The organism is Flavobacterium sp. (assembly GCF_024305175.1).
Taxonomy (GTDB): domain Bacteria; phylum Bacteroidota; class Bacteroidia; order Flavobacteriales; family Flavobacteriaceae; genus Flavobacterium.
The window spans coordinates 1-57,671 of sequence record NZ_JAMWYY010000013.1 but is presented as its reverse complement, the minus strand read 5'-3'; the positions used below and the strand labels follow the sequence as shown (position 1 = coordinate 57,671).

Below are 57,671 nucleotides of genomic sequence, written 5' to 3'. Positions count from 1 at the left end.
TGTAGCGGGTTGGGTTGCGCGTGCGATATACAAATTTTTACGGACTCCGCGCTGAAAAACCCGCTTCTGTAAACTAACAGAAAGGCGGTGTAGTTTTGCAGAAATATTTTTTTGTAACTTTGAAAAAAAGTAGTTATGAACCTTCTGGAAAGAATAACCATTAACCCCGAAGTATGCCACGGCAAACCGTGCGTAAGAAACATGCGCTGGCCCGTAGAGGTTATAATTGATATGCTCGGCTCAGGCATGTCAACAGAAGAAATACTGGAAGACCACCCTGAGCTCGAAAAAGAAGACTTACTAGCCTGCCTTAACTTTGCAAGGCTGTACCTTTCAGGCCATAACATCAAAAGCGTAGCTTAATGCGCTTTTTGTGTGATGTTCATATTTCCTATAAGCTTGTAAACTATTTAACACAGGCGGGACACGAAGCCATCCATGTAAATACTATTCTCGACAAGTGGTTTTCTAAAGATGCTGAAATAGCCAGGTATGCCGATGATAACGATTGCATAGTAATTACTAAAGATGCTGACTTTCGTGATAGCCACTTCCTTAAAAAATCACCAAAGCGACTGATTAAAATTAATCTCGGGAATATATCCAATAACGAACTTATAGTTTTATTTGATAACCTGCTTAACGAAATGGATAAACTCAACACAAGCGCACCATTTCTTATTGAGCTTGACAGAGATTTAATCAACTATACTTCAATTTAATTCTAACTCTCTTTACTGAAAAACCCGCTTCGTAAACTAACAGAAAGGTGCTGTAGTTTTGCAGGAGTTCTTTGAAATACTGATGAGTTATTTAAAATATTTCACTTAATTTAAAGTAAATATTATCTTTACAGTGACCAATAATTCATGAATAATGAAACATTCAACAAAAATTACATCGAAAGGAATCACTGGAAGCGGATTGCCAACCGACTATAAAAAAGCTGTAGCCGAATACATTTGGAACGGATTTGATGCAAAAGCTTCTGAAATAAGAATAAACTTTAAAAGTAATGTATTCGGATACTTAGATGAGTTCTCTATCATTGATAATGGTGAAGGTATTGATATGTCAACCCTAAGCGACACATTTGGTAAATTCATGGTCTCGAGAAAAATGAATTCATATTCTAATACTGGATTTGTTAAAGGTAAGAAAGGTAAAGGTCGATATTCTTTCTCTTTATTTGCTGATAGGGCTATTTGGGATACTTTTTATAAAGCAGAAGGTAACGTTTTAAACTATAAGATAACCATAAATAAAGAGACTGCTGAAGATTATTATACAGACGATACCATTATTGCGAATGCTGAATCGACTGGGACTAAAGTTTCATTTTATGATATCGATGGTATTGTGGATGACCAGTTGGAAAGTGAAGAGTTTAAAAGTTTCTTATCAAATGAATTTGGTTGGTTTTTATATTTGAATAATGAACATAATTTCAATATTTATATCAATGATGAAAGATTAGAATTTGAAACAGTAATTGCCGATAGTGAATTAATTGAGGACATAATTGATGATGTCGCATTTAAAATAGTTTTCTTAAGATGGGAGCACAAAATTGGCGATAAATATTATTTTTATTTCCTGAATTCCGAAATGAAAGAGCAATATAGAAAGCATACGTCATTTAACAACAAACCAATAGATTTTCATCACTCAATTTACATACAGTCTAAGTACTTTGATGATTTTCAAATTTCAAAGAATGAGAATCAAGAAGTTATACAAGGAAAAAATCAAGGACACAGTACTTTTAAAACTTTATTAGCAAATTTAAACTCCCTAGTTGAAGAAAAACAAAAACTTTTTATAAAATACGAAAAGGCAAATTCCTTAATTGATAAGTTTAATAAAGAAAATATTCTGCCTAGCTTCAAAGAGAGTAAATACGAGCAGTATCGAAAAAAAGATTTAGAAAATGTTATTAAAGAACTTTATATTATTCAGCCAAAAATTTTTCAAAACTTAAAAAAGGAACAAAGTAAAACTGTGGTTGGTTTTCTTAATTTATTATTAGATTCTGAGCAGCGTGAACACGTACTAGATATAGTGGAAAATGTTGTAAAATTATCTGATGAAGAGAGAAAAGAACTAGCTGATACACTTAAGAAAAGTGAATTAAAGCATATAACAGAATTAGTAAAATTTCTCAAAAACAGATTTGAAATTGTAGAAATTATTAAAGCACTTGTGTATGAACTTAACACTTTTACTAACGAAAGGGAGCATATCCAAAAAATAATCGAAGAGAATTATTGGCTGTTTGGTGAGCAATATCATATGGTTTCCGCTGATAAAAATTTTGAAGTAGCCGTAAACAACTATTTGGCTTTCATGGAAGAAAATAATAATACTAAACCGGCATTCGAAAGATTAGACAAAACTGAAAAGAAAAAAAGACCAGATATTTTTGTTTGTAGAAAGTTTGATAAAATTGGAGTTGATGCTGATGAGGTTATTGAAGAAAATATTATTGTAGAATTAAAAAGACCAAATGTAGTAATTGGAAAAACTCAATTTAGTCAAATAGAGGATTATCTAAATTTTATAAGTAATGAACCCAAGTTTAATAGCCAGTTGCGATCATGGAAATTTATACTTGTTGGGCATAAAGTGGATGACTTTATAAAAGGATATTACACAAATCAAAAAGAAAAGAATAAAAGGTTTTTAATTCAATCAATTAATAACTACGAAATATATGCAATGACTTGGGACGATATATTCAGAATTTTTGAGATACGACATAATCATTTAATTAAAAAGCTCGAATTTAAAAGTTCAATCATTGATGAACTAAAAGCTCGTGGTATTAGAATCAGCAAAGAACTTTCAAATGAGCTCACAGCAAGTGCTCTTAAAATAGCACAATAAACGCCAACTTATTGCACTCCTCCTTTGGAGGGAATCAATAAAACAAAAACCCCTCAACCTTTCGGCGGAGGGGTTTCCTATTTATATTAAAATGCTATTAAGCGTTAGCCCTGCCGGCTGCTGCAATAAGGTTAAGCGCAGAGCCTGCCTTAAACCAGCCTATCTGGCCTTCGTTATAGGTGTGGTTGCAAAGTATAGTGTCTTTGCTGCCATCATCGTGAATAACTTCAAGGGTTAGCTGCCTGTTAGGGGCAAACTCCTTAAGGTCAACAAAGTTAAAGGTATCGTTTTCCTGTATCTTGTCATAATCAGCCTCGTTAACAAAAGTAAGCGCCAGCATACCCTGCTTTTTAAGGTTGGTTTCATGAATACGTGCAAACGATTTTACCAGTACGGCCTTAACGCCCAGGTGGCGCGGCTCCATAGCGGCATGCTCGCGGCTCGAACCTTCGCCATAGTTGTGGTCGCCCACTACTATACTTGGCACACCTGCAGCCTTATAAGCACGCGCTGTTGCAGGCACGGCATCATACTCGCCCGTTAGCTGGTTCTTAACGTTGTTTGTTTTTTGGTTATAGGCATTAACCGCACCAATAAGCATGTTATTAGAAATATTATCTAAATGCCCACGGAAACGCAGCCATGGCCCCGCCATAGAAATATGGTCGGTAGTACACTTACCAAAAGCCTTTATAAGCAGCTTGGCACCCATAATGTTTTCGCCGTTCCACGGTTCAAACGGGTCAAGCAGTTGCAGTCGCTCGCTTTCCGGGCTTACCACTACTTTAACGCCGCTACCGTCTTCAGCAGGCGACTGGTATCCGTTATCCTCAACAGCAAAGCCATTCGGAGGGAGTTCCCATCCTGTAGGCTCGTCAAGCATTACCTCTTCGCCGTCTTCGTTTATAAGTTTGTCGGTTTTAGGGTTAAAACCCAGGTCGCCCGCAATGGCAAGTGCCGTTACAAGCTCCGGAGAGCCTACAAACGCAAGCGTGTTAGGGTTACCGTCGGCACGCTTAGAAAAGTTACGGTTAAACGAGTGTACAATGGTGTTACGCTCTTCTTTCTCGGCGCCTTCCCTGTCCCACATACCAATACATGGCCCGCAGGCATTAGCAAATACAGTTGCGCCAATTTTATCGAAGGTGTCAATATAACCGTCGCGCTCTATAGTATAACGCACCAGTTCAGAACCCGGTGTGATGGTAAACTGTGCCTTTGGCTTCAGTTTCTTTTCTGCCGCCTGTTTGGCGATAGATACCGAGCGTGAAATATCTTCGTAAGACGAGTTGGTACAAGAACCGATAAGCCCTACCTGAATGTTAAGAGGCCAGTCGTTCTTAGTGGCTTCTTCCCTCATCTGAGAAATAGGGGTAGCCAAATCCGGAGTAAACGGCCCGTTTAAGTGCGGCTCAAGCTCCGAAAGGTTTATTTCGATTACCTGGTCAAAATACTGCTCAGGGTTTTCATATACTTCCTTGTCGGCAGTAAGGTATTCTGCTACCTGGTTGGCTGCATCGGCAATATCGGCACGGTTGGTAGCACGCAGGTAACGGTCCATCGACTCGTCATAGCCAAAGGTAGAAGTTGTTGCGCCTACCTCGGCACCCATGTTACAAATAGTACCTTTACCGGTACATGACATGGCCCTTGCGCCTTCGCCAAAATATTCTATAATTGCGCCGGTACCTCCTTTTACGGTAAGGATACCCGCCACTTTAAGGATAACGTCTTTAGGGGCTGTCCAGCCGCTTAGCTTACCTGTAAGCTTAACGCCGATTAGCTTAGGGAATTTAAGTTCCCATGCCATGCCGCTCATTACATCTACCGCATCGGCACCACCAACACCAATGGCTACCATTCCGAGGCCGCCGGCGTTAACCGTGTGAGAGTCGGTACCAATCATCATACCGCCCGGAAATGCATAGTTTTCCAACACTACCTGGTGGATGATACCTGCACCCGGTTTCCAGAAACCAATACCATATTTATTAGATACTGAAGACAGGAAATCGAAAACCTCGTTGCTTTGCTCTTTAGCGCGCTTAAGGTCGGTTTTAGCATCTATCTTAGCCTGTATAAGGTGGTCGCAGTGCACAGTTGTAGGCACGGCTACCTTAGCTTTACCGGCATGCATAAACTGCAATAGCGCCATTTGGGCTGTAGCATCCTGGCAGGCTACCCTGTCCGGTGCGAAATCTACATAATCTTTACCGCGTGTAAAAGCCTGAGACGGTGTTCCTTCCCAAAGGTGAGAATATAAAATCTTTTCAGAAAGTGTAAGCGGACGGCCGGTAAGCTCGCGGGCTTTATCTACGCGGGCAGCCATGTTTGCATACACTTCTTTAATCATTTCAATATCAAAAGCCATAAATAAGTAGTATTAATGTTCGTTTGTAAAAAAGTGCTGTAAAATTACTAATTCTTAAACCAACTAAAAAATTTTTAGCCTTTCTTTAAATTACGTTCATTATTATTTATAAACATTCTATTTTGCCGAAAATAATGCAATTATATTAAGAAATGACGCTTGATTTTTAAGAATTCTCAAAATACGAACTTTATTTTGAGAATTTCTAAATAAGTTAGGTTAATAAAACAAAAATGCCATCTGCAATAAAATACAGATGGCATTGATTGTAGGTATATTTTGGCTAAAACGATATAGTAAACTCGTTCTCTGCGTGTTTTTTATTAGTTGTTAAATACCTGTACAGCATTTTGCCCGACATAAATACCGCAGTTCCAAATACTGAAATTCCGAAGAACAATAGTGCCCATGCTTCTGTGGTGGTAGTCTCAAAATCCCTGAACTCTGAATATACTGCACCAAGCATATATAATGAAAATATCCCGAGTATGTTTCCGTAAATAATTCCTGCCACCCTGTTTTTGTAAATAAGCTGCAGGAACAGCAGCCAGGATAGCAATATGGCAATGTAGTTGATATGCCCGGAGGCAAGGTAATTTTCTGCAGCCCACGCTGTGCCTAAACCTATAAAAAAGATTTCAGGCAGGTTTTTAAATAGTCGTTTCATTCTTTCTTTCAGATTAGATGCATAACAAATATATAACGTTATAGCAACTTAAATATTTTGTTTGTGAAAATTTTATCAATATAATACTAACAATCTATCAACAAAAGTAAAATAATATTACACTATTGATAATTTAAATAATATCGATTATTTATACTTTCATAAACAAAAGTTATTCCAAAAAAAAAGAAGCTTTAAAAAAGCTTCTTTATGATTTCCTCTTCGGTAATGCCTTCGGCATCTGCCTTATAGTTCTTTATTATCCTGTGCCGCAGTATGCCTGTAGCTACTGCCCTTACATCTTCTATATCGGGAGAGAATTTACCGCTAAGCGCAGCGTTGGTCTTTGCACCCAGTATTAAGTTTTGCGAAGCCCTGGGGCCTGCACCCCAATCAAGGTAGGTATTTACATAATCATTTGCTAAGGGGCTGCCGGGCCTTGTTTTACCCACAAGTCCTACTGCATATTCTATAACATTGTCGGCTACAGGTATGCGCCTAATCAGGTGTTGGTAATCTAATATTTCCTGTGCCGTGAATAATGGATTAACCACCACGTTGGTATCGGCAGTAGTACTTTTAACCACCTGCACTTCTTCCTCAAAAGTTGGATATTCAAGCTTTATGGCAAACATAAAACGGTCTAACTGGGCTTCGGGCAACGGGTAGGTACCCTCCTGCTCTATCGGGTTTTGTGTTGCAAGTACAAAATAAGGCAACGATAGTTTATGGTGCTCACCTGCTATGGTTACCGCTTTTTCCTGCATGGCCTCAAGCAGGGCTGCCTGTGTTTTAGGCGGCGTACGGTTAATTTCGTCTGCAAGGATTATGTTAGAAAAGATAGGCCCTTTTATAAATTTAAACTGCCGGTTCTCATCTAATATCTCGCTACCTAATATATCAGACGGCATAAGGTCGGGCGTGAACTGGATACGCTTAAAATCGAGCCCCAGTGCTTTGGATATGGTATTAACCATAAGTGTTTTTGCAAGCCCAGGAACACCCACAAGAAGTGCGTGACCACCCGAAAAAACACTTAATACTATCTGGTTTATTACTTCGTCCTGCCCTACAATTACTTTTGCTATTTCGTTTTTAAGGTCTTTTTGTTTCTGAACCAACTCCTGAACGGCTGCTACGTCTGACATATGTTTTTATCTGCTGTTTAAACAATAAAGCTAAGGAAAATTCCTTAGCTTCAAACTTAAAAATATTTTTGTTGTTTACCTAACTATTTATGACGGGCGGCTAAATTATTTCACCCATTCGTTTGCAAAATCGCAGGCCTGGTAATCAGGTGCCACTTTAATATAGGTTTCCTTAATTTTTTCATCACTCCATTTAGATATTACCTGCAACTGCTTTTCTTTAAGTGCAAGCTCTTTAATCTTGGTATAATCAAGCGCATAATCTGCCATGTGTTCGTCATAACGGTTGGTAACTGTCATTATCTTCCAGCTTTTGCCTGTGCGCGGGTCATCGTTAAGTATAGGCTTGGTTATCTCATCCTCTTTAAGCTCAGACACCTCATTATAGATTTCAGGCTCAAGCTTGGTAAGCTCAAAGCGTGTTTCAAGCGTTCTTGGGTTAAGTAAAAGTCCGCCGCTGTTGCGGGTTTCTTTTTCATCTGATTCCGAACGGGCTGCTTCAGCAAATGTTATTTCGCCGGACATTATACGCTCCCTGATCTTTTCAATTTTTTCTTTGGCTGCCTTTAGTTCTTCACTGCCTACTTTGGGTTTCATCAAAATATGCCTTACATCTATCTCCTGCCCCCTTATTTTTTCTACATATATAATGTGGTAGCCAAACTCTGTTTCTATGGGTTCTGATATCTCCCCTTCCGCAAGGCTGAACGCCGTATCTTTAAATTCTTTTACAAATGGGGTTTTACGGTTCATTTTATAATAACCTCCATTAGAGCTGGAGCCGGGATCTTCTGAATACAGAACAGCCTTACTGTAAAAGCTGGAACCGTTAAGTATATCCTGCCGTATCTGCTTAAGCCTGTCAATCACCTTTTGCTTTTCAGCCTCTGATATTTCAGGCTTAACCACTATCTGGGCAATTTCCATTTCGGCACCAAACCTTGGTATCTCATCATCTTTAAATTTAGAGAAAAATACCCTTACCTCTTCCGGTGTTATTTCTACCTCATCTATAATTTTACGCTGCATACGCTCTGTAAGCATTTGGTTTTTGGTAATGGTAAACAGTTCCTGCTTAAAGGCATCGATGTCTTTTTTACGGAAGTATTCTACCATCCTGTCTTCAGAGCCAAGCCTTTCTACAAAAAAGTCTATCTGCCTGCTCATTTTGTCATTTACCTCTGCATCTTCTATAACAATACTGTCCTGTATAGCCTGGTGCGCATACAGCTTATCTTCCATCAGTTTGCCCAGCAGCTCGCAGCGGGTAACATCTTTTACAGGAATATTTTGCGCCTGCAGCTCCCTGTACATAATATCGATATCAGAATCGAGCACTACAAAATCGCCCACAACGGCAACCACGCCATCTACCTTTACCCTGCCCATAGGCTTTTTAGGTGCCGGCTTTACCGTATCTGCAAGCGACTCAGGTATAATTTCCTGTGCGCCTGCGGTGGTTAAAGCCATAAAGAACATGGCTAATAATAGGTAAATCCTGCTATTTATAAACTTCATATTTATTATTTTTAATCGCATCGTCTGTTATTTCCTTTTCAAGTTTCTTTATTAACTCCAGTTTCCTGTTGTTTATTATAAGCTGTACCAATGTAGGCCTTATGTATTCATAGGGTGACACCATATTCTTATCAAGTACCCTTGATACTTTAACAATATATACATCTGTAGAATCAGGGTACTGGTACGATATACCGTTACCTATATATTTGTTCCTGTTATCGGGTGTTATAAACGGCAGCTTGGTGTACACCTGGTTCATATCTACCCAGGTAGTATCGTTAAAGGCAAAGCTCTTAAACTGTATCGACATATCCTGAAGTGCCTTAAGGTCTTTTTTGTTGCCGCTTAAAAACCTGTTCCGTATGGTATTGAACTTAGGGTGCTCTTTATCTACCTTAATATACTTTAGCCTTACCAGCGTCTCTGTAGTACGGAAGTTATCTTTATATGAGTTGTAATAAGCAGCTACATCTGCATCTGTTACAACAGTATCTACGCTCCGTTTTACAAGTTCCTCAATATAAGCCTTGGTAAAAAGGTCTGTTTTATACTGCCTTACCAATGTGTTATACTCTTCCTGCTTTTCCTTGCTCAGGTTTACCTCGGCAGCATTATACAGCAGCTTTTTAGAAGCCCACCTGTCTATAAAATTCCTTATTATGGCTATACTGTCTTCTTTAGAGGTTCCTGCAGGCACAATACCCGCAATATCCTCTTTGTAAAGATAGGCGTTACCAACCCGGGCAACTGCCTGTGGCTTTTGCTCTTTCTTAAAACTGTCACACGAAATAACAGCAAGCGCCAAAAGCAGCAGTACAGCTTTTTTAAACATTACTACTATTGCTTAAGCTCTTTTTTAACTCCTTCAAAAACATCTTTATTTACTTTAACGGTAAACTCTGTCTTTAAATCATCTACCCATGTGCTTTCAAGATGCTGCTGGTAGTCGTTCACTACCCTGCCCCTTGCTTCATCAAGCGTTTTAGTGCCTGCAGGCATTACCTTAGTAGTTTTCACTACATAATAATAATTGCCGTCTTTTATTATATCAGACACACCTTCTTTATATTTATCTGTTTTTGGCAGTGCATCACTGTCGGTTTCAAATGTTCCGGCCTTTTCCATCACATTTACCTGTGCCTCTGTATTCAGTTCTTTTTTAATGAATTCGGAATCCTTACCTTTTTTAAGGTACTTTCTTGTCTTTTTAATTACATCTTCTTTAGTAGAAGAATATACCTCTGCCTCTACCCTTTCTTTCCACTGGTAGTCGGCCTTGTGGCTGTTGTAAAAGCTTTCAAGCCCAAGCGTATCGGTTTTGGCTTTTTCCCATATTTCTTTCTCCATCAGGTCGAACAGCAACAGGCCGTCCCTGTATTCTTCCATTACTATGCCAAACTCCGGGAACTCATTCTCAAGGTTATCATTATAGTAGGCATTCAGTTGCTCATCTATATACCTTTCATAAAGCACATCGGCAAATTTAGAGGCTGGTGATACATTTCCTGCGCTTTTTTGGTTGTTGGCCATATACCTCATAAAAGATTCGGCTGTAAGTTTCCTGTCTTTATTGATGGTTACCAGCGTCTGGTTATAGGTATCAACATCTTTAGGAAGTTCCCAGTTTTGTCCGTTGGCTTTATTAACCAGAGCTTTAAGCACTTTTGCATAAACCTTTTGGTCTCTTTCAACCGTATATTTTTTCTTTAGCTTCTCATTCATAGAAGCTGCTATCAGCTTAGAGCGGTCGTCTCTCCTTATCCTGTTCTCAAAATCAGCCTCAACATCCGCAAATGGTTTTGCAGGGTGTTTCTCTATCAGCTTTACTATATGCCAGCCAAACTCGGTTTTGAAAGGCTCTGAGTAATCACCGGGCTTACCCAATGCAAAAGCTTTATCTTCAAAAGCAACAGAGCTTAATTCGCCCGAGCTGAAACGGTTTAGCATACCACCTGCCGGAGCAGATGTTTTATCCTGAGAAAACTGTTTTGCGAGTGCTTCAAAACTTTCGCCTTGCTTCAGTTTCTGGTATATCTCATCAATAGTCTGTTTTGCTTTTGCTTCGGCGGCGGCATCTTCTTTACGCGGAATAAGTATCATGATGTGGGCTACTGTAATATCGCCCCTGTTATCCCTAACATCATTAACCTTTATGAGATGGTAGCCAAAGCGGCTGCGCACCGGCTTAGACACCTGCCCTTTAGGCGTGTTGTATGCACCTGTCTCGAAAGGGTAAACCATCCTGAAAACAGAAAAATAACCTAAGTCACCTTTATTTTCTTTAGCGGAAGGGTCTTCGCTGTACTGCTCTGCCAGTTTACCGAAATCTTCCCCGGCAAGGGCTTTTTTACGTACATCAAGCGCTTTGTTATACGCCTTTAGTGTATCGGCAGGCGAAGCATTTTCATCTACCATAAATAATATATGTGATGCCTTTATTTCTTTTTTAGAACGGTTGTAGGCTTCCTCTATCAGTTCTTTGGTAACTTTAGTATCGGTAAGGTAGTTGCGCGATAGCTGGTTGCGGTAGCTTTTAAGCTCATTCTGGTATTTTTTACCGTTTTGAAGCCCAAGCTTGTTGGCCTTATTAACCTTAAGCTTATAACCTATAAACAGGTCGAGGTAGTTATTAAGGTCTTTTTGCGAATCGTCTTTAACCAGATCGAGGTTTTTGTTGTAAACCCTTATAAATTCGTCAGTGTAATACGGTGTACCGTCTATTGTAAATAACACCTCTTTTTTTGACTGCTGTGCGAAAGAAACAACAGTAACAAACAGGGATAAACCTAAAAGAACCTTTTTAAAATTCATTATTTTTAAAATTTTATAACTCTTTAAATACGGTTAGTAAACGCAGCCCTTATGCATATAGTATGCACAACGGCATTTTTTGCGACCAACAAAAGTAACAATTCATTAAGATTATACAATAAGTATTGCTGCAAAACATTGAAAATAAATAGTGCGGGCTACTCTCCTCCCGAAACTATTATAAAATCGCTGCGGCGGTTTAGCTGGTGCTCTTCATCAGTACACGGCACATTATTGCTGCATTGGTTTAGCAACTGCGACTCGCCATAGCCTTTAACGCTTTCTATGCGCCCTGCATTTATACCCTTAGCTATAATATAATTATAAGTAGCATCAGCCCTGTTTTGGGAAAGCTCCATATTATAGTCATCGCTGCCGCGCGAATCGGTATGAGATTCTATTTTTATAACAATATCCGGAAACTGCTGCATTACATATACTACCTTATCCAGTTCCTGCGCTCCCTGCGGTGTTATGTCATACTTATCAAAGTCAAAGTATATGGGGTTAATCTTTATTTTGGCAACGTTGTTCTCTTTGGTAATGAGGTTATCATACTTAACCAACTGAAAATCAATTTTCACTTCTCCAGATGGCGCACCCGGCGTAGTAACATCATCCGTATCGGTACTGTAACCCTTTTTAAAAGCACCAGCCATGATAAAGAAATTACAAGGCACCTGCTCTACTATATACCTTCCTTCCATATCCGTAATTACATCGCCTGTACCTACTACATTTCCATATACATCGCCAACTTTTATGGTAACGCCCTCAATCGGTTTTTTGCTGGTCGCATCGGTTACAATTCCCGTAAGGGTATGGAGGCACGAAGGCTCCTCTTTACAGGTAAAATAATAAATATCGTCATCGCCCATGCCGCCCTCACGGTTAGACGAAAAATAACCGAAGGTACTTTCAACATTAATGATATAGGCAAAATCGTCGGCATTGCTGTTTATAGATGATCCGAGGTTTACAGGCTTGCCTACGTTTAAATCATCAGAGATAGTACACATAAATATATCAAGCCCGCCCAACCCGTAATGCCCGTTGGAAGCAAAATAAAGCCTGTTGCCCCTAACAAACGGAAACATCTCTTTGTTTGGCGTGTTTACCTGCTCCCCTAAATTAACAGGTTTGCCATAAGTGCCAGCATCATTAATAGCTACGGCATATAAATCGGTTTCGCCAAGACCGCCCTGCATATCGCTTGTAAAAATGAGCCATTTTCCATCTTCTGTTAGGGCCGGGTGTGCCACCGAATATTTTATATTACAAAAAGGCAATACCATTTCATTGACAAGCTCATCACCCGAAATTGTAGCCCTGTTTATCCGGAGGTTGTTGGTACCGTTACTTGCATTGTTAAGTTTATCTCTTTTTTTAACGGTATTGGTACTGTAGTAAATCGCCTGCCCGTCGGGTGTAAAAACAACCGACGCATTATGGTAGCGGGTGTGGCTTTTGGGCATAAACTTTTGCTCATTAACAAGGGCACCTGTAATAGTATCACGGTTGGCGACATATAAATCCAGAAACGGCTGCTCATTCCATTTATAAATTCTGCCACCCAAATGGGCGGTATCTTTAGCAGAAGAATAAACAACCTTATCCCCATAAAAAGCAGTACCAAAATCGGACTTACGCGAATTTATACTCAGCGTGTCAATGGTATATACCGTTCCGTATTTATTGATGCTGTCTAACTGCTTTTTCTGTTTCAGGAAGTTTTGCAGAAGTTCAGGCTTTTTGCTTTTACCCAGCTTTGCAGCAAGCAGTTCATCTGCCTTGTCATACTGCTTAAGGCTGCGTAGCGACTGTATGTAGCGGTTAAAATGGTTATCATCTAATTTATCGGCTTTACCCTTTTCATACCATTTCACGGCATCCGTAAACCTGTTTATGTAATAGTAAGTATCAGCTATTTTCATGCGGGTCGATGCAGAGGGATTAGCGCCCTTCACATAGTCTTCATAAGCTTCGGCGGCGGCGGTATAGGCCATTTCATCATACAGTTTATTGGCTTTCTCTAACTTATATTGCGCGGAAGCAAGGAGGGATATAAGGAGCAATACGGCTAAAAACAGATACTTTTTCATGGCTGGTAGTTTTAAAAGAACCTCGGCGATTTTATCCGTGCTGTTTTGGGCATTAGCTGAAAACGCAGTATAAACTCATGAGAGCCATCGTTATACTTATTCAGTTCTGTTACCGAATAATCAAAAGCATAGCCCGCAAACAACTGCTCTGTTATCTGGAAACCCGCCAGCGCGCTAACCGAATCGTCCCACCGGTAAGAAGCGCCAAACGTAAACTTTTCCTGGAACAGGAAGTTGGCCGAAGCATCTACCGTTACAGGCGAGCCTGAAACAACCTTGCCCAGTACGGCAGGCTTAAACTTAATGCTCCCTGTAAGATCGAACACATAACCGCCTATAAAGTAATAGTGAAGCCTGTCAGAAACCACCGTTTCCTGTATATCGTCATAATAATTATCGCGGATAAAATTGGGTACTGATACTCCTGCATACCACTTATCGGTATAATAATAAACACCGGAGCCTATGGTAGCGGCAGCCCTGTTATTGATGTTGGTATTTAAAAGCGGATCGCCCTCCTGGTAGTAGCGCCCCCTGCTCCAGTCAATATTCAGTATGCGTGCCCCGGCTTTAAGCCCGAATGCAAGCCTGCCCTGCATGCCTAAATATAATGTGTAAGAAAAATTACCATCAATATACAACTCATCTGCTGGGCCAATCCTGTCGTTAACCGCACTAAGGCCCAGCCCTACCCTTTCATTCCACACAGGGGAGTGTACTGCAAGCGCCTGCGTGCGCGGTGCGCCATCTATACCTATCCACTGCGAGCGGTGCAGCAGTATGGCATCAAGCCCGCCTGTGCTGCCTGTATAACCCGGGTTTACCGTAAGGGTATTATACATATACTGGCTGTATTGCGGCTCCTGCTGGGCGTGGCAATACCAACCCGGACAAACTAAAGTACCGAAGAGGCTGAACCATAGCAACAGGGTTAAGTAACGATTCGTCATTACAATATGTTTTTCTTTTATCTGCTTTTGTGCCGCAATTTTTGTAAAAGTAACATTTTCAGCAATATTCAGCACAACCTCATTGGCAGTTTTTAAAAGCTTAGGTGCTTCGTCTTATTATTATCCCAAATATAAACCCTATTTTTGCACGGTTTTTAAATGTAACAGCTAAATTTTATAATGGGTTTTACTGACGAAATTAAAAGAAGGCGCACCTTCGGCATTATATCGCACCCCGATGCGGGTAAAACAACGCTTACCGAAAAGCTGCTGCTATTTGGTGGCGCCATACAGGAGGCCGGAGCCGTAAAAAGTAATAAGATAAAAAAAGGTGCTACATCCGACTTTATGGAGATAGAGCGCCAGCGTGGTATATCGGTTGCCACATCGGTACTTGCCTTTAACTATAAAGACAAAAAGATAAACATATTAGATACCCCAGGCCACAAAGATTTTGCCGAGGATACCTTTCGTACCCTTACAGCGGTTGACAGCGTTATTGTGGTAATAGACGTGGCAAAGGGTGTTGAGGAACAAACCGAAAAACTGGTAGAGGTTTGCCGTATGCGCAACATACCCATGCTGGTTTTCATCAACAAGCTTGACCGTGAAGGTAAAGATGCCTTTGACCTGATGGACGAGGTAGAGCAAAAACTGGGGCTTACCGTTACACCGCTTAGTTTCCCTATCGGTATGGGGTATGATTTTCAGGGTATATACAATATCTGGGAAAAGAATATTAACTTGTTTAGCGGAGACAGCCGCAAGAACATAGAGGAAACCATTGCCTTTGATGATATTAATAACCCTGAGCTTGATAAGCTCATCGGTGCCAAACCGGCAGATAAGCTGCGCGAGGAGCTTGAGCTTATATCTGAAGTGTATCCGGCTTTCGACCGCCAGCAATATCTTGACGGTAAGCTGCAGCCCGTGTTTTTCGGTTCGGCATTAAATAACTTTGGTGTACGCGAACTGTTGGACTGCTTTATAGAAATAGCACCATCGCCCAGGCCAAAAGACAGTGATACCCGCACCGTTCAGCCTGATGAGAATAAATTTTCGGGATTCGTGTTTAAGATACATGCCAACATGGACCCCAAGCACCGCGACAGGCTGGCGTTCATTAAAATAGTATCGGGCCAGTTTGAGCGCAACAAGCCATACCTGCACGTGCGCCACAACAAGAACCTAAAGTTCAGCAGTCCGAATGCCTTTTTTGCCGAGAAAAAGGAAATCGTTGATATTTCTTATCCGGGAGATATTGTAGGCCTGCATGATACAGGTAATTTTAAAATAGGCGACACACTTACCGAGGGCGAACAAATGGCATTTAAAGGCATACCAAGCTTTAGCCCGGAACACTTCCGCTACATTAACAATGCCGACCCAATGAAAGCCAAGCAGCTTGAAAAGGGTATCGACCAGCTAATGGACGAAGGCGTGGCACAACTTTTTACGTTGGAGCTGAACAACCGTAAGGTTATCGGTACAGTTGGTGCACTGCAATATGAAGTTATACAGTACAGGCTGGAGCACGAATATGGCGCAAAATGCAGCTATGAGAACTTCCCTGCCTATAAAGCCTGCTGGGTAAAGCCCGAAGATCCTAAAAATGAAGAATTTGCCGAATTTAAGCGTATCAAGCAAAAATTCCTTGCCAAGGATAAGTATGACCAGCTTGTTTTCCTTGCCGATTCAGAATTTTCAATACAGATGACACAGCAAAAATACCCAAGCGTTAAGCTGTTCTTTACTTCTGAATTTGATTAACACACTTCATCTTATATAAAAGCAAAATCCCCGCACTTTTCAATGCGGGGATTTTTATCTAATAATAACCTATTTAATTTTTAACCACTTTAAATGATTGTACTGCTCCGGCAGATGTTGCCCTTACCACATAAGTGCCCGCAGCAAGCGATGAAAGGTTTACTTTCACTTCTGTTACACCACCTTTGGTTTCAAGCACCGGCTGGCCTAAAAGGTTGTACACACTTACAGATGTTATGGTTTCGCTGTTAAGTATAGTAAGTACATCTGTTACCGGGTTAGGGTAATACCTGAAAGTCGCCTTTACATTATCAACTGTGCTTAATACTTCATCTGCGGTTACTGCAAGCGGTTCGCTTGGGCAGTCGCCGTTATATGCAACTGCATAGTAGGTAACCTCATCTTCCAACAATGCAGAAGGCTCAAGCATTTGTGTTAATGCTGCATCAGCAAACCATACAATATCCGTTCCTGTAACATCAAAATCGGCAATGGTGTCTCCGGCAGTAAATTCCTGTACTGCATCACCCTCAGGGGTGTCAGCAGTTGTTATGTTTACTGCAACAGCAACCTTTTCACTTTCGCAGCCATCAACAGTTTGTGTTACATAATAAGTACCTGTAGTAAGTAGTGCATCGGCAGCAAGCGGTTCTGTAGCATCAGCAGCATCATACCATAACGGCATCTCGCCTTCGGTTACCATAAGTTCGGTAACTGTTGCACCGTTACAAAATGTCATCTCTTCAGCAACAGGTGCCTCAGTAATATTCAGGATAACAATTACAGCCGTACGGCCTGTACTTTCGCAACCATCTACAATCTGTGAAACATAGTAAACACTTGTCCCTTCAAGAAGCGGAGCTTCATTATCCAGCATTTCATCACCCGAAGAAGAAGCATACCAAACTACGTTAAGCCCGTCAACATCTATATCTTCAATCATACCTGAACCGCAGAATACCTGATTTGCATTGGTGATTGCAGGTGCAGCCGGAACTGCATTGATTTCTACCTGAACGGCAGTCCTTGCACTTTCGCATCCATTAATGGTTTGCGAAACATAATATGTACCTTCCGCTAAAACTGTATTTTCAGATATTGGCATGCCGCCCGTTTCTGTAGCATACCATTGCGGCATATCGCCTGAAATTACAGACAGGTCTGCTACAGTAGCAGTACCGCAAAAACTTTGGTTATCGGCAGTTGGTGCATCTGGGGCTGGTGTTACTGTAACCTGAACCATTGCCCTTACGCTTTCGCAGCCATCAACAGTTTGAGAAACGTAGTATGTACCTGTTGTAACAGCAGCATCGGCAGCCAGGGCTTCGCCTCCTGTTTCAGCGTTGTACCACTGTACATCTTCAGCACCGGCAACTGTAAGCTCGCCAACTGTCGGCATACCACAAAGGGTTATATCCTCTGCTTCCGGTGCAGGTGTTACGTTTAAAGTAACAGCAACGGCTGTCCTAACATTACTCTCACAACCGCCTACCGTTTGCGAGGCATAGTATATAGCTGTACCTTCGGTAAGGGCTGTAATAGCGTCAAGCGCTTCACCTCCGTTGGCGGCAGCATACCATAGTATATCGTCACCTGTAATGTTTATATCTTCTAAAGTAGCCATGCCACAAAACTCCTGCACAGTTTCAGCAGCAACCGGTGCGGCAGGTATCGGGTTAACCGTTACGGTAACGGCTGCCCTTTCGCTTTCGCAGCCATTAACTATTTGAGAAACATAGTATGTTCCTGTAGCAAGTTGTGTATCTAAAGCTAAAGTTGTTTCAGTATCAGCATCGGCATACCATATTGCAGCGCCTTCTGTAGTGGCAGTAAGTTCTGCTGCAGTAGCCGTACCGCAGAAAAGCAGCGGTGTTACTGTTGGTATTGCAGGTACAGGGTTAACCGTTATGCTAACGGCTGTCCTTGTGCTTTCGCAACCGTTTACTGTTTGAGAAGCATAATAGGTACCTGTGGTTACGGCAGCATTTGCCATAAGCGCTGTTCCGCCTGTTTCGGCAGCATACCATTGCACGGCAGTTCCTGTAGTAACAGCTAAGTTGCTAACCTGTGCAGTACCGCAAAAAAGCTGGCTTGCCGCAACAGGTGCATCCGGTATCGGGTTAACCGTTACGGTAACGGCTGCCCTTTCACTTTCGCAGCCATCAACTATCTGAGAAACATAATAAGTTCCTGTAGCAAGTGCTGTATCGGCTGCTAAAGCTGTTGTAGTTGTTGCATCGGCATACCAAATTGGTGCTCCCACTGTAGTGGCTGTAAGTTCGGCGGCTGTGGCTGTACCGCAGAAAAGAAGTGGCGTTACTATTGGTGCGGCAGGTATCGGGTTTACCGTTACACTCACGGCTGTCCTGGTGCTTTCGCAACCGTTTACCGTTTGAGAAGCATAATAGGTACCTGTGGTTACGGCAGCATCTGCCATAAGCGCTGTACCCCCGGTTTCGTCAGCATACCATTGTATGCCCTGCCCTGATGTTACTGTTAAATCAGTAACTGTTGATGCTCCGCACAGTAAAAGTGCGTCAGCAACAGGTGCATCCGGAATCATATTTACTGTTACCTGCACAGCAGCCCTTGCACTTTCGCACGTACCATTTGACTGAGAAACGTAATAAGTACCGGTAGTTACTGCTGTTGTACCGGCAAGTGCCGTACCGCCTGTCTGGGCGGCATACCATTGCGGATTAGTACCCGATGTAACTGTAAGGTCGGCTATTGTAGTGCTTCCGCAGAAAGAAAGGTTGGTAACCTGTGGTGCATCCGGTGAAGGGTTAACTATTACCGGAACGGCTACTCTGCCGCTTTCGCATCCGTTGACGGTTTGCGAAGCATAATAAGTACCTGAGGTAACAGTGGCTGTTGAAGCCAATGCAGTACCACCAATTATGGCGCTATACCATTGTGGGTTTTGCCCAGATACCACAGTAAGGTTGGCTACTGTTGCAGGGCTGCAAAGTGTTAGCGGTGCAACGGTTGGTACCGGTACAGCAGCGCATGATGCTGTAGTAACATTTATAGTATTGGAATTGGAAGATGTGCCTGTGCCGTTATAGGCCCTTACCCTGTAGTAATAAACTGTGTTATCATCAAGGCCGGTTACCTGGTAAGAGGTAACGTTCCCAACATCAAGGCTGTTGTAGCCGGCTACAAAAGAAGGTGTAAAACCACCTGAAAAAGTATGGCTGCCTAAATAAGTACCTGTATCATTAGGATATCCTGTCCACTCTGCTGCAAGTGTCGGGAATCCTGTGGTTGATGTATTGGTTACACCTCCTGTAACGGTAGGTTTCCTTACCAGGGTATTATTGCTTGTGCTGAATGAACCCGCTGACCAGTCGCTACCCGGATCCTGGCCTATGCTGCCAAATACATCTACATAGGCATTCGTACTTACTTTAAAAAGCCCGACAGCATCGTCTCCGTTAAAATTGATAACGGTATTATTTACTATTGTGGTTAAAGTAAAAGCGTGTATTGCTGCCTGTGAATTACGGTATATAACAACTTCGCCGTTAGCAAGGCTGCCACTAAGCGCGAGTGTTTGAGACGGTGTGGCAGAACCGTTACTGAAAAGCCTTAGCTCATAGTTGGCAAGGTTAACCGCTGCACCTGTACCATTATATATTTCTATATACTTATTAAAGCCTGAACCTTCTATATATTCAGATATAAAAAGGTCGGTTGCAAAAGTACCTGTACCAAAAGTTGGCGAGGTACTAACGTCAAGATAGTAACCGGTAGCGCCGGTAACGGCATTCCAGTTAGCAGTAAAACTGCCCGAAAGCACATTTGTAGCCGGTGTGGCTGTTGGCGCAGATTGCCCGTAAGACAGTGAAACTGCCAGTAATACGGCAAATGCGCAGATTTTTTTAAAAGTAGGTTGTAATTTTTTTACCATAGCATAAATTAATTATTAATTGCATGTAAGTCATTGCAACCAAAAGTATTAATCTATACCCTGGGCGGTGTTTCCTGCAAATAAAATTAAGTTTAACCTAATGTAAATTAACATTCTACTTCATGATGCGCCAAACCTGAACCTGGTAAGGAGGCAAAACCACTGTGCGCCCTGCTGTTTTAAAGTTATAGTTGGCAGAACCCATGACAAGTAACAAGGCATCGAGTTTAAAATTGTAATCTGTCATGGTAACTTCCTGCTGCTCGCCTGAAAGGTTTATCATTACAAAAGCCTTGTCAGTACCGGCATCGCGCACAAAAGTAAGTACGTTCGGCGCACTGTTTTCTATATACTTATAGGTGCCTTTACCTATAGAGGGATACCTGCGTTTGAGGCTTATAAGCTCCCTGTAGAAGTTCCATAATGAAAGTTCATTCTTTTGTGCCTGCTCCCACTCTAAACCCTTTTCCTTTAACCAGGCTTCTTTTTCACTGCGCTTCAGTGGCTCTTTCCATACAAATGCCTCGTTAGCCGACACACTTCCATAATATTCCTGTCCCGAAGTAACAGATGGCAGCCCGCCCAGCAAAATGTTTGCAGCAGCAAAGGCTTTTAATTGTCCTTCTTTATATGATGTGCCCTGTGCAGGTGTGTCAAGGTAAACAATAGCTGCGGTAGTATCAGGCGATTTAAATATACTGTCGGCAATAGCAGTAATGGCTCTTTTATCTTTTTGGATGATAGCTTTGCTTAAAGTCCCTGCATATACTTTATCCGCATTGACGTTATTAAAATAGGTATTTACAGTTGCGCCTTCTTCAGGCATCAGGAAAACCTGCATTTCCGGATTCACTTTTTTAAGAGCTTCTGTAACGGGGTTCCAGAACTCCTTACCAAAACTTATAGAATGTTTTTGTTGCTGCAGCCGCAAACCATCAAGCCCGGCACTAAGGCTGCCAAGCACTTTTATAAAATATTCTTTTACGGCAGGCTCTTTTACATTAAGGGCTATCATACCCCCTGCTGTTCTTACAGGCTGTTTATTTTGCTTATCGGCATACATAATATAGCGGCTGTATGCTGAAGCGGGCTTATCCAAAGATTCTGTATACCACGGATGATTATCTGATACGGCTGAAATATTAACAGCCTGATATACTTTAAACCCTCGCTTTTTTAAAGTTGTTATTAATGATGTATAACCTTCAGGAAGTTTATTGTTATCATAAATCGTTTCAGTAAAACCCGGCAGGTAATTTTCGCCAAGCATTACAGATGTAAAACCAAGTCGGTATAAGTATTCAATGCGTTGCATTATACCTTCCTCATCCTGCACGGCGTCATTGTTGCTGTCAAAAAAAGCAGGGCTGTTGGTTTCATATATAATTTCCTGCGCGGCTGCAGTGGCAATACAATACAGTATTACAAATACAATCAGTAGTTTTTTCATAGCGTTTGGCACTCTTTGTTCAAATATAGCTATATTTTTTATTAATGTATTACCGATTGTAGCTGCCAATATTAAATCTTGATTTAAAATGCAGTGCATTATACAAACACCTTTTATAATTGCTATTTTTGCATCAACGCAAAACAATACAATTTAAATAATGCTTATTATAGGAATTGCAGGTGGCACCGGAAGCGGTAAGACAACAGTTGTACACCAGATAATGAACGAGCTTCCGCTTACGGAGGTGGGGATAATTTCTCAGGACTCCTATTACAGGGATAACTCCCACCTGAGTTTTGAAGACCGTGCAAAAATCAACTTTGACCACCCGCGGGCAATTGATTTTGAACTGCTTGCAACCCACCTTACCGAGCTTAAAAAAGGTAATGTTATACAGCAGCCGGTTTACTCTTTTGTTACCCACAACCGCACTGACGATACTATAGTAACACATCCGCGTAAAGTAATGATTGTAGAGGGCATCCTGATATTATCTGACCCCAAACTGCGTGATATGTTTGACATTAAAATATACGTTCATGCCGACTCTGACGAAAGGCTTATACGCCGCCTGCGCAGGGATATTGCTGAACGCGGCAGGGACATGGAAGAAGTGCTTAACCGCTACCAGACTACACTGAAACCCATGCACGAGCAGTTTATTGAGCCTACAAAAGCCCATGCCGATATAATTATTCCTAACGACCGTTATAATACAGTAGCCATTGATGTGGTAAGGGCCGTTATTAACCAACGGATATTATAATACCTATATTTGCCAATTAGCTATATACCAAAAGATAATTGGCTTAAAAAACATATTACTTTGTAATAGTTTATAAATTTACAATATGAAACCTTTCAGCAAATTAACCGCTAAATACCCTTTCCTTAAATTTATAGGGAACCGCTATGTACTGGTTATCATTTTTTTTGCTGTATGGATGGTTTTTATTGATAACTACTCGCTTTATTTTGATCATCCGGTACTGGATAATGAAATAAAGGAACTGGAGGAAAATAAGGAATACTACGTAAAGGAAATAAGGAAAGACAGCACCAGCATTAAGCAGCTGCAGAACCCTGACCAAACCGAAAAATATGCCCGCGAAAAATATTATATGAAACGCGAGGACGAAGATATTTATATAATTGAATTTGAGGAAGAAGTGCCCGAAGAGCAAACCACCTCTAAAGCTTTATAAAAAAGAACTGCATGAGCGAACAACTATTTGAAGGTTTTGAGCATGTATCATCCAAGCAATGGAAACAGCAGATACAATTTGAGCTTAAAGGAGCCGATTATAACGAAACACTTGTTTGGGAAAGCCCGGAAGGTATAAAAGTAAAGCCTTTTTATCATTATGATGAAACTGTGTCCGCAGCGGATACAGGCAACAATACCGCTTTCAGCATTTGCCAGGATATCTATGTGCATGATGTGGATAAATCTGCCGAAAGGGCAGCCACAACATTAAAACGTGGTGCCGAGAGTATCCGTTTTACCGTAGATAATGAAGGGACTGATGTAGACAAACTACTAAATGCAATAGATTTAAAAGCAACACCTGTTTATTTTAAATTAGGTTTTCTCTCAATCGATTTCGTTAAACGGTTAGACAGTATTGCAAAGCAAAATGATACCGTTTTTTATGTGATGCTCGACCCTATAGGCCACCTTGCTAAAGATGGTAACTGGTTCGGCAATATGGAAAAAGACCTTGATGCGCTTAATACCATAGCCATTGCATGCAGCAATATCAGTTTCCTGAGCACTGATGCCGGCCTTTACCAAAATGCGGGTGCAAATATTGTACAGCAGATAGCCTACACCCTTGCATATGCAAACGAATACTTTAATGCTATAGCAACTATAAATAAGCCTGTAGTTATACAGGTTTCTGTCGGGTGCAATTACTTTTTTGAAATAGCCAAGCTAAGGGCTTTAAGGCAGTTGTTTGCCGTTGTAGCTAAAGAATATGGGCATAACGAAGAATGCCATATTTTGGCAACGCCATCTAAAAGGAATAAAACCCTGTATGATTATAATGTAAACATGCTGCGCACCACAACAGAGTGCATGAGTGCGATATTGGGTGGTGCAAATGCTGTGAGCAATATGGCTTATGATGCCATTTACCACAAGGATAATGAGTTTGGCGACAGGATAGCCCGCAACCAGCTTCTTATTTTAAAACACGAAAGCTATTTTGATAAAGTAAATAATGCCGCCGATGGCGCTTATTATATTGAAGAGCTTACGGCCCAACTGGCGGAAAAGGCACTGGCATTATTTAAAGACATTGAGGCTAATGGTGGCTTTCTTCACCAGCTGAAAGAAGGGACTATACAACGAAAAATACAGGAAAGCGCTGCCAAAGAGCAGGAGCTTTTTGACAGTGGTAAAGAAATATTGCTCGGCACTAATAAATATCCCAATAAAAATGACAGGATGAACGGCGATATAGAGTTGTATCCGTTTGTAAAAACAGATTCGCGTAAAACGCTTATTGTACCTGTTATAGAAAGAAGACTTGCCGAGCGAATTGAAAAAGAACGACTTGATGCGGAAGATACATCTGTTGTTAAATAGAAACAAGAAGCATGAAAAGAAAAGACCTTCAACATATTACATTAGCCCAAAAACCGGAAGCTGATAATCATCAGAATAAAGGAGAAACCTTTACTACCGCCGAAGGCATAGCTGTAAAGCAACATTATTCTGAAAAGGACATTACCGGGCTTGAACATATTGGTTTTGCAGCCGGTTTTGCACCTAACCTGCGCGGCCCTTATGCAACCATGTATGTGCGCCGCCCGTGGACAATACGCCAGTATGCAGGTTTTAGTACCGCCGAAGAAAGTAATGCGTTTTACCGCCGCAACCTTGAGGCAGGCCAAAAAGGGCTTTCGGTAGCGTTTGACCTTGCTACACACAGGGGCTATGACAGTGACCATGAGCGTGTAGTGGGCGATGTGGGTAAGGCAGGCGTGGCAATTGACAGTGTTGAGGATATGAAAGTGTTGTTCAACCAGATTCCGCTTGGGGAGATGTCGGTCTCGATGACCATGAATGGTGCAGTGTTACCCATCATGGCATTTTATATAGTGGCGGCAGAAGAACAGGGCGTTGCACCCAAACAACTTTCGGGAACCATCCAGAATGATATCCTTAAGGAGTTTATGGTGCGGAATACCTACATTTACCCTCCTGCCCCATCTATGAAAATAATAGCTGATATATTTGAATATACCAGCAGGAACATGCCAAAGTTCAACTCAATAAGTATATCGGGTTACCACATGCAGGAAGCCGGTGCTACTGCCGATATTGAACTTGCTTATACCCTTGCCGATGGTTTGGAGTACATTCGTACAGGACTTTCCGCCGGAATGAAAATAGATGACTTTGCCCCGCGCCTTTCGTTCTTCTGGGCCATTGGTATGAACCATTTTATGGAGATTGCCAAAATGCGCGCAGGGCGTATGCTGTGGGCAAAACTGTTACAGCAATTCAATCCGGAAGACCAGAAGTCGCTCGCACTGCGCACCCACTGCCAGACAAGTGGCTGGAGCCTTACCGAGCAGGATCCTTTTAATAACGTGGCACGCACATGTATAGAGGCCGCAGCAGCAGCATTTGGCGGCACACAGTCTTTACACACCAATGCGCTTGATGAGGCTATTGCACTGCCAACAGATTTTTCGGCGCGTATAGCACGTAACACACAGATTTTCCTTCAGGAAGAAACCAAAATTACTAAAACGGTTGACCCATGGGCAGGCAGCTATTATGTAGAAAGCCTGACTAATGAAATAGCGCAAAAGGCATGGGCGCTTATACAGGAGGTAGAAGAACTGGGCGGTATGACTAAGGCTATTGAAGCCGGAATACCAAAACTGCGGATAGAAGAAGCGGCTGCACGCAAGCAGGCGCGCATTGACAGCGGACAGGATATAATTGTAGGGGTAAACAAATACCGCCTTGAAAAAGAAGACCCGTTGCATATACTTGAGGTAGATAACCAAACGGTACGCAGGCAGCAGATTGAAAGGCTTGAAAGCATAAAAGCATCCCGCGATAACCAAAAAGTTTCAGAATGCCTGCAAAAGCTTACTGAAGCGGCAAAGTCGGGAGAGGGTAATTTGCTATCTTTAGCTGTAGATGCCGCAAGGCATAGGGCAACGCTTGGCGAGATAAGCGATGCACTAGAAACAGTTTACGGCAGGTATAAAGCACAAATTAAATCTTTCAGCGGTGTGTACAGTAAAGAAATAAAGAACGACGAAAGTTTTGAAAAGGCGAGGCAGCTTGCCGATAAATTTGCGAAGCTTGAAGGCCGACGCCCGCGCATCATGATTGCTAAAATGGGTCAGGACGGGCACGACCGCGGCGCAAAAGTTGTAGCTACCGGTTATGCTGATGTGGGCTTTGATGTAGATATCGGACCGCTCTTTCAAACCCCGGCAGAAGCCGCAAAACAGGCGGTAGAAAATGACGTGCACATACTTGGGGTATCATCATTGGCTGCAGGGCATAAAACGCTGGTTCCGCAGGTTATTGAAGAGCTTAAAAAGTACGGACGTGAAGATATAATGGTTATTGTTGGTGGTGTGATACCGGCACAGGATTACCAGTTCCTTTTTGATTCGGGCGCTGTGGCTGTATTTGGGCCCGGCACACGCATAAGTGAGGCTGCTATTAAAATACTTGAGATATTGATACATGGATTTGACGAGTAACCAATAATCTGGTTTGGGATTTTTAACTTGTTTTTGTAAATTTGAGAGTGTAGTAACTTTCAAATTATAACTTTTATGGGAAAAGGAGACAAGAAAACCAAAAGAGGAAAAATTTGGCGTGGCTCATTCGGAGTAAGAAGGCCAAAGGATAAAAATTCCGGAAGCACTGAATCCTCAAACAATTAAACTAAATCTTATTGATAAGGTAGCCGGTGCGGCTGCCTTTTTATTTACACTCTTATGGAAAAGCAATATTTAGATACCCTGTACCTTGCCGGAATAGCATTACCCACTAAAACAACAAATGCCAATGGACAGTCGGGAAAAGATTGCGGTAGCCTGTGGCAACAATTTGAACAAGGCGAATATTTTATAAAAGTACCTGAAAAGCTTGATGATAAGCTGTATGCAGTATATTTTGATTATGAAGGCGACCATACTCAACAATTTTCATACTTTATAGGTTGCAGGGTGGCACCGGGTGCTGTTGTGCCTGAAGGCATGGAAAGCATTGTTATACCACCTGCCGATTATATTAAATTTACAGCTAAAGGTAAAATGCCTGACTGTATTGCTAATACGTGGCAGGATATATGGCAAAAGGATTTTGCCCGCGCTTATAAAGCCGATATTGAAGTGTATGATGAGCGTAGCCACGACTGGCAGGATGCCGAAGTAGATATATACGTATCCGTGCAGGCAGATTTTAAATAATCGTTTTTTATTTATTCGTACAAATAAATATATTTGCACACCCAAAATAAAAAGTTCGGGATGTAGCGCAGCCTGGTAGCGTACTAGCATGGGGTGCTAGGGGTCGCTGGTTCGAATCCAGTCTTCCCGACAAATTATACAAAAACCACTTGAGCAATCAGGTGGTTTTTTTATCCAGTAATATTTCTAAACATATAATCTTACTTCTGGAATGTATATTAGTTTTCTTATTTATAAATTGCTTGCGAGTAAAAACTTTTAAAATCTATTGGTTATCAACGAAAAGAATTAAATTAGGTGATGTTTTTGAAATCAACACACCAAAAGGAAAGGCATATCTGCATTACATTCATAAACATGAAATATTGGGTGCTTTGATAAGAGTTTTATCCGGATTATATGCTAACCGACCTGTTGATTTTGATATGTTGGTTAGCTCTAAAGAAAGATACATGATATTCTTTCCGCTATCAGCAGCGAATAATCGAAATATTGTAGAGTGGGTATCTTCTTACCCTGTAAACAATTTTGACATGCCAAGATTTATGAGAAACTCTCACATAATAAGAGGTGAGTTTTTAGGCTGGCATATTGTTGATACAGAAACATTGCATAGAAAACTGGTTAAAAATCTTACTACAGAACAAAAGAAATTATCGCCTTATGGAATTTGGAATGATACTCTTTTGATTGAAAGATTAGTTGATAATTGGAGTTTAGAGAAGTGGAGCTAATTGTTTAGTTAATGGGTAGTAGCATTTTAAGTATAATAACCTAAACCCTGTTTTCAGAATAATCTACAATGCTTTTGTAAAAATCAATAAGGGCTAAAAGTGCGCCTTTTTTATCAGAAAATGCTACATTAAAATCGGTTATAAGCATTTTCATGCCACTATCTGTTAACGAAGTGCGAATCTTCGGTTCAAACAAATTATTCCTCGCAATCAACTCTAAACTTGTAGAGAAAAACAACTCTTCAATAAATCTTTTAAAAACTAGATTATTACATTCTACTTTTAGAATATTCGCTTTACGGTAAAGCAACCTGTAATACTGGCTCCTGTTGGTCACTAAAAACTGCGGAATAACTTCCGTGTTTTTAATCTCCATTTCTATTTTTGCCATATTATGGTTCCCTAATTCATAGTTTATAGTAATTGTATTGCCTTTATAATCCAGCTTTAACCGATAATAGGTCACAAACACTTTTGAACCCCTGAATCCATTAAACATAGCTTCTGTAAAATCAAACTCTCCTTTTTCCTGTTCTGCAACTGCGGCAAGAATTTCTCTCATCTGCTATATTATTTTGGTAAATATAGAATATTCTGTAATACATACGGTAGCCTGGTGCAAAGCCGGATATTTAATGCTTTATTAAACTACTGTCATATCTGTAATGCGTTTAGTAACTTGTATGAGATAAAATAAATACTCATGAACAAGATATTTTTTGACAGTTGGGAAAGTATAGTACGCACTGTTATTATTACTGTATTAGCCTACATAACCCTCATAATCATGCTCCGCACCTCCGGTAAGCGGACACTCTCTAAAATGAATGCCTTTGATTTTATTATCACAATCGCATTAGGTTCGGCTTTTGCTACGGTAACGCTGAATAAAGATGTAGCCCTTGCAGACGGCGTACTGGTTTTTTTGCTCTTTATAGGGCTGCAATATAGTATTACATGGCTTTCGGTGCGCTACAAACCTGTAAAAAAACTAATTACCAGCAGGCCGTCATTACTGCTTTATAAGGGCGAAGTGTTTAACGATGTGCTGAAAGAACAACGCATTACTATAGAAGAAGTATATGTAGCTGCACGTAAAAAAGGCATAGGCACCCTTTCAGATATCGATGCTATGATACTGGAAACCGCCGGCGAAATAACCGTTATATCTAAACTAAAGGATGACGACAGCCAGACACTGCAAAACGTGGCTAAAAAATGATTAAAACGCGATGCTGCTAACCTCTGTTATAGCTGTAATGTCAGATGCGTTAAGGCTGTATCGGTAAACACCTTCATTACCTATTGCAAATAGTGTATCATCTTTAATTATAACATCAAAGCAATAACGGTTTATGCTGGTAACAAGAGTCGGGGCTTCGGGGTCTGTTACATCAAAAACTTTTATTTCATCATCACAAACAAACAGATAGTTATTATATAGGCCAATACCTTTTGGTTCAGTAAGGTTACGCCTGTGTACCAGTAACGGATTTTCCCTGTCGGCAATGTCATATATTTCGAGCGCATTAATATTGTTGCCACACCATGTGGTAGAGTGTAATGTTACAAATGCATGCGTTTCGGTAGCTATAACAGGGTCGCAGGCTGTAAAATGCTGCACAGCCGAAAGCTCCTCGGGGGTTTCAGGGTCTTCTATTGAATAAATAAACATTCCGTTTGTAGAGCCTATATAAAGGAAATCTCCCTGGATGGATAAAGTTTCTATATCAAAACCAACATTTATAGTGTTTACTTTTACAGGCTCGGTTTCATTAAGCAGCGAAAATACATTAAGGTTAGAATGATCTACAGCATACAGGTAATTCCCTTTAAGTACAAAAACAGCAAGAGAGCCTCCGGTACCGTCAGCATTCGCAGCAGTATCACTGTCAGAAGAACAGCCGCTTAAAAACATAATAAGCAGGGCAGGCAACAATAGTATATATTTTTTCATGATTCGTTTGTTATTTAAGTTGCCAGTCAATTATTATCTCATCATTATTTAAACCTGCATAGCTGGCATCGGGAGCCTCTTTTTGAGGAAAAACGTTACGGTTGCGTTTGGTAACCTGTATAGTGTTGGTGTCCGGGTTATATTGCAATGTAAGAAGGTCAACCGCCTGGTTAATGTAAATGGTATTATTACGCACGGCAAGGTCGGTAGCGCCGGGCGTATTAATAAATGCTACGGGTACTGGGTTTTGCTGATTGGAGTAGTTATACACATGAAATCCTGAATTTTTATCATTGATAAACATCAGGTTATCCTTAATGTAAATTTTTCCGGCTTTTTCAACAGCATGTGGTGGTAAAACCTGTACTGCACTTTCCAGTTCGGCACGGGTTATTATAACAGCTTCATAATTATTCATAGGGGGAATTTCGTCATCCACGCAATACCAGCAACAACCTGTAAGCATAAAAAGCTGCAGGCTGTACAACACAAGTGTAATTTTTTTCATAGTGTGTTTTCCAATAAGATGCAGATAATGAGAAAGGTTGCGCTACATAAAATTAAATTTACCTTATCAGTGAAAAATGCGCTTTAAATTCTTTCTTACTGCCGTTGGAAGATGTGTAAAACAACTTAAACCAGTAATCGGTAGCGGGGAGTACGTTGCCTTCAAGAGTGCCATCCCAACCCGGGGTGCCGCCCGCCACATATCCTACAATTTTACCATATCGGTCAAAAATATAAATGCTGGCATCATCCCTTCCTTTAAGCCCTTCCACAAACCATGTATCGTGCTCGCCATCTCCGTTAGGGCTGAAATAACGTGGGTAATTAAGCGCATACACCTCGGCAATCGTTAAGCCGCAGCCATTTTTATCTCTTACGGTGATAAGGTACTCCCCTTCCCTGATACCTGTAAATACAGGAGAGTCCTGGTAACCACCCATATTAAGCTGGTATTCATAATCGCCCGAGCCGCCTGTTACATTTACTGTAATAGTTTGGCTGTAGCTGAAATCCTCCCCCACTTCTACATCTATCACTGCTCTTGATGATGGTATAACGGTTGCGGTTGCGCTGCCCGTACAGCCCGTTTGCAGGCTTGTAACCTCAACGGTATAGCTGCCGGGTTCTGTAACGGTTATAGAGCCATTAGTTCCTGCAATAGCATCTGAGCCTTTATACCATACAAATGAGTAGTCGGCTGCAGAAAGCCCTGTATTCAGCTCGGCAGTGCCGTATTCGCCTGTTTCTATATCCCTGCAGATAGTACCATTATTTAAAACAGGTTGGGGCGCACCTGTAACCCAAACTGAGAGTTCGGCTGTAGCGGCACATTTATCCGGTTCCTGCACGGTATAATACACAATTACATTACCAGAAGATAAAGCCGTCAGTTCTCCTGTGCTGCTTATGGTAGCCCGGTTTTCATCGCTAACCGACCACGTTCCGTCAACAACTGTAGTGGTAAACTGTGCTATATCATTTTCACAAACCTGTGTTGGTCCCGCTATAGTGCCGGCATCAGAAACTGCGGGGGGCTGATTTACCGTTACCGATACCGACGCTGTACAGCCGTCACCATTACGGACTGTTATCGTATAGGTGCCCGGTACAACATTGGTAAAGAGATTACCCGGTTGAAATGATATGCCATTAATGCTATAGCGGATGTCGGCACCCGCAGGCGACTCTACCCTTATAAAACCTCTGCTGCTTTCGCAATCGGGCTGCTCTACTGTCACAAAAGGTATTGCAGGTACTTCGGGGGCATCATATATGGTTCTTGGTAATGATGTTGCTGTACAGCCAGTACTGTTTTGCACCATAACATTATAGGTCACTCCAGGGGTAAGCCCTGTAAATTCAGGAGATGCCTGAAAGTTCATTCCATCTATGCTATATGTCAGCCCCGCGCCCAATGGAGAAATAACGGTAATTGCGCCGGTAGGGTCTGTGCACGTAGGCTGGGTTGCCGTTATCTGGGGTTGCTGCGGTATAAGCAACGGTGCGTTAACCGCAACAGGAGTTGTTACTGATATGCAACCTGCATTATTTTTAACCGTTATAGTATAAGAACCCTGCGCCAGGCCGGAAAAAGTTGTACCCTGCTGAAAGTTTACACCGTCTATGCTATAGGTTAAACCTGTACCGGTTGGGGCGGTAACCGTAATTGTGCCTGTGGCAGAATTGCAATCAGGCTGTGAAACGAGTACACCGGCAACAGCAGGAGTGCCGGGAGCAGGATTTATAACTATAGATGCTCCTGCAAGACAGCCGTCAGGACTTTTTGCCAATATGGTATAAACACCCGGAACAAGCCCCGTAAACAATGTACTGCTTTGGTAGTTGGTGCCATCTATACTGTAGGTGTAACCAGTGCCAATAGGCGAACCTACGGATATGGTGCCTACTCCTGTAAGGCAATCAGGTTGCGAGGCCGATAGCTGTGGCGATGGCGCAAGCGCCGGAGGCGCATCTATACTGAAGCTGCCCGATGTAGCCGAACAACCGAAATTATTAAGTACGGTTACGGTATAAGTACCTTCTGCAAGTCCTGTAAATACATTACTAACCTGATAGTTAACACCATCTATACTGTATGTAATGCCTGCACCAATAGGACTATTTACCACCAATGTACCCCACGGCATACTGCAATCGGGTTGTGTTGCTGTAACAACAGGTACGGCAGGAACTCCGGGAGCATTGTTTATAACAACAACTGATGTAGCAGTACAGCCATCTGTATTTAAAACAGTAAGTGTATAGTTACCCGCAGCAACTGCTGTAAATACTGTACCTGTTTGATAATTGACACCATCAAGGCTATACGTATATTGAGGGCCAACAGGTGCGTTTACAGTTACCTCTCCTGTAAATACTGTGCAATTGGGCTGGGTAATAGTCCGATTTATAGCAGGCACAGGTGTAGGAGCAATATCAATAGTATATACTGAAGATACCGCAGTACATCCCTGTGCGTTTTTTACTGTTATTGTATAATCTCCTGCTGCAAGTCCTGTAAATACCGTTGAAGGTTGATAGTTAATACCGTTAAGGCTATACGTAAGCCCCGCCCCGGTAGGTGAGTTTACCGTTAGAGTACCTGTAGGAATAGTACAGTCAGGATTTGATACTGTTGCAACAGGAACGGCAGGCGTTGGCGGCTGTACATTTATAATGGCCGTGGTAGTTGCGTTACAGCCATCTGTATTAGTTACTGTTACTGTATAATTACCGGGAGCAATATTATTGAACACGGGCGAAGCCTGAAAGTCTGTACCATTAGTACTATAGGTATAGGCTGCCCCTAACGGAGCAGTAACGGTAATTGTTCCGTCAGCAACTGTACAGGTAGGTTGTGCAACACTAATTGTTGGTGTTGCCGGTACTACAGGTGCTGCATTTACAGTAACTCCATTTAGTACAGAGCTGCACCCAAACTGGTTTAAAACCGTAACCGAATAAGTTCCTGCCACAAGCCCGCTAAACATTGCTGCGGACTGAAAATCGGTTCCGTTTATGCTATAGCTGTAACCTGTGCCTGTAGGGCTGTTTATTGTTATAGTACCTGTGGCAATGCTGCAATTGGGTTGTGAAACAGTTACATCAGCCTGTGCCGGCAGTTCATAAACCGTAAAAGGAACCTGTGTAATCCCTGCACCTGTACACTCATTGGCCGCTACCGCATAGGTTACTGTATAGTCACCGGGCATACTCGAAGCGGGGTCTATCTCCCCTGTAGCTGCATTTATATCAAGGCCCGGTTCAGCGCTAAAGATACCACCACCTGTAAAGCCTTCGTCTGTTTCAGGTAGTATGGCAGTGCTGCCTGCACATGCAGCCACGGGCAGTGTAAATCCGGTTACGGCATCACCAGGAGGGTTTACTGTTACGGTTATAGCAGTTGCTACACTTTCGCAGCCATTAGGCGCTATCTGGCTAACATAATAAGTAAATGTTCCTGTAACAGCCGTACTGGGCACGGGGGGCGCACCCGTAAACCAGTTAATTGTATTTCCAGGAGAGGCAGTTGCCGTTAGCTCAGTCGCTGTTTCTCCCTGGCAGTAGGTAACGTCCTGTACAACCGGTGGCTGAACCTCATCTCCTGTAAAAGATATTTCTAATGTACTGGTGCAATATTGAGTAACCCAGTCAAAATAATACATTCCTGCCGCAGAAAAACCTGATATGGTAGTATTACCCGAAGATGCATTCGCTATTATTACTTCGGAAGGATTAGATGCATGAGGCACCCACGTACCTGTACCTGCCGCATTTACATTTGCTATTAAATCACCGCAATTCATACTGTAAGGATTGGGCGATAATATGCCGTTATTGGCGGTAAAAGTAATAGCATCGAGGTAATTGCCCACACTGGCCCCACCTACACTTGAAACCGACTGGAATATAAAACGCGTTATGGTTTGCCCGGCAGGAACATTATAAGTACCGGTATTATAGCTCCACGCAGTGTTACCTGTAGATACAGGCGAACCCACAGGCGTATATGGCCCGCCGGGAGGACCCGCCAATAGCTGGCAGGTATCTGTACCCTGACGCCCCCGATGGGCAAAACCATAGGTAAAAGTTGTAACCTCAGGCGTTTGATAATCCTGGTATACTCCGGAAACGAGGTTAGCATTAAGCTCTATAAACTGTATGCCGCTGTAGGCAGGGACATTTTCATAATTTGGCACAGGCCAGTACTCCATCATCTGGTCGCTGGCAGTTGTGCGCCACCCCTGTACCACGTTATGATTCAGGAAAATTGGGTATATGGTAGCTGTAGGCGCAGGCGACTCAAAATCAAAATTTATTGTGGTGATAACACAGTCGCTCTGGTTGTTGCCTGATGGTGGCGGTGGCGTAGTTACGCATACATTAAAAGTAGTTGCCGTTAAAGACGGGTTTGCAGCGTTAAAATAAAGCCTGAGCTTATAGGTATTGCCTACCGTTAAAGAAGTTGCTAAGATGACATTGTTTATACTGCAATACATCTGGGTTAATGTACCGCAATCTGTACCCTGATATAAAACCATGGCAACAGGCTGCGGAGTACCAGTAAAATTTGATAATGCTATAGTATGCGATGTAGCGGTTGCTGTAAACTGGTACCATATATCACCTGTTGTGGCAGGTGTACAGGTATTGCCTTCCGGAGATACTGTTGCAGCCGAAAATGATGCTACAGATGTTGCCGTGCATGCATTACCTGAATTAACAGTAAGTGTTGTTGCATTAGCACAATTGTCATTAACAGGAGCAAATGCATTGTTGGCTTTCGCAGATAGATTTATAACAAATAAGGTAAAAAACAGAAAGAGTATAGCTTTTTTCATTGGTTATGCAGGTTTAGCAACTAAAATTATGTTAAAAACATACACAAATCAAAATACCCTACCTTAAATTCACAAATAATGTTCTTAAAGTTATAGTTTCACTTCAATAAATAAGAAACCCCCTGCTTTTGGCAGGGGGCATCTTTTATAAGTATCCGTTTCTTTATCTTAGAAAACTATCTTTTTGCTTACAGTACCTTTTTCTGTCGCAACATTAACTATCAGAACCTGTTGTGCTGCCTGAAGGTTCTTAATTACCGTAGCAGTTGCATTAACATTATTACCGGTATATATAACCCTTCCGTTAATGTCATATACTGTTACAGTTTCTATAGTAGTTTTACCTGCCTCTATTGTAATATCACCATTGTTTTGGTAAACCACTACAGCATCAGCATTAAATACAGGTGTATCATTGCCTAAAAATGCCTGATTGTACACTATAAGGAAGCGTTCATCAAACTGTCCTCCTTCTGTAGTAAAGCTGTAATCAGTTTCCTGAAGGTTAGTCGATACATCGGCAACCTTGTCAATAAGGTAAATATTCTGCCCTGTAGTAAATAAACCATCGGCATGGTCAAGGCTTATGGTATAGCTACCCGGCTGTGAAGCCCTGAAGCCAACATTTACAACGTCATCCGACTGGAATGCCGGCCTTGCCTGTATAGCAAGTGTCTTTTCTTCGGCAGTAGAATACAGGTTTACAGCCCCGTCACCCATAAGGGCAGTACCGTCCCAACCATAATCTATACCAAGTGTTTTACCCTCTTTATATACAACTGCCATCTGGCTGAACTCGCTGTTATTGCCTGTCATGTTTATCCAGTAGCGCGATGCCTGCTGTGTTTCATCCTGAGCCGTCCTGAAAAACTGTCCGTTGTTAACCGGCCTCCTCATAGCATTGTTAAAGGTAAGGTTGCCTCCTTCCGCTTTTACAAAAAAGCCCTGTCCCGGATTGATAACCCATTGTGATGAATTATCAGGGTTAGAGAACACGCCATCGCCTGTATCTCCGCCTGCTGCCGTATTAGCGGTATAACCGCCAAGTGTTATTGTAGCATAGGTTGGTGAACTTGCCGAAGTATCGTTACGCTTCCTGAAGAAATAAAGTGCTGAACCATCTTCTATAACTCCTGCATTTTCTGTAAGGAAAGCACTTATGTTTATTGGCGACGGGTAAGGGTTACCCACCATGTTAAAGCCGTTTGCAGTATTTTGCATTGGCACGGTTACTTCTCCATTGTTTGGCGTACCTTCAAAAGTACCTGTCCATTGCTGGCCTGCAACGCCTTCGGCATAGGCAACCCAGTTGTTAGGCGTGCGTATCAGGTAACCGTAACCCGGTGTAAAGTCGTTAGCTACAGGGTCTATACCTGTATAGATATCAAGCGCTTCGCTGTAGCTGTAAAAACGGGTAGGAACAGTGTTAGGCGAAAACAGCTTAAGGTTTTGCCCTGCTACAGGAGCCGACCATATTGTATAATCGAGCCTGTATAGCGGCGAGCTTGATTTAAGCACGTGTATTTCTCCGGTGTTAACAGCATTATCATTTATCTGTATAAGGTTCGCGTTGTTTTCTACTATAAAGTCTTCCGGTTCGGCATTATTAATAACCTCATTGGTAACTAAAATGTTGTCACCCGAAGCTATAACCATACTACCACCTTCGTTAACTGTAAGTACCGATGCGCTGAAAGTACCTTCTGTACCTGTATCATACAGCCCTTCTATAATGGCATCATCTACAGATGTTGGCACAACTCCCGCTGTCCATGCAGTACCGTTCCATACATTTATAAGGCCTGTTTCAGCTTCTATAGTGTTTGAGTTAGCTGAGGTTTGCGCAGCAAGCACCGCCCTAACCCTATAGTAGTAAGTAGTGCTTGGTTCCAGCCCGGTAACATCTAATGAAGTGGCAGAACCCGCATCAGCATTATTATATCCTTCAACATAAGAGGTCGTAAGCACAGGGCCTGTAGTAAAGCTAAGGTTATCTATAGCAATCCTTTCACCACCATCACTCTCAATCCTGATTTTATAACTGCCTGTAATACCTGTAATGCTGTTGTTGCTATATTGTACAATGTTTTGTGCAACAACAAGAGTTCCAAGTGTCGTTACATCCGAAAAATCAGAACCTGTAAGTATTTTAACTGTTAATGTTGCTGAGTCTGACCCTGAACCAAATTTACGTTGCGCATTAAATGAAAGGCTTGTAAGCCCATTTTGCAGTTCAGATGATAATAGATAATGTGTAGCTGACTCATTAAGTGTTATAGCTCTTCCTGTTATGGTTTGGTCGGTACGGGCAGATGTAGCAAGCCATTCAACACCGTTTACACCTGTCCAGTTTCTTGGTGCATAACTACCTACATTTGCAGGTATATTTTCAAAGTCTTCTGTAGTAGTTTGTGCCGGGCCATAAGTTCCAAACTCTTCCAGTGTACTTACATCTACTCTGTAAGTTGCACCTTCGCCACTAATAGCTTCCCAGTTTGCAGTAAAACCTGTTGTACTTATATCGGTTGCTTCTGTAGCAACAGGCACTTCAAGTGGGGGTAATATTTCTTTAACAGCTACATCATCTATATACCACTCATCACCATTATTTTGCGCCATTACAAAAGCAATATATACCGTTTGTCCTTTATAAGCAGTTATATCTATTGTCCTTTTAAAGAATTCTCCAACAGAAAGGTTAGCTTCTGTATAACTCGCAATATTGGTATAAGATGCAGGGTTTGAAGGCGTTGATGTTGCTATCTTAACATAATACTCATTTAAATAATCTGTAGTATAAACTTGTTGCTCAAAGAAACTTAATTCTATTGAACCATCTGTATCCGGTAAAATAAGTCCCGGAGTTACAAGCCAGTCTTCCGATTTTTGTCCTGTAGTAACAGTTTCGTACCCTATATGTGCAGAACCTGTAGAAAAATTGTTAGCAGCAGATGTACTGTGTTCCCAGTTCTCTGACGTGCCAAGCCCGTTTGTACCTATAAATGAAGTCCAGCATAGCGGAGGGAAAGAAGTATCTTCAAACCCTTCTGTTAGCGGTAGCGCAATAGGGTCGCATGGCGTATCAAATGTTATCTGACTGCCATATACTACAGTACCGGCTGTGTTTCTTGCAAATGCTCTTGCATAATAGCGTGTACCGCTTGAAAGCCCTGAAGCGTTAACCGTGAAACTGCCTAAGCCTGCACCTGAAGCATTTAACTGTGTTACGCCACTGCCACTTATGGCGGGGTTGGTTGTTGTGGCATAAACAACACCTTTAAGGTCTGTTGTTAAACACCCTTCTACCGTAACATTACCTCCCAATATAGCTTCGGTAGTGGTAACTCCCGTAGCAGCTGCGGTTGTAACAGTAGCTGATGTATTAACACCGGCAGCGGTTACAGTTTTATTTAAAGATGCCGAACCTCCCGATACATTTATATTTCCGTATGATTGTACGGCTGTAGGCGTAAACTTTACAAATATGGTTTTTGGCAATTCCGACTGTGGGAATGTTAATGTTGATGTATAAGTACCCTCAGAAGATGAAGAGTATGTATATGCTGATGCTGCTGCAACAGTAATATCGCCGGGTTTAAGGTTACTGCCCGTAACTACAAAGCTAAATGCTGAAGATGTGGTATTGATACATTGGTTACCAATGGCAAGCGTACCAGATGATGATAACGTTTCGGCAACAGCGGTTATGGTTATATTACCCGTTGTAAGTACCGAACCTGTTGTTACGGCTGCAGAAGCTACAGTAACATTAAAGTTAGTAACGTTACTGTCAAAATCTGTATTGTTATAGGCAAAAGTAAGCGTTGCCTGTGTATCGGAGTTACGTACTACCGAAGCTACAGAAACACCCGAAGGCGCATTGTTTAATGTAAAATTGCCTGTTGTTAATGAGGCAGCATAAATACTGTTCGATAATGTAACTGTTGCAGTTGCACCGTTAAGGTTAGCTTCTGTAAGTGCGGGACTTGCCGCGAGTGTTGCAGAAGGAACAACGCCGGTACCCGAAACCGCAACCGACTGGCTTGCCGTGCCGGATGATAATGTAACGTTGCCCGACTTGGCTCCTGCACTTTGTGGCGTGAAACGCACATATACAGGGACATTTGTTATAGTGCCCGAACCATAGCTTACAGACACCGATGAAGCATAGCCTGAAGATTCGCTTAAACTAACCTGAAAGTTAGTGTTAGGGGCTGCTACAGTAACGTTAGAGGTAAGGTTACTGCCCGATACTGTAAACGGGCTACCCGCACTGTTAGAACCTACAAGCACATTACCGAAGTTAGATGTAAAAGCTGTTGTGTTTGTTGTTAATGTTGGAGTCGGCCCTGTAGAAGCCATTTTATACAATGTCAATTTTTGTTGACTTGTAGTATAGCAAGCAAATCGAGGAGAACCTAAATTATATTGTAAAACTCGCGTGTTAACCCCTAAATTTGTAAATACAAATAAATTTGATACATATGTAATATTCCATCTTTGATTATTTGAAGATACATTATCAACGATTTGTACATTGTTACTACTACCAGTATATGATATATATTTTGTAATACCTTCATTATAAACTGAATAACCAGAACCATTGGTTTCAATTTTCCATACTATAGAAGCGTTCGGATTAGTTATTGTCGTACCACCAACTGGGGATATGGAGGTTTGATCTAAATATGTATTACTCACATAAGAATTATTCATTGCTTGTGAAGATCCATAAGCAATTACATAGTAACCATCAGTTAAATCTGCAATAGAATTAATTTTTGTAAAAGTACCAGTACCGCTATACTGCGCCCAAGCACTTACTCCCGTGCCAAACAATAGCGCTGTGAGTAAAATTTTTGTTAAGTGAAATTGTAAATGTTTCAGCATATACTAAATAATTAAAAAGTAACTAAAAAGGTATTGTTATGATTTGGCAAAGATATCTATAATTTTGTTACGTTAAATCTAAAATCATTCTATATTTATCAGATATACATTAAGTTAAGGTTAAACAAAATGCTTTAATCCCTGTATTCAGGTAACATTTAATTAAACTTTAGGTAACAAAATAGTAATCAAACATCAAATAAAGAACATGTTTTATCAATGCATTTCAATCGTATACAAATAAAAAACCCTCCCCTCTTATTCAGAGAGAAGGGAAGCCATTAAACCACACCTTACCTTAATTTAAATGGCTTTTTGCTTTTGGGAAACATTTTTCTTTACCATATCAACACCCATATTTACGCAGGATTTTAAAACAGGGTTTTACTGAAAATGTTAAATTATAAACTGAAATTATTCTAATATGTTATAAAGTGGCAACTAAAGTCTGCATTGTATAATATATAATTTTGTATGTCACAATTTTTTATATATTTGAACTGCTAACATTTAAAAATTAAACAAATATGAAAAAGATTATTACTCTTTTTGCTATAGTATTAGCGATGGGCTACACTGCCAATGCCCAGCAAAAAAAAGCTGTGGCTCCTGTTGCGGCAACCCAGAACCAGCAAAATAATGATGATGCCACTACAAAAGCAGCAGCAGATATTGCGGCACTGGATGAACTTGTACAATTAACGCCTGCCCAAAAAGCAGAATTAACCAGACTGTTTGTGCAAAAGCACAAGTATTTGGCGACACCTAATTTTAGCCAGGATCGTAAAGATATCCTTGCAGACCAAATAGATATGAAGATTAAGTCTACCTTAACTCCTGAACAATTAACAAAACTGGAGAAAAACCCTAAGTTGATCACAAAACTTACCCATTAATAAATAGTGTAACAGCATAAAAAAAGCTCCCTTTGGGAGCTTTTTTTATTTTAGGTTATTGGCGACTTTGCCTACTGCCTGTATGGTAAAATCAAGATCGTCATAGGTTAGCGCATCGGTAATAAACCACGTTTCGTATGCCGACGGTGCAATGTAAACGCCTTCCTGTAAAAGCCCGTGGAAGAACTTTTTAAACGTTTCGTTATCGCCATTAGCCGCCGAAGCAAAATCGGTAACCGGGCGTTCATCAAAATGCACTGATATCATAGAGCCTTTACGGTTTACGGTATAAGTGATACCTGCTGCATCCAGTTTTTCCCTCATCCCTTTTTCAAGATAAGCCGTTTTCTCGTCGAGCCTTTTGTAAACATCGCTGTCGCTGTTAAGCGCTTTCAGCATTTCAAGCCCCGCAGCCATAGCCAGCGGGTTGCCCGACAGCGTTCCTGCCTGGTAAACCGGCCCTGCGGGTGCAAGGTGGTTCATAATCGCTTCGGGCCCGGCAAACGCCCCTACAGGAAGCCCCCCGCCAATAACTTTACCAAAAGTGACAAGATCGGCTTTTACGTTATACAGCTCCTGCGCTCCGCCCTTAGCCAAACGGAAGCCTGTCATTACCTCATCAAAAATAAGCAGTGCGCCGTTTTGGTCGCAAAGCTCCCTTAGCCCCTGCAAAAAGCCGTCGGCCGGTGGTATGCAGCCCATATTGCCCGCAACGGGCTCTATTATAATTGCCGCTATGCTATCGGGGTTTGCGGTAAATAATGCTGCAACGTTATCCAAATCGTTATAAGTAGCCAGCAGTGTATCTTTAGCCGTACCCTGCGTAACGCCCGGGCTGTTTGGCGTACCGAATGTTACCGCCCCACTGCCCGCCTGTATCAGGAAAGAGTCAGAATGGCCGTGGTAACAACCTGCAAACTTTATAATTTTATCGCGCTTAGTGTAACCGCGTGCAAGGCGAATAGCGCTCATGCAGGCTTCGGTACCACTGTTCACATAACGAATTTTATCTATATTCGGCACCATGCTTACGGCAAGGGCCGCTATTTCGGTTTCGAGCGCGGTAGGCATCCCGAAAGAGGTTCCCTTTTTAGCCCTTTCAATCACCGCATTTATAACAGGCTCATAGGCATGGCCCAGTATCATTGGCCCCCACGAGTTAATATAATCTATCAGGCGGTTGCCGTCTTCATCATACAAATATGCGCCTTTGGCTTCTTTTACAAATATAGGAGTGCCCCCTACTGCCTTAAAGGCACGCACAGGAGAGTTTACACCGCCGGGTATTACCTTTGCTGCTTCGGCAAAGAGGCGGCTGCTTCTTTCGTATAACATTAGTATTGGTGTTTATTTTACTTTTAGTACCTGCCCTATAGATATGGTATTGCCCGAAAGGCTGTTAAGCCTCATAAGCTCATCTACAGTAACATTATATCGTTTTGATATGGAGTATAGTGTGTCGCCCTGCTCTACTTTGTGCATGCCCGCCGCAAGCGGTGCATCTGCAATTACAGGCTTGATTTCTTTCTGCCTTGGCACATAAGTACCGCCTAAAACTTCTGCATCATATCTCGCTAACTCATAACGCTCTATAAGCCCTATAAGCTTATCAGGATATTTAGGGTCGGTTGCATAGCCTGCTGCCTTTAGCCCATGTGCCCAGGCCTCATAGTCATCTTTATCAAGTTTAAACAAGGCGGCATAACGGCTGCGCGAGGTTAGAAACAAAGAGTGGTCGTTATACGATTCGGCCGGGTCTTTATATTTGCGGAAGCACTCGCCTTTGGCATCATCATCATGGTAAACCGATTCGCCTTCCCAACCGGTGTGGCACTTAATGCCAAAGTGGTTATTGGCGTTAACGCAAAGCGTGCCCCTGCCCGCCCCCGACTCTAATATGCCCTGCGCCAGTGTAATGCTGGCAGGCACCCCGTGATTGCGCATGTTGGCTTTGGCAACATCTTTATAATCCAGTATATATTGTTTTACGATATCGGCATAAACAACCGTTTTAGAGGTAGATTCTAGTGTTTCGGTATCCCTATTGTTGTTCCTGTTGGTATTGGCAACGCGTGTTTCTTTTTTAGGAGCCTTCGGTTTGCGGGTTGTGGTGGTGCGTGCAGTACTCTTGCCACTTTTACGGCTTGTGTATGATGTACCGCAGCTTACCAGCAAACTTAAAACAACAAGGGTTAAAATCTTTTTCATCATGCTATCTCATATTTTAATTAGGGACAGTTTTTTTCTTTTCAGCTCCCGGTTCATACCTTCAATGCCCTGCAACCCGCCGGTATGTATCATCAGTATGCGCGAATTTTCAGGAAAACAGCCTTTCCCTGCCATGTCTATAACGCCAAAAACCATCTTTGCCGTATAAACAGGATCCAGCGGAATGCCTGTTTTTTCATAAAAGCTGTTCATAAACGCAACCAGTTCTTCGGTTACTTTACCATACCCGCCAAAATGATAGTTGTTTACCAGCTTCCAGTTGCCCTGTCCGGCAAATTTAGTAATATCATCTAACAATGCCTCATTTTTAAGCACCGGAAAACCTAAAACCTGTTGCCCCCCACCAGCCGATTTTATTATTCCCGACACAGTGCCGCCCGTACCAACCGCACAGCAAATGTGAGTAAATGCAGAATCTTCTCCTCTTAAAATCTCTTCACACCCTTTAATGGCGAGTGCATTGGTGCCGCCTTCAGGTAAGAGGTAAAACTCCCCGAATTCCCTTTGCAGGTGCGCTATAAATTCAGGAGTATGTTTTTCACGATAAGCCTCACGCGAAATAAAATGCAGCTTCATGCCGCAGTCTGCCGCAAATTTAAGGGTAGGGTTATGCATGGCTTTATCCTGTAGCTCATCGCCCCTTATTATACCAATGATATTAAGCCCATACTTTTTACCTGCAGCGGCTGCAGCGGCAATATGATTAGAATAAGCGCCGCCAAAGGTCAGCAGTGTGCTGCTGCCCTGGTTTATGGCCTCTGCAATATTATATTTAAGTTTCCTGTATTTGTTACCCGAAATATGGGGGTGCAAAAGGTCTTCCCGCTTTATGGTAAGGGATATTTTATTGTGAAAGCTAAGTGGTATTAGCTGGTTCATATTATGGTATTTCACTACAAAAATAATAATAAAAATTTGCTAAACCTGCCTTAACAGGATAATCTCTCGTCCTAAAAAAGGTTGACCAACATATAAAAAGACAATTTTTTTGATATCGAGAAAAACTATACTACAAACCCGATTTTGTATAATTCAATTAAGAAACTACAAATTAACTTTACATCATTATTAACATTAAACCTAAAAGATGAAAAAGGTAGTTTTAATCACGGGTGCTTCGTCTGGCATAGGGAAAGAGACAGCTAAGCTATTTGCGCAAAACGGATTTCAAGTAATTGCAGTTGCAAGAAACTTGGAAAAAATGAAAGACCCTAGATTGTTAGATTGTTCTGTCTTTTCAATGGATGTAACTAATGAAGAAAGTATTCAAAACGCATTTAAACAAATCTATTCGAAATTCAATCAAATTGATATTCTCATTAATAATGCAGGATATTCTCAAAACGGCTTTATAGAAGAGTTAACTTTATCTCAACTCAAATATCAATTTGATGTAAATGTATTTGGTTTAGTGAGGGTTACTCAAATGGTTTTACCCAAAATGAGGGAGGCAAACAGTGGGCACATCATAAACGTTGGTTCGGTAGGTGGCGATTTCACCACTGCCGGTGCGGGAGCTTACCACGCAAGTAAATATGCGGTGGAAAGTTTTAGCGATGCCATGCGTCAAGAACTAAGTGGTTTTGGAATCAAGGTTTCTTTAATTAAGCCAGGTGGTGTTGAAACTGCGTTTGTAGATAATTCCGCATATCCGAACGCCATTGCCGGAAATCCTTATGCACGTATGAGGGCTAACTTTCAGGACATGATGCAAAACATTCTGAAGGCTAAAAACAGTTCTTTTCCAATATTGAAACCGATTGAAGTAGGAAATGTGATTTTAGATGCAGCAAAATCAAATAATCCAAAAACAAGAATAAGAGTTGGAAGAACTGCAAAAACGATGCCTTTGATTAAACGATTTATGAGCGACAAGGCATTTGATAAAATGATTATGAACCAACTTGGGCTTTTAAAATAATGGACAATTTTTTGAGAATAAAATCAATAAGTCAGTTACACAAGATGATAGGTTATGAAAAGCCTAAACATCCTTTAATTACTATAATCGACTATTCGAAAGTTGAGACAAATCCTGCACATTATAATGCTAAAATCGTTACTGACTTTTACATTATTAGTCTCAAAACCCCATCACCAAAGTCTCTACGATACGGAAGACAGTATTATGACTTTGAGGAGGGAACAATGATGTTTATGGCTCCCGACCAGGTTTTCTCAGTTAGTGAACTTAATGAACAGATAAAATATGAAGGTTGGGGTATTTATTTTCACCCAGACCTGATTATTAACTCTTCTCTTGGAAAGCGAATTAAAGAGTTCCAATTTTTCTCTTACGCTGTGAGTGAAGCCCTGCATTTATCAGAAGAAGAGAAAAACACGCTTACTTCAATAGCAGGAAACATTCAAAAAGAATATAACGGAAACATAGACAAGTACAGTCAAGGTGTTATCATTACTGCAATTGAACAACTTCTAAACTATTCTCAAAGGTTTTATGGGCGACAATTTATTACAAGACAGAAACTTAATAGCGACTTGCTTTCAACTTTTGAGAAATTAGTTTTTGACTACTTTAACTCAAGCGACATCGCAAAAAAAGGCTTGCCATCAGTTGACTATTTTTCGAATAAATTAAATCTATCTACAAGCTACCTCGCAGACCTCTTAAAAAAAGAGACAGGTAAAACGACTAAAGAGTTTTTACAAATTCAAATAATTGAAAAAGCTAAAAATAAATTACTCAACTCAACAGACACTGTAAACGAAATTGCATATAGCTTAGGATTTGAGTATCCGCAATACTTTTACAGACTTTTTAAAACTAAAACTGGAATGACACCAGTCGAATATAGACAAATTAATTAACAGGTGAAAACGGCGTATAACAGCAACTACGAGCAATTAACAAATTTTGAATTACAGGGAACTTTTGTTTTCATAACTTCGTTTTGAGTAGCGAAGAATACTCGGTTCAAAACTCGGCAACTTGGAGTAAGCAGCGAAACATTAACAGAAATATTAAACTCTCTTGAATACTAAATCCGTATTTTAACATATAACAACCTTTTTGTACCTTTGTTATGACAAAACCGAACGGATATGAGCGTTGAGCAATTTGAAAGCAGCCCTTTTGAAGTACAGATTTCCTTTCACGTGGTGATGGAAAAGCTGGAAGAGATTGCTGCGAGCGATATTGACTACCGTTCTGATTATGCAAAAGCCCTGCTAAGGCATACAGACCCTTACCCTGAACTGCGTGAAGGACTTGCCGATTATTCGCAGCTCGAAAAGCACAGGCAGCTTATTAAGAACCTGTTGGCCGACCTTTTTCCTACCGCGCTGACAAATAACGAAATAAAAGCAGCCACGATACCTTTTTATAATATTGTATTTAACTATACCGAAAGGTTTGGTAAAATATTACACGAAGCGGGTACCGATTTTGATATGAGCATCCGTAACTTTAACGGGCACCAGTTTTATGTTATGTGCTGCTGCCTGATACTTAATTACCATTACGGTTACCATTTCGATTTCAGCAGGCCATTTTTTTACGATATCCCTGATGCCGATGGCATTATAAGGCATTACCGCATTATGTATAATGCCGATTTTATTGATATAACCCCCACAGATAAAGCTGTTGATATTACCGAGGAAGATGCCAAACTGCTCATGGACAGTTTTGACAACATCGATTTGTGGAAGGAGAAGTTTCCTGAAAAAAGCTGGGTAATGAAAGGCTTCGGTATTATGTCGTTATTTGATGCCACTACAGAAAGCGCTATATCCAACTTAAAAAGTAACTTATTAAAATCGGAAGATTTTGATGAGATAACCAAATCCAACCTCGAAACCATTTTCAGGTCGATTTATAAAATACCTGACCTGCGTATTGGTTTTACAGAGATAAACTTAGAAGATAACCTGTTTCGCATTGCCCCTTTTGATGATGTAAGCAGCTTTATTTTGCGCGATAAGAGCGAGCTGAACTGTAACTCGGTTTTTTGTGATGAATCGCTTGAAAAAATAATGGAGAACCGGGATTATTTTATAATTTCTGATGTAGAAAACTTTGTTCACAGCAACTGCAGCGAAAGTAAATTTGCAGAGCATCTTTTGTCTCAGAATATTAAAAGCTGCATACTGGCACCCGTTATAAAAAACAACCGCCTTATGGGCATAATAGAGCTTGTATGCTCAAGGCCCGGAGAGCTTAACAGTATTAACGCTAACAAGCTTTCTTACATTCTGCCTTTTTTAACCGATAGTATAGACCGCTATTACAGCGAACTGCAAAACCAGGTTGATGCTATAATACAGAAAGAATATACAGCCATTCACCATAGTGTTTACTGGAAATTCAGGGAAGAGGCGCTGCGCCACATCAATGCAAAACAGGGCGAAAACTTTGCTTATAAAGAGATAATTTTTAAAGAAATTTACCCGCTGTACGGGCAGATAGATGTAAAAGGATCATCGGGCGCCAGGAACGAATCTACCGAGAAAGACCTAATCAGGCAACTGGAAAAGCTGCTGGGCCTGTTCCGGTTTATATTTAAGCGTGAGCCGCTGCCTGTTGTAGAACAACATATTTTTGAGCTGCAAAGCCATGAGGATAAACTGAAAAAGCAGCTAAAGGCCGACTCTGAAGCCGTAATACAGAATTACATACAGGATGAAGTGCACCCTATCCTGCAGCACTTTGATTCTGTTGACCAGGAAATCCATAGCCGCATACATGACTATTTTGCATCGTTAGACCAGAAGGTAAAAATGGTATATGACAGCCGCAAAGATTTTGATGAGGCCATGTCTATAATTAATAAGCACCTTGCGGAGGTTCTGGATAAAAAGCAAGCCGAAGCACAGCAGTTTTACCCACATTACTACGAGCGCTTTAAAACAGATGGTGTAGAGCATAACCTGTATATTGGCGCCTCTATAGCGCCTAAACACCCTTATAGTCCGTTATACCTGCAAAACCTGAGGCTATGGCAGTTACAGGCTATGTGCGAAATGGAAAATGAATATTACAAGTTGCGCCCCGCCCTGCCTTATGACTTAGATGTTACATCGCTCATACTGGTGTTCAGCACACCGATATCCATACGCTTCAGGATGGATGAAAAACGTTTTGATGTTGATGGCACGTATAATGCACGCTATGAGGTGGTAAAGAAAAGGATTGACAAATCTAACATTAAAGGCACCGATAAGCGTATAACAGAAAATGGCAAGATTACCATAGTATATTCGCAAAAACAGGAAGAGGCAGAATACAGGAGGTATATAAAGTTCATGCAGCATAAAAACATGCTGAGCGAAGTTATAGAACATTTTGATGTAGAAGACCTGCAGGGCGTTACAGGGCTTAAAGCACTACGCGTTGCCGTTATTTATGATAACGACAACGGACGCGGACGCACCTACAGCTATGAAGAACTGCTTAAAGAACTGGAGTCGAGATAAAGCTATATTTTACTGAAAGCGTAAACAAAAGCCGCTACCGATACTATAATACCAATCATAAAGATATTGTAGGTAATGCGCAGCAGCTTATACTTGCGGTGCAGTACCACTCCCAAAAAATAGAGGTCTTTTATCATAGAATCATACAGGTATTTCCTGTCTTTCATCATCTCGTTCATTGCCCAGTCATACTCATCAAGCGGCATTTTATAAAAGTTTCCGAAAAAGAGCAGGTTTATTTTGCGGTCATCTATATCCTGCCGTGTAAAAGTTCCTCCCGTTACCTTAGGGCGAGTAGAAAGTATAGCAAAAATTATAGAAACCACACCAAAAAACACCAGTATAAAAGTCGGTATCATAAGGTGGGCATTTGCAGGACTGTCCAGTTTAGGTATCAATGCCGTAAGCGCTACCGATATAATAATGGCATTAACCGATATCATTATGTTTGCCTTGCTGTCGGCTATTTCGCTAAGCCTTGTATGGTTGTTCAACGTGATACGGAACATTGTATCTATACCCCTGTCCGGCCGTGTCAGCTTCTCAAGCTTCTTCTTGTTTATCTTGTCTTTAGATACTTTTTTCTTACCCTGCTCCAACTCATTGATAGCTTCCTGCAACACGGCAATATTACGCTCTTTTACCGGCTGCATGTTCTGTTGCGCATAGTTGGTATAAAAGCGGTGGCGGTGCATCAGCAGGTCACGGTTGGCAACAGCCCATTCAAGGTCTGTAAAAACTTTGCCTTCGGTTAGTTTCCATTCCTCGCGCAGCAATTCGGCAAGCCTGCAATAATTCTTCTCCGCAAAGTGAGAACAGTCGGCATCCCTTATTATACGCTCCGGCAGCGTTTCCGGCCGTGCATCTACTTTTGTAACTCTTATAAGCTGATAAACACGTTCCGCTTTTTCCTCAGGATAACCGTTTTCCAAAAAGAATTTTCCTGCAATATCGCAGCTTCTTTCTTCATGGTTGTCCCGGCCTTCGGCATAGCCTGAATCGTGAAACCACGCGGCAAGCAGTAAGGCTTCGGTATCCTCTTCGCCTGTCCCTTCCTCTTTTGCCATGGTGGCTGTTGTGGTTACTACACGTAAAGTATGGTTAAAATTATGGTATATATAATTGGGAGATAGCTTATCTTTGAATAAGCTGAACACAAAATCCTCGGCTTTTTTTAGTATTGACATCAAGACAAAATTAACTACAACCAATTTATGAAATTATTTTGGGTTACAGCTACAGCCCGTATAAATAAGTATATGCAGCTTTTGGGCATATTGCTGCTGCTGGTTTCATGTGCCACAAACAAGCCGCAATATGGCAGGAACACCGGCCCCGAAGCTAAAAATGACAGCCTTATTACTAACAGTAAAGTAGAACACCGCTTTTACCTGATAGGCGATGCCGGCTATGCAAATGAGCCAAAGGCACAGCAGATGCTTTCTTTAGTAGGTGATAAACTGAAAGAAGAAGGTAAAGATGCTACATTATTATATCTTGGGGATAACATTTACCCGCTGGGCATGCCTGCCGAAGATGACCATAAAGACAGGAAGGAAGCAGAAGAAAGCCTTGACAGCCAAATGGTGCTGGCAAAGCTTTTTAAGGGCAAAACCTATTTTATACCGGGTAACCACGACTGGTACCACGGGCTGAAAGGGCTTGAAGAGCAGGATGATTATGTAGAAGACAAGCTTGATGAAAAGAAAGCCTTTTTGCCGGGTAACGGGTGCGGCATTGATGACATAGAAATATCTGACAGTATTGTAATGGTTGCCATTGACAGCCAGTGGTTTTTAGAAGACTGGGACAGGTACCCCACTATAAACGATGATTGCGATATAAAAACCCGCGATGCCATGTTCACTGAGCTGGAAGACATCCTTAAAGACAGCCAGGATAAAGTTGTTGTTATAGCTATGCACCACCCTTTAATGACACATGGCACGCACGGCGGAGAATTTTCACCAGAAAAGCACCTGTTTCCGTTAAGGCAGCGCATACCCCTGCCGGTGCTTGGCTCATTTATAGACCTGGCGCGAAAGGCATCAGGTTACAGTACACAGGATATACAAAGCAGGGTGTATAATGATTTAGCTAACCGTATAAAGGCAATGATACAGGGGCTCGATAATGTTATTGTAGTATCAGGCCACGACCATAACCTGCAATATATTAACCATGATAACATACACCAGGTAATAAGTGGTGCGGGCTGTAAAGAAGAAGCCGCAAGGGCCATATACCCTAACGATTTCAGTTATGGTGGTACAGGCTATGTGGTCATGGATGTATTTACTGACGGCAAGGTAAAACTTGATTATTTTGCCCTGCGCGATAATAAAGATGTAAAGTTGTTTGAGCGCATTATAGACCTTAAACCCGATCCTGTTATCAAAGATTACAGCGGAAACTTTCCGGCAAAAACAAAGGCTGCTATATATCCATCATCGCTTACAGAAAAAGGCGGTACTTATAAATTTCTTTTTGGCGACCATTACCGTGACTATTACAGCCAGCTTATAGAGGTAAACACGGTATTGCTCGATACCTTATATGGCGGGCTAACGCCGGTTAAAGGCGGTGGCGGGCACCAGTCTAAATCATTAAGGCTTGCCGATAAAAATGGTAAAGAATATGTTATGAGGGGGCTGCGCAAAAGCGCCACACAGTTTATACAGAAGACCGCTTTTAAAAACCGCTATATAGGCGATAAGCTTGACAATACTTTTGCTGAAAAGTTCCTGCTGGATTTTTATACTTCATCGCACCCTTACGCTTCTTTCGTGGTAGATGACCTTTCGGAAAGTGCAGGTATTTACCACACCAATCCGCGACTGTTTTATGTGCCCAAGCAAAATGCACTCAAAGAATATAATGAAGAATATGGCAATGAATTGTATATGATTGAGGAACATCCGGGTAAAGAGTACGGAGACCTTGACAGCTTTGGAAAACCGGATGATATAGAAAGTACACAAAACGTTTTTGAAGACCTCAGGAAAGATAAAAAATACGTAATAGACGAAAAAGCCTATATACGGGCAAGGTTGTTCGACATGCTTATAGGTGACTGGGACAGGCACTCTGACCAGTGGAGATGGTCAAAATTTGAAAAGAAGGACTCTGTAGTTTACAAACCCATTCCGCGGGACCGCGACCAGGCATTCCCAAAATATGGCGGGGCGTTGCTATCGGTAATCATGCGCATACCCGCACTTCGCAGCATGCAGCAGTATGATGAAAACATCCGCAACATTAAATGGTTCAATAAATCGGCTTATCCTCTTGATGTGGCTTTAATAACCAAAGCTGATGAGGAAGACTGGCTTAGGGAAGCAAAGTACCTTCAGGAACACGTTACTGATGAAGCCATTGAAGCTGCCTTTGCCGACCTGCCTGAAGAAATGAAAGACGATACTGCCGAAAATATAAAAGCCATCCTTAAAAAAAGGAGGGCAAATTTACAGGAGTTCGCGCTGCAGTACCGGGATGTTTTACTTAAAACAATCATTATAACAGGTACTGATGATAAAGAGCGCTTTGTAATTACCCGCCTGCCCGCCGGGGAAACAGAGGTAAAAACATATAACATAGAAGATGGCGCTGAGGAATTGCTATATACCCAAACCTACAGCAACAAAAAGACTGAAGAGATATGGGTTTATGGGCTTGACGATGATGATGAGTTTTTAGTGAAAGGAAACGGCAACAAACTTATATTGCTGCGATTGCTGGGTGGGCAAAACCATGATATTTATACTATTGAAAATGGCAGGAAAGTAAAAATATATGATTTTTCCAGTAAGGAAAATACTTTTAAAACAGATAAGAAAGCAAAGATTATCCTTACGGATGATTATGAAACCAATACCTATAATTACAAAAAGCCTGAATATAACGTATTTTCAGGATATCCGAGTGCCGGTTTTAATCCTGATGATGGCGTAAAGCTTGGGGCTATGTTAAGTTATGTAGTCAATAATTTTAGCCGGGACCCTTATTCCCAAAAACACAGGTTTAAAGCCAGTGCCTATTTTGCCACTATGGGTTTTGAGCTAGAGTACAGGGGTGAGTTTATTACACTGGGCAGCAACTGGAACTTTGCGGTAGATGCTCGCTATACCAGCCCAACTTTCAGCATCAACTATTTTGGCTACGGCAACACCACACCCAATTTTGATGAAGACCTGGGCATGGACTATAACAGGGTAAGGCTGCAAACCCTGCGGGTAGCGCCTGCGGTATTCCGCACCAGCAGGAACGGCAGCTTTTTGCAGTTGCAAAGTGTTTTTGAAACCATTGAAGTAGAAGATTCTTCACGAAGATTTGTAAACGAGCCGGGACAAGTAGACCCTTCGCTATTTGAACACCGCCAGTATGGCGGTGTTAATGTAACATATAGTTTTGCTAACTATGATAATATAACATTACCAGCGCTGGGTATGGCATTTTCTTTTACCGGCGGGTGGACTACCAGCCTTGAGCAATACAAACGCAATTTTGGCTTTGCAGAAGGCTTTATAGATTTTGTACATAAGCTAACGCCTGATGAAAAGCTTGTTTTCAGGAGCAGGGCGAAAGTAAAACTGAGGTTTGGCAATAACTTTGAGTTTTACCAGGCCGCCACACTTGGCGGCGATGATGAAGTTAGGGGATACCGCGAAGAACGCTTTACAGGGAAAAGAGCTGCATTTCACAGCAACGATATCAGGCTTACGCTCGGTTACTGGAAGAACGCATTTGTGCCCCTTACCCTTGGCATATTTGGCGGTTATGATTACGGTAGGGTATGGATACCGGAAGGAAATTCTGAAAAATGGCACCAAAGTGCAGGCGGAGGCATTTGGCTTAACGGGCTTAATGTTTTAACCGCAAATGTATTCTATTTCCGCGGCTCTGATGGCGGCAGGGTAGCGTTTGGCTTAACGTTCGGCTTTTAGATCCTTTATATTAACCCTGTAAAGCATACCACCTATACCATCTTCTTTTTCATCTGTAATCAGTAAGATGTTATCATCTTTAAAAGTGATACCTTCTTTTTGGGAATAAAGCCCCAGCTCATACTGCTGCATTGCTTCCTGCTTAAAACCTTCTGAGAAATTTTGTATAAGCCACACTTTATCTGATGATAATAAAACTGCGGTACCGTCTGGGCTTATATCTGCCCCTGTTACAGCACATTTACGGTAAGCGCTGCAACTGGTGTAAGTACCGGCTAACACAGCGGTATGGCTGCCTGCCCGGTTTGGTACTTTATATACTTTAAAGCTGCCGTCATAACGTGCGCTCCTGTTCTTGGTAAATATGTAAAAATTACCGTTAAGCTCAAAAAATGCTTCAGCGTCATATAAAAATTCCGATTTTTTAGGAGGAAAGCTTTGCTGGTCAGGATATTTAAAATAAACAGTATAATCAGGGTGAGTACTGTCATTACGCAGGCTGTCTTTATTTATCTTATGTATGGCAAGATCCTTCCTGTCGTTATCGTTATTGCCAAAATCGCCTATATAAAGGTTTCCTGCGGCATCAGAGGTTAAATCTTCCCAATCCTTATTTTTCATACCCCTCAGCCTGAGCTGTTGCTCTATCCCGCCTTTGTCGCCAATTCTGTACAGTATATCTTTATTACCACTGTCTTCAATTGCCCACAGTTTGCCATTAACATATTCTGTTCCAGAAATCTCATCTTTACCTGTTTCGCCAAGTACGGTAAGTTTATCTTCTGCCCCATTACATGAAAGCAGTAATAGTACTGAGGCCGTTAGGAACAGGTTTACTTTATCTGTCTTTTTCATTACCCTAAAATTACAATAAAAAGAAAAGCCACACGATAACGTATGGCTTAAAATTATATAAAGCAAGCGTATTAATTAATACAATGGCGCATCATACCATTCAGATACAGATGTGCAGGTATCAGAATTGTTGCGTCCGTCTACCCTTATTGTTGCATCTACCCTGGTAACTACTACTCTCCATTTATAACACATAAACGGAATGTTTACCGGCTTCAGGTTTATTGTAGGCACATTGGTACCTGTAAACGGAGCAGAGCTAAAACTAATCATGGCACCAGAGTCGCTGTTCATATCTTCACAGTCGGCAAGTGGCTGTACCTGCAGGTACATTGCATATATATTATTAGAAGTTGCTGTACCACCGGATGCGGGGAGTGCCTGTACAATGGCACCAAATTTAAGGGTTGGATTACCCAGGCCTTCAGAAAAATCCATTGCAAACGTACCTGATATCCTGTTAAAGCACGATTGACCTACAATTAATGACTTTGCTTTGGGTCCATCAGCAGCACTGTTATCATCAGTAGAGCACGAGGCAAACAGTAGTATTGCTGTAAGCGCTAAAAATAAGTTTTTCATTTTTAAAGATGTTTTGTGCCTCAAATGTAATACTACAGCATTTCCTTGTTAATCATTTCTTAAAAAAAACGTTTAACGGTATTTAAATGCCGACTAGCTGCAACGGCAGCCAATCGGTTGTTAATCATTGGTTAAACATACCGCCTTTTAGCCACATGATTGGTAATTTTATAATAAACGATAAATAATCAATAACCCATGAACCTATCTAAAACATGAACCTATCTAAAATCAGAATACTGCTTTATATAGCCCTCCCAATAATGTTTCTGTCATGCAACGAACAATCGGAAAGGGAAAAAATGGAAGAGCGTGAAGAAGCAAAAGTCGGCGAAGTATATAACCGTAAAGTACAGGGGATACATATTGAAAACCGGGATAATCAATTTTATGTGAGCAGGAAAGATGATATTGAAGGTACCGGCCTTGAAACAGGCGCACCAAGCGATACTTCGTCTATTCCGGGAGTAAATTAAATATAATGATATTAACAGTAACAAAAGAAGACTCTGGAGAGGCAACAGAGCTAAGGGCTTTATTTGAAAAGCAACTTAAAGAAGCATACTGGGCAGAAACTGTTATGGTAAACGTAATTTCTGACTGTGTTGCCAATATAAAGTCGCCCGACCTTGTTAGTGCGCTTCAGTTACAGGCCATACAGGCCATGAAGCATTCTGACAGGCTCGAAGAGATTTTCAGGATAATAGGCATAGCTCCCGAAACAAAACGATATGAAGCATTAGACTGCTTTATTAAAGAAGGTGAAGAGTTACTGATAACAACCAAACGCGGTGTAGTTAGGGATGCAGGTATTATAGCCGCAATGCAAAAGATAAAGCATTATGAAATAGCCTGCTACGGCACTATGAGGGCTCATGCTCTGGCACTAAGGGAAGAAGACGCGGTAACATTGCTGGAACGCACCCTGGAAGAAGAAAAAGAGGCTGACCTTATACTATCTAAAATCGCTGAATCGCATATTAATACCGAAGCCGCAGACAAAGAAATATAAACAACACCCAACAACAATAAAGCTAATACTATGCAAAAACCTGATTCATTTCCGCAACAACAACAAAGCCAGCCGGGCGATGAACACAAAATGAACCCGGAACCGGAAGTAATACGTGACAGTTATAAAGGAAGCGAAAAACTAAAAGGCAAAAAAGTGCTGATAACGGGTGGTGACAGCGGTATTGGCCGTAGTGTAGCGGTGCATTTTGCCCGCGAAGGTGCAGATGTGGCAATTGTATATTTTGATGAAGATAAGGATGCTCAGGATACAAAAGTAATGGTAGAAAAAGAGGGCTGCACCTGCCTACTTATAAAAGGTGATGTAAAGGATGAAAGCTTTTGCAAAGAAGCCGTACAAAAAACAAATGCTGAACTGGGTGGTATCAGCATACTGGTTAACAATGCCGCTGTACAATTCCCTAAATCTGAATTTAACGATATTACAGGAGAACAAGTACGCAAGACTTTTGAAACAAATATTTTGCCTTTCTTTTACTTTACCCGCGAAGCCTTAAAACATTTTAAAAAAGGCGATTGTATTGTTAACACCACATCGGTTACGGCATACAGGGGCAGCGAGCACCTTATAGACTACAGCAGCACCAAGGGCGCTATTGTAAGTTTTACGCGCTCTGCCTCTGCCATGCTTGCTGAAAAAGGCATACGTGTAAACGGAGTGGCGCCAGGGCCAATATGGACTCCGCTGATACCCGCAACCTTTGATGATGTAACGGAGTTTGGGCAGCAGGTACCCATGAAACGTGCAGGCCAGCCGAGCGAAGTAGGCCCTGCCTATGTGTTCTTGGCTTCTGAAGATGCATCCTATATAACCGGACAGATTATACACGTTAACGGCGGTGAGGTTGTAGGCGGATAAATAAACTATTTAATAACTTTAAAAACTAATGTTATGGCAATTAATGAGAATGACAAAAGAGAACATGATACTAATGAAGGACGCCCTGACAGGGATGTTACAAGAACCAACCAGAATATTGGATTAAAAAATGATGCTGACAGCCTGAAAACAGGTAATATGCTTCCTGAGGATGACCCCGCAGTGATAAACCCGGACGAACTGGCAAGTTTTCCGGAAGAGAAGAAGACCACTAACCCTGATCTTGAAGAAGAAAGGGACAGCCACCTTGCCAACAAAGTAAGGGGTTCTGTAAGGGAAGGCAGGAACATTACCAATACCGACACAAAGCCCGATGATAACGGGTTTCTGTAATACTAAGAGGGCTTCGGCTCTCTTTTTTATTATATCATGAAGGACTGCCAAATTAAATACGGATTCAGAATGTATATTCATAAATTTTTTGTAAATTTAAGTTCATCTAAATCAAACGATTATGGCAAACGATTATTTCGATGGCCGCCACAATCCCGAAAATCAGAGCGGGCATCCTACAGAAGGCATGACCAATGCATACGGTTCGGGCTTGCCGTATGATGATCCGGCATTTATCAATCCTGATGAACTCGCCACCTTCCCAAAGCAGGTAAAAAAAGATGATTTGTATCATCTGCACCACCACCACCACCACATGAAGTCGACACCTGTGCGGGACGGAAGAAACATTACACGTACTGATAACCATCCTGACAAGCATGGTTTTATGTAAGCAAACAAACTTAAAAAAAGTAAAAGGGGCAGTCGCCCCTTATTTATTAGGTTAAAGTTACTATCAGATGTTAGCGGTATCTACAGTATTACTTCTGTCTCTTATACACA

At 41.5% G+C, this 57,671-nt stretch carries 42 protein-coding genes, 1 tRNA gene and 1 pseudogene; 23 read left to right on the top strand and 21 right to left on the bottom strand.

The features are described from left to right. Positions 1 to 135 precede the first annotated feature (135 nt). The 3 genes from Q0K96_RS05045 to Q0K96_RS05035 all read left to right on the top strand — a co-directional run bounded on the left by Q0K96_RS05045 (position 136) and on the right by Q0K96_RS05035 (position 2,886). Positions 136 to 363, top strand: coding sequence for a DUF433 domain-containing protein (locus Q0K96_RS05045; protein ID WP_297332916.1), 228 nt, complete (start codon positions 136 to 138; stop codon positions 361 to 363). Next, positions 363 to 722, top strand: coding sequence for a DUF5615 family PIN-like protein (locus Q0K96_RS05040; RefSeq protein WP_297332915.1), 360 nt, complete (start codon positions 363 to 365; stop codon positions 720 to 722). Before Q0K96_RS05045 ends, Q0K96_RS05040 begins: the two co-directional genes overlap by 1 nt. A 154-nt stretch (positions 723 to 876) precedes the next feature. Then, positions 877 to 2,886, top strand: a complete 2,010-nt coding sequence (locus Q0K96_RS05035; protein WP_297332914.1) for an ATP-binding protein — start codon at positions 877 to 879, stop codon at positions 2,884 to 2,886. Positions 2,887 to 2,983: 97 nt separating this feature from the next. Here Q0K96_RS05035 and Q0K96_RS05030 read toward each other — a convergent pair whose 3' ends face one another. From Q0K96_RS05030 to Q0K96_RS04995, 8 genes are all read right to left on the bottom strand, one after another. Beyond that, positions 2,984 to 5,257, bottom strand: a complete 2,274-nt coding sequence (locus Q0K96_RS05030; protein WP_297332913.1) for an aconitate hydratase — start codon at positions 5,255 to 5,257, stop codon at positions 2,984 to 2,986. A gap of 283 nt (positions 5,258 to 5,540) precedes the next feature. Then, on the bottom strand, positions 5,541 to 5,924 hold the full coding sequence (locus Q0K96_RS05025; RefSeq protein ID WP_297332912.1) for a hypothetical protein: 384 nt from the start codon (positions 5,922 to 5,924) through the stop codon (positions 5,541 to 5,543). A gap of 194 nt (positions 5,925 to 6,118) precedes the next feature. Further along, positions 6,119 to 7,072, bottom strand: a complete 954-nt coding sequence (locus Q0K96_RS05020) for an AAA family ATPase (protein ID WP_297332911.1) — start codon at positions 7,070 to 7,072, stop codon at positions 6,119 to 6,121. Positions 7,073 to 7,177: 105 nt separating this feature from the next. Further along, a complete protein-coding gene (locus tag Q0K96_RS05015) occupies positions 7,178 to 8,590 on the bottom strand; it encodes a peptidylprolyl isomerase (RefSeq protein ID WP_297332910.1) in 1,413 nt (470 codons plus the stop codon). Beyond that, on the bottom strand, positions 8,574 to 9,425 hold the full coding sequence (locus Q0K96_RS05010) for a hypothetical protein (RefSeq protein ID WP_297332909.1): 852 nt from the start codon (positions 9,423 to 9,425) through the stop codon (positions 8,574 to 8,576). The genes Q0K96_RS05015 and Q0K96_RS05010 overlap by 17 nt, the downstream gene beginning before the upstream one ends. 5 nt (positions 9,426 to 9,430) lie before the next feature. Beyond that, positions 9,431 to 11,404 carry a peptidylprolyl isomerase gene (locus tag Q0K96_RS05005; RefSeq protein WP_297332908.1) on the bottom strand — a complete coding sequence of 658 codons (1,974 nt, stop codon included), beginning with the start codon at positions 11,402 to 11,404 and terminating at the stop codon, positions 9,431 to 9,433. A 158-nt stretch (positions 11,405 to 11,562) separates the two neighbouring features. Then, positions 11,563 to 13,506, bottom strand: a complete 1,944-nt coding sequence (locus tag Q0K96_RS05000; protein WP_297332907.1) for an OmpA family protein — start codon at positions 13,504 to 13,506, stop codon at positions 11,563 to 11,565. An 11-nt stretch (positions 13,507 to 13,517) separates the two neighbouring features. Next, positions 13,518 to 14,531 (bottom strand): type IX secretion system membrane protein PorP/SprF, encoded by a 1,014-nt coding sequence (locus tag Q0K96_RS04995; protein WP_297332906.1) that lies wholly within the window; start codon positions 14,529 to 14,531, stop codon positions 13,518 to 13,520. Positions 14,532 to 14,636: 105 nt separating this feature from the next. Here Q0K96_RS04995 and Q0K96_RS04990 point away from each other — a divergent pair, with 105 nt between their 5' ends. Next, positions 14,637 to 16,226 carry a peptide chain release factor 3 gene (locus Q0K96_RS04990; protein WP_223054190.1) on the top strand — a complete coding sequence of 530 codons (1,590 nt, stop codon included), beginning with the start codon at positions 14,637 to 14,639 and terminating at the stop codon, positions 16,224 to 16,226. A 73-nt stretch (positions 16,227 to 16,299) separates the two neighbouring features. Here the strand turns inward: Q0K96_RS04990 and Q0K96_RS04985 are convergent, their stop codons facing one another. Together Q0K96_RS04985 and Q0K96_RS04980 are read right to left on the bottom strand one after the other, a co-directional pair. Then, the gene (locus Q0K96_RS04985; protein WP_297332905.1) at positions 16,300 to 20,139 is read right to left on the bottom strand and encodes a T9SS type A sorting domain-containing protein; all 3,840 of its coding nucleotides are present in this window, start codon (positions 20,137 to 20,139) and stop codon (positions 16,300 to 16,302) included. Positions 20,140 to 20,254: 115 nt separating this feature from the next. After that, positions 20,255 to 21,589: an alpha-glucosidase C-terminal domain-containing protein gene (locus tag Q0K96_RS04980; RefSeq protein WP_297332904.1), complete on the bottom strand. Its 1,335-nt coding sequence runs from the start codon at positions 21,587 to 21,589 to the stop codon at positions 20,255 to 20,257. Between the two features lie 160 nt (positions 21,590 to 21,749). Between Q0K96_RS04980 and udk the strand changes: the two genes are divergently transcribed. The 8 genes and pseudogenes from udk (at position 21,750) to Q0K96_RS04940 (ending at position 27,783) form a co-directional block, all read left to right on the top strand. Beyond that, positions 21,750 to 22,358, top strand: a complete 609-nt coding sequence (udk, locus tag Q0K96_RS04975) for a uridine kinase (protein ID WP_297332903.1) — start codon at positions 21,750 to 21,752, stop codon at positions 22,356 to 22,358. An 85-nt stretch (positions 22,359 to 22,443) separates the two neighbouring features. Then, a complete protein-coding gene (locus Q0K96_RS04970) occupies positions 22,444 to 22,797 on the top strand; it encodes a septum formation initiator family protein (protein WP_297332902.1) in 354 nt (117 codons plus the stop codon). Between the two features lie 11 nt (positions 22,798 to 22,808). Next, positions 22,809 to 24,185, top strand: a complete 1,377-nt coding sequence (locus tag Q0K96_RS04965; protein WP_297332901.1) for a methylmalonyl-CoA mutase subunit beta — start codon at positions 22,809 to 22,811, stop codon at positions 24,183 to 24,185. Between the two features lie 11 nt (positions 24,186 to 24,196). Then, on the top strand, positions 24,197 to 26,335 hold the full coding sequence (gene scpA / locus Q0K96_RS04960) for a methylmalonyl-CoA mutase (RefSeq protein WP_297332900.1): 2,139 nt from the start codon (positions 24,197 to 24,199) through the stop codon (positions 26,333 to 26,335). Positions 26,336 to 26,410: 75 nt separating this feature from the next. Next, positions 26,411 to 26,488 (top strand): annotated as a pseudogene (locus Q0K96_RS04955) (30S ribosomal protein THX); the annotation flags it as partial. An 87-nt stretch (positions 26,489 to 26,575) separates the two neighbouring features. Beyond that, on the top strand, positions 26,576 to 27,049 hold the full coding sequence (locus Q0K96_RS04950) for a GyrI-like domain-containing protein (protein ID WP_297332899.1): 474 nt from the start codon (positions 26,576 to 26,578) through the stop codon (positions 27,047 to 27,049). 56 nt (positions 27,050 to 27,105) lie between these two features. Beyond that, positions 27,106 to 27,179 (top strand) — tRNA-Pro (locus Q0K96_RS04945). Positions 27,180 to 27,198: 19 nt separating this feature from the next. Further along, positions 27,199 to 27,783 (top strand): hypothetical protein, encoded by a 585-nt coding sequence (locus tag Q0K96_RS04940; protein ID WP_297332898.1) that lies wholly within the window; start codon positions 27,199 to 27,201, stop codon positions 27,781 to 27,783. Between the two features lie 40 nt (positions 27,784 to 27,823). Here Q0K96_RS04940 and Q0K96_RS04935 read toward each other — a convergent pair whose 3' ends face one another. Continuing rightward, complete coding sequence (locus tag Q0K96_RS04935; RefSeq protein WP_297332897.1) at positions 27,824 to 28,345, bottom strand: hypothetical protein; 522 nt, start codon at positions 28,343 to 28,345, stop codon at positions 27,824 to 27,826. A gap of 141 nt (positions 28,346 to 28,486) precedes the next feature. On the opposite strand from Q0K96_RS04935, the gene Q0K96_RS04930 reads away from it, so the two are divergent. Then, positions 28,487 to 29,005 (top strand): YetF domain-containing protein, encoded by a 519-nt coding sequence (locus Q0K96_RS04930; RefSeq protein WP_297332896.1) that lies wholly within the window; start codon positions 28,487 to 28,489, stop codon positions 29,003 to 29,005. Here Q0K96_RS04930 and Q0K96_RS04925 read toward each other — a convergent pair whose 3' ends face one another. The 4 genes from Q0K96_RS04925 to Q0K96_RS04910 form a co-directional block, all read right to left on the bottom strand. Beyond that, complete coding sequence (locus Q0K96_RS04925; RefSeq protein WP_297332895.1) at positions 29,006 to 29,740, bottom strand: hypothetical protein; 735 nt, start codon at positions 29,738 to 29,740, stop codon at positions 29,006 to 29,008. It abuts the gene before it with no gap. Between the two features lie 10 nt (positions 29,741 to 29,750). After that, positions 29,751 to 30,248 (bottom strand): hypothetical protein, encoded by a 498-nt coding sequence (locus Q0K96_RS04920; RefSeq protein ID WP_297332894.1) that lies wholly within the window; start codon positions 30,246 to 30,248, stop codon positions 29,751 to 29,753. Between the two features lie 58 nt (positions 30,249 to 30,306). Further along, positions 30,307 to 35,088, bottom strand: coding sequence for a T9SS type B sorting domain-containing protein (locus tag Q0K96_RS04915; RefSeq protein WP_297332893.1), 4,782 nt, complete (start codon positions 35,086 to 35,088; stop codon positions 30,307 to 30,309). 168 nt (positions 35,089 to 35,256) lie between these two features. After that, positions 35,257 to 39,450 (bottom strand): choice-of-anchor J domain-containing protein, encoded by a 4,194-nt coding sequence (locus Q0K96_RS04910; RefSeq protein ID WP_297332892.1) that lies wholly within the window; start codon positions 39,448 to 39,450, stop codon positions 35,257 to 35,259. A gap of 1,058 nt (positions 39,451 to 40,508) precedes the next feature. Between Q0K96_RS04910 and Q0K96_RS04905 the strand changes: the two genes are divergently transcribed. Beyond that, entirely contained in the window at positions 40,509 to 40,877 is a 369-nt protein-coding gene (locus Q0K96_RS04905) for a hypothetical protein (RefSeq protein WP_297332891.1), read from the top strand. 45 nt (positions 40,878 to 40,922) lie between these two features. Here Q0K96_RS04905 and hemL read toward each other — a convergent pair whose 3' ends face one another. From hemL to Q0K96_RS04890, 3 genes are read right to left on the bottom strand one after another with little or no spacing between them, the layout of a single operon-like run. Beyond that, positions 40,923 to 42,212, bottom strand: coding sequence for a glutamate-1-semialdehyde 2,1-aminomutase (gene hemL, locus Q0K96_RS04900; protein ID WP_297332890.1), 1,290 nt, complete (start codon positions 42,210 to 42,212; stop codon positions 40,923 to 40,925). Positions 42,213 to 42,224: 12 nt separating this feature from the next. Then, positions 42,225 to 43,088: a glucosaminidase domain-containing protein gene (locus Q0K96_RS04895; protein ID WP_297332889.1), complete on the bottom strand. Its 864-nt coding sequence runs from the start codon at positions 43,086 to 43,088 to the stop codon at positions 42,225 to 42,227. Positions 43,089 to 43,094: 6 nt separating this feature from the next. Continuing rightward, a complete protein-coding gene (locus Q0K96_RS04890) occupies positions 43,095 to 43,985 on the bottom strand; it encodes a pyridoxal-phosphate dependent enzyme (protein ID WP_297332888.1) in 891 nt (296 codons plus the stop codon). Between the two features lie 208 nt (positions 43,986 to 44,193). Here Q0K96_RS04890 and Q0K96_RS04885 point away from each other — a divergent pair, with 208 nt between their 5' ends. The 3 genes from Q0K96_RS04885 (at position 44,194) to Q0K96_RS04875 (ending at position 48,542) form a co-directional block, all read left to right on the top strand. Continuing rightward, on the top strand, positions 44,194 to 45,027 hold the full coding sequence (locus tag Q0K96_RS04885) for an SDR family NAD(P)-dependent oxidoreductase (protein ID WP_297332887.1): 834 nt from the start codon (positions 44,194 to 44,196) through the stop codon (positions 45,025 to 45,027). Further along, entirely contained in the window at positions 45,027 to 45,935 is a 909-nt protein-coding gene (locus Q0K96_RS04880; RefSeq protein WP_297332886.1) for a helix-turn-helix domain-containing protein, read from the top strand. The genes Q0K96_RS04885 and Q0K96_RS04880 overlap by 1 nt, the downstream gene beginning before the upstream one ends. Before the next feature lie 234 nt (positions 45,936 to 46,169). Beyond that, positions 46,170 to 48,542, top strand: a complete 2,373-nt coding sequence (locus Q0K96_RS04875) for a GAF domain-containing protein (RefSeq protein ID WP_297332885.1) — start codon at positions 46,170 to 46,172, stop codon at positions 48,540 to 48,542. A gap of 2 nt (positions 48,543 to 48,544) precedes the next feature. On the opposite strand, the gene Q0K96_RS04870 is transcribed toward Q0K96_RS04875, so the two are convergent. Beyond that, the gene (locus Q0K96_RS04870; protein ID WP_297332884.1) at positions 48,545 to 49,729 is read right to left on the bottom strand and encodes a Pycsar system effector family protein; all 1,185 of its coding nucleotides are present in this window, start codon (positions 49,727 to 49,729) and stop codon (positions 48,545 to 48,547) included. Positions 49,730 to 49,756: 27 nt separating this feature from the next. On the opposite strand from Q0K96_RS04870, the gene Q0K96_RS04865 reads away from it, so the two are divergent. After that, positions 49,757 to 53,485 carry a metallophosphoesterase gene (locus Q0K96_RS04865; RefSeq protein ID WP_297332883.1) on the top strand — a complete coding sequence of 1,243 codons (3,729 nt, stop codon included), beginning with the start codon at positions 49,757 to 49,759 and terminating at the stop codon, positions 53,483 to 53,485. Here the strand turns inward: Q0K96_RS04865 and Q0K96_RS04860 are convergent. Both Q0K96_RS04860 and Q0K96_RS04855 read right to left on the bottom strand, forming a co-directional pair. Continuing rightward, positions 53,468 to 54,340 carry a hypothetical protein gene (locus tag Q0K96_RS04860; protein ID WP_297332882.1) on the bottom strand — a complete coding sequence of 291 codons (873 nt, stop codon included), beginning with the start codon at positions 54,338 to 54,340 and terminating at the stop codon, positions 53,468 to 53,470. The two genes, Q0K96_RS04865 and Q0K96_RS04860, sit on opposite strands and share 18 nt — an antisense overlap. A gap of 75 nt (positions 54,341 to 54,415) precedes the next feature. Beyond that, positions 54,416 to 54,922 carry a hypothetical protein gene (locus Q0K96_RS04855; protein WP_297332881.1) on the bottom strand — a complete coding sequence of 169 codons (507 nt, stop codon included), beginning with the start codon at positions 54,920 to 54,922 and terminating at the stop codon, positions 54,416 to 54,418. Between the two features lie 215 nt (positions 54,923 to 55,137). Between Q0K96_RS04855 and Q0K96_RS04850 the strand changes: the two genes are divergently transcribed. The 5 genes from Q0K96_RS04850 (at position 55,138) to Q0K96_RS04830 (ending at position 57,561) form a co-directional block, all read left to right on the top strand. Beyond that, the gene (locus Q0K96_RS04850; RefSeq protein ID WP_297332880.1) at positions 55,138 to 55,398 is read left to right on the top strand and encodes a hypothetical protein; all 261 of its coding nucleotides are present in this window, start codon (positions 55,138 to 55,140) and stop codon (positions 55,396 to 55,398) included. A gap of 5 nt (positions 55,399 to 55,403) precedes the next feature. Beyond that, the gene (locus tag Q0K96_RS04845; protein WP_297332879.1) at positions 55,404 to 55,934 is read left to right on the top strand and encodes a DUF892 family protein; all 531 of its coding nucleotides are present in this window, start codon (positions 55,404 to 55,406) and stop codon (positions 55,932 to 55,934) included. A 30-nt stretch (positions 55,935 to 55,964) separates the two neighbouring features. Beyond that, positions 55,965 to 56,813, top strand: a complete 849-nt coding sequence (locus Q0K96_RS04840) for an SDR family oxidoreductase (protein ID WP_297332878.1) — start codon at positions 55,965 to 55,967, stop codon at positions 56,811 to 56,813. 33 nt (positions 56,814 to 56,846) lie between these two features. Beyond that, positions 56,847 to 57,167: a hypothetical protein gene (locus Q0K96_RS04835; RefSeq protein WP_297332877.1), complete on the top strand. Its 321-nt coding sequence runs from the start codon at positions 56,847 to 56,849 to the stop codon at positions 57,165 to 57,167. Between the two features lie 187 nt (positions 57,168 to 57,354). Next, positions 57,355 to 57,561 (top strand): hypothetical protein, encoded by a 207-nt coding sequence (locus tag Q0K96_RS04830; RefSeq protein ID WP_297332876.1) that lies wholly within the window; start codon positions 57,355 to 57,357, stop codon positions 57,559 to 57,561. The last annotated feature ends 110 nt before the right edge of the window (positions 57,562 to 57,671 follow it).

What these genes read in the sequence shown, in the direction of transcription:
- Q0K96_RS05045 (WP_297332916.1), top strand. Translation starts at nt 136, where the DNA reads ATGAACCTTCTGGAAAGAATAACCATTAACCCCGAAGTATGCCACGGC.
- Q0K96_RS05040 (WP_297332915.1), top strand. Translation starts at nt 363, where the DNA reads ATGCGCTTTTTGTGTGATGTTCATATTTCCTATAAGCTTGTAAACTAT.
- Q0K96_RS05035 (WP_297332914.1), top strand. Translation starts at nt 877, where the DNA reads ATGAAACATTCAACAAAAATTACATCGAAAGGAATCACTGGAAGCGGA.
- Q0K96_RS05030 (WP_297332913.1), bottom strand. Translation starts at nt 5,257, where the DNA reads ATGGCTTTTGATATTGAAATGATTAAAGAAGTGTATGCAAACATGGCT.
- Q0K96_RS05025 (WP_297332912.1), bottom strand. Translation starts at nt 5,924, where the DNA reads ATGAAACGACTATTTAAAAACCTGCCTGAAATCTTTTTTATAGGTTTA.
- Q0K96_RS05020 (WP_297332911.1), bottom strand. Translation starts at nt 7,072, where the DNA reads ATGTCAGACGTAGCAGCCGTTCAGGAGTTGGTTCAGAAACAAAAAGAC.
- Q0K96_RS05015 (WP_297332910.1), bottom strand. Translation starts at nt 8,590, where the DNA reads ATGAAGTTTATAAATAGCAGGATTTACCTATTATTAGCCATGTTCTTT.
- Q0K96_RS05010 (WP_297332909.1), bottom strand. Translation starts at nt 9,425, where the DNA reads ATGTTTAAAAAAGCTGTACTGCTGCTTTTGGCGCTTGCTGTTATTTCG.
- Q0K96_RS05005 (WP_297332908.1), bottom strand. Translation starts at nt 11,404, where the DNA reads ATGAATTTTAAAAAGGTTCTTTTAGGTTTATCCCTGTTTGTTACTGTT.
- Q0K96_RS05000 (WP_297332907.1), bottom strand. Translation starts at nt 13,506, where the DNA reads ATGAAAAAGTATCTGTTTTTAGCCGTATTGCTCCTTATATCCCTCCTT.
- Q0K96_RS04990 (WP_223054190.1), top strand. Translation starts at nt 14,637, where the DNA reads ATGGGTTTTACTGACGAAATTAAAAGAAGGCGCACCTTCGGCATTATA.
- Q0K96_RS04985 (WP_297332905.1), bottom strand. Translation starts at nt 20,139, where the DNA reads ATGGTAAAAAAATTACAACCTACTTTTAAAAAAATCTGCGCATTTGCC.
- Q0K96_RS04980 (WP_297332904.1), bottom strand. Translation starts at nt 21,589, where the DNA reads ATGAAAAAACTACTGATTGTATTTGTAATACTGTATTGTATTGCCACT.
- udk (WP_297332903.1), top strand. Translation starts at nt 21,750, where the DNA reads ATGCTTATTATAGGAATTGCAGGTGGCACCGGAAGCGGTAAGACAACA.
- Q0K96_RS04970 (WP_297332902.1), top strand. Translation starts at nt 22,444, where the DNA reads ATGAAACCTTTCAGCAAATTAACCGCTAAATACCCTTTCCTTAAATTT.
- Q0K96_RS04965 (WP_297332901.1), top strand. Translation starts at nt 22,809, where the DNA reads ATGAGCGAACAACTATTTGAAGGTTTTGAGCATGTATCATCCAAGCAA.
- scpA (WP_297332900.1), top strand. Translation starts at nt 24,197, where the DNA reads ATGAAAAGAAAAGACCTTCAACATATTACATTAGCCCAAAAACCGGAA.
- Q0K96_RS04950 (WP_297332899.1), top strand. Translation starts at nt 26,576, where the DNA reads ATGGAAAAGCAATATTTAGATACCCTGTACCTTGCCGGAATAGCATTA.
- Q0K96_RS04935 (WP_297332897.1), bottom strand. Translation starts at nt 28,345, where the DNA reads ATGAGAGAAATTCTTGCCGCAGTTGCAGAACAGGAAAAAGGAGAGTTT.
- Q0K96_RS04930 (WP_297332896.1), top strand. Translation starts at nt 28,487, where the DNA reads ATGAACAAGATATTTTTTGACAGTTGGGAAAGTATAGTACGCACTGTT.
- Q0K96_RS04925 (WP_297332895.1), bottom strand. Translation starts at nt 29,740, where the DNA reads ATGAAAAAATATATACTATTGTTGCCTGCCCTGCTTATTATGTTTTTA.
- Q0K96_RS04920 (WP_297332894.1), bottom strand. Translation starts at nt 30,248, where the DNA reads ATGAAAAAAATTACACTTGTGTTGTACAGCCTGCAGCTTTTTATGCTT.
- Q0K96_RS04915 (WP_297332893.1), bottom strand. Translation starts at nt 35,088, where the DNA reads ATGAAAAAAGCTATACTCTTTCTGTTTTTTACCTTATTTGTTATAAAT.
- Q0K96_RS04910 (WP_297332892.1), bottom strand. Translation starts at nt 39,450, where the DNA reads ATGGCTTCTACAGGGCCGACTCCAACATTAACAACAAACACAACAGCT.
- Q0K96_RS04905 (WP_297332891.1), top strand. Translation starts at nt 40,509, where the DNA reads ATGAAAAAGATTATTACTCTTTTTGCTATAGTATTAGCGATGGGCTAC.
- hemL (WP_297332890.1), bottom strand. Translation starts at nt 42,212, where the DNA reads ATGTTATACGAAAGAAGCAGCCGCCTCTTTGCCGAAGCAGCAAAGGTA.
- Q0K96_RS04895 (WP_297332889.1), bottom strand. Translation starts at nt 43,088, where the DNA reads ATGATGAAAAAGATTTTAACCCTTGTTGTTTTAAGTTTGCTGGTAAGC.
- Q0K96_RS04890 (WP_297332888.1), bottom strand. Translation starts at nt 43,985, where the DNA reads ATGAACCAGCTAATACCACTTAGCTTTCACAATAAAATATCCCTTACC.
- Q0K96_RS04885 (WP_297332887.1), top strand. Translation starts at nt 44,194, where the DNA reads ATGAAAAAGGTAGTTTTAATCACGGGTGCTTCGTCTGGCATAGGGAAA.
- Q0K96_RS04880 (WP_297332886.1), top strand. Translation starts at nt 45,027, where the DNA reads ATGGACAATTTTTTGAGAATAAAATCAATAAGTCAGTTACACAAGATG.
- Q0K96_RS04875 (WP_297332885.1), top strand. Translation starts at nt 46,170, where the DNA reads ATGAGCGTTGAGCAATTTGAAAGCAGCCCTTTTGAAGTACAGATTTCC.
- Q0K96_RS04870 (WP_297332884.1), bottom strand. Translation starts at nt 49,729, where the DNA reads ATGTCAATACTAAAAAAAGCCGAGGATTTTGTGTTCAGCTTATTCAAA.
- Q0K96_RS04865 (WP_297332883.1), top strand. Translation starts at nt 49,757, where the DNA reads ATGAAATTATTTTGGGTTACAGCTACAGCCCGTATAAATAAGTATATG.
- Q0K96_RS04860 (WP_297332882.1), bottom strand. Translation starts at nt 54,340, where the DNA reads ATGAAAAAGACAGATAAAGTAAACCTGTTCCTAACGGCCTCAGTACTA.
- Q0K96_RS04855 (WP_297332881.1), bottom strand. Translation starts at nt 54,922, where the DNA reads ATGAAAAACTTATTTTTAGCGCTTACAGCAATACTACTGTTTGCCTCG.
- Q0K96_RS04850 (WP_297332880.1), top strand. Translation starts at nt 55,138, where the DNA reads ATGAACCTATCTAAAATCAGAATACTGCTTTATATAGCCCTCCCAATA.
- Q0K96_RS04845 (WP_297332879.1), top strand. Translation starts at nt 55,404, where the DNA reads ATGATATTAACAGTAACAAAAGAAGACTCTGGAGAGGCAACAGAGCTA.
- Q0K96_RS04840 (WP_297332878.1), top strand. Translation starts at nt 55,965, where the DNA reads ATGCAAAAACCTGATTCATTTCCGCAACAACAACAAAGCCAGCCGGGC.
- Q0K96_RS04835 (WP_297332877.1), top strand. Translation starts at nt 56,847, where the DNA reads ATGGCAATTAATGAGAATGACAAAAGAGAACATGATACTAATGAAGGA.
- Q0K96_RS04830 (WP_297332876.1), top strand. Translation starts at nt 57,355, where the DNA reads ATGACCAATGCATACGGTTCGGGCTTGCCGTATGATGATCCGGCATTT.